The 56,208-nt window shown below is 64.8% G+C and carries 51 protein-coding genes (1 of these 51 running past the window's edge); 24 read left to right on the top strand and 27 right to left on the bottom strand.

Going from position 1 to position 56,208, the window contains the following annotated elements; translation table 11 throughout:
• The first annotated feature begins 557 nt into the window (after window positions 1–557).
• From ASE39_RS00490 to ASE39_RS00500, 3 genes are all read left to right on the top strand, one after another.
• Window positions 558–1,748 (top strand): helix-turn-helix transcriptional regulator, encoded by a 1,191-nt coding sequence (locus ASE39_RS00490; protein WP_242421331.1) that lies wholly within the window; start codon window positions 558–560, stop codon window positions 1,746–1,748.
• Window positions 1,749–1,934: 186 nt separating this feature from the next.
• A complete protein-coding gene (locus tag ASE39_RS00495; protein WP_206779126.1) occupies window positions 1,935–2,642 on the top strand; it encodes an IPTL-CTERM sorting domain-containing protein in 708 nt (235 codons plus the stop codon).
• A 282-nt stretch (window positions 2,643–2,924) separates the two neighbouring features.
• Window positions 2,925–3,893 (top strand): porin, encoded by a 969-nt coding sequence (locus tag ASE39_RS00500; RefSeq protein ID WP_010464039.1) that lies wholly within the window; start codon window positions 2,925–2,927, stop codon window positions 3,891–3,893.
• A 309-nt stretch (window positions 3,894–4,202) separates the two neighbouring features.
• Here ASE39_RS00500 and ASE39_RS00505 read toward each other — a convergent pair whose 3' ends face one another.
• From ASE39_RS00505 to ASE39_RS00515, 3 genes are all read right to left on the bottom strand, one after another.
• Window positions 4,203–4,883: a GNAT family N-acetyltransferase gene (locus ASE39_RS00505; RefSeq protein ID WP_057269870.1), complete on the bottom strand. Its 681-nt coding sequence runs from the start codon at window positions 4,881–4,883 to the stop codon at window positions 4,203–4,205.
• A complete protein-coding gene (locus ASE39_RS00510; RefSeq protein ID WP_010464037.1) occupies window positions 4,880–5,434 on the bottom strand; it encodes a MarR family transcriptional regulator in 555 nt (184 codons plus the stop codon). The genes ASE39_RS00505 and ASE39_RS00510 overlap by 4 nt, the downstream gene beginning before the upstream one ends.
• 227 nt (window positions 5,435–5,661) lie before the next feature.
• A complete protein-coding gene (locus ASE39_RS00515; protein ID WP_057269871.1) occupies window positions 5,662–7,098 on the bottom strand; it encodes an NAD-dependent succinate-semialdehyde dehydrogenase in 1,437 nt (478 codons plus the stop codon).
• A gap of 77 nt (window positions 7,099–7,175) precedes the next feature.
• Between ASE39_RS00515 and ASE39_RS00520 the strand changes: the two genes are divergently transcribed.
• Window positions 7,176–8,348, top strand: coding sequence for a pyridoxal phosphate-dependent aminotransferase (locus ASE39_RS00520; protein WP_057269872.1), 1,173 nt, complete (start codon window positions 7,176–7,178; stop codon window positions 8,346–8,348).
• A gap of 1,000 nt (window positions 8,349–9,348) precedes the next feature.
• Here ASE39_RS00520 and ASE39_RS00525 read toward each other — a convergent pair.
• From ASE39_RS00525 to ASE39_RS00540, 4 genes are all read right to left on the bottom strand, one after another.
• Window positions 9,349–10,845, bottom strand: a complete 1,497-nt coding sequence (locus tag ASE39_RS00525; RefSeq protein WP_057269873.1) for an efflux transporter outer membrane subunit — start codon at window positions 10,843–10,845, stop codon at window positions 9,349–9,351.
• Window positions 10,846–10,954: 109 nt separating this feature from the next.
• Entirely contained in the window at window positions 10,955–14,188 is a 3,234-nt protein-coding gene (locus ASE39_RS00530; protein WP_057269874.1) for an efflux RND transporter permease subunit, read from the bottom strand.
• A 28-nt stretch (window positions 14,189–14,216) separates the two neighbouring features.
• Entirely contained in the window at window positions 14,217–15,470 is a 1,254-nt protein-coding gene (locus ASE39_RS00535; RefSeq protein WP_057269875.1) for an efflux RND transporter periplasmic adaptor subunit, read from the bottom strand.
• 491 nt (window positions 15,471–15,961) lie between these two features.
• Complete coding sequence (locus ASE39_RS00540; protein ID WP_242421355.1) at window positions 15,962–16,705, bottom strand: alpha/beta hydrolase; 744 nt, start codon at window positions 16,703–16,705, stop codon at window positions 15,962–15,964.
• Window positions 16,706–17,016: 311 nt separating this feature from the next.
• On the opposite strand from ASE39_RS00540, the gene ASE39_RS00545 reads away from it, so the two are divergent.
• On the top strand, window positions 17,017–17,934 hold the full coding sequence (locus tag ASE39_RS00545; protein WP_057227008.1) for a LysR family transcriptional regulator: 918 nt from the start codon (window positions 17,017–17,019) through the stop codon (window positions 17,932–17,934).
• Window positions 17,935–17,968: 34 nt separating this feature from the next.
• Window positions 17,969–18,307, top strand: coding sequence for a VF530 family protein (locus ASE39_RS26830; protein WP_198928107.1), 339 nt, complete (start codon window positions 17,969–17,971; stop codon window positions 18,305–18,307).
• A 43-nt stretch (window positions 18,308–18,350) separates the two neighbouring features.
• Here the strand turns inward: ASE39_RS26830 and ASE39_RS00555 are convergent, their stop codons facing one another.
• From ASE39_RS00555 to ASE39_RS00565, 4 genes are all read right to left on the bottom strand, one after another.
• Window positions 18,351–19,310, bottom strand: coding sequence for an alpha-E domain-containing protein (locus ASE39_RS00555; RefSeq protein WP_057269876.1), 960 nt, complete (start codon window positions 19,308–19,310; stop codon window positions 18,351–18,353).
• The gene (locus tag ASE39_RS27325) at window positions 19,304–19,459 is read right to left on the bottom strand and encodes an alpha-E domain-containing protein (RefSeq protein ID WP_082615277.1); all 156 of its coding nucleotides are present in this window, start codon (window positions 19,457–19,459) and stop codon (window positions 19,304–19,306) included. The genes ASE39_RS00555 and ASE39_RS27325 overlap by 7 nt, the downstream gene beginning before the upstream one ends.
• Window positions 19,460–19,461: 2 nt before the next feature.
• The gene (locus ASE39_RS00560) at window positions 19,462–20,997 is read right to left on the bottom strand and encodes a circularly permuted type 2 ATP-grasp protein (protein ID WP_010464026.1); all 1,536 of its coding nucleotides are present in this window, start codon (window positions 20,995–20,997) and stop codon (window positions 19,462–19,464) included.
• Between the two features lie 85 nt (window positions 20,998–21,082).
• The gene (locus tag ASE39_RS00565; protein WP_242421332.1) at window positions 21,083–23,653 is read right to left on the bottom strand and encodes a DNA internalization-related competence protein ComEC/Rec2; all 2,571 of its coding nucleotides are present in this window, start codon (window positions 23,651–23,653) and stop codon (window positions 21,083–21,085) included.
• Window positions 23,654–23,838: 185 nt separating this feature from the next.
• On the opposite strand from ASE39_RS00565, the gene ASE39_RS00570 reads away from it, so the two are divergent.
• The gene (locus tag ASE39_RS00570) at window positions 23,839–24,297 is read left to right on the top strand and encodes a RidA family protein (protein ID WP_057269877.1); all 459 of its coding nucleotides are present in this window, start codon (window positions 23,839–23,841) and stop codon (window positions 24,295–24,297) included.
• Window positions 24,298–24,413: 116 nt separating this feature from the next.
• Here ASE39_RS00570 and ASE39_RS00575 read toward each other — a convergent pair whose 3' ends face one another.
• Window positions 24,414–26,228: a methyl-accepting chemotaxis protein gene (locus tag ASE39_RS00575; protein WP_057269878.1), complete on the bottom strand. Its 1,815-nt coding sequence runs from the start codon at window positions 26,226–26,228 to the stop codon at window positions 24,414–24,416.
• Window positions 26,229–26,582: 354 nt separating this feature from the next.
• Between ASE39_RS00575 and ASE39_RS00580 the strand changes: the two genes are divergently transcribed.
• Complete coding sequence (locus ASE39_RS00580; RefSeq protein ID WP_057227002.1) at window positions 26,583–26,963, top strand: hypothetical protein; 381 nt, start codon at window positions 26,583–26,585, stop codon at window positions 26,961–26,963.
• 29 nt (window positions 26,964–26,992) lie between these two features.
• Here the strand turns inward: ASE39_RS00580 and ASE39_RS00585 are convergent, their stop codons facing one another.
• From ASE39_RS00585 to ASE39_RS00600, 4 genes are all read right to left on the bottom strand, one after another.
• Window positions 26,993–28,099 (bottom strand): crosslink repair DNA glycosylase YcaQ family protein, encoded by a 1,107-nt coding sequence (locus ASE39_RS00585; RefSeq protein WP_057269879.1) that lies wholly within the window; start codon window positions 28,097–28,099, stop codon window positions 26,993–26,995.
• Window positions 28,100–28,103: 4 nt separating this feature from the next.
• Window positions 28,104–30,461, bottom strand: a complete 2,358-nt coding sequence (parC, locus tag ASE39_RS00590) for a DNA topoisomerase IV subunit A (protein ID WP_057269880.1) — start codon at window positions 30,459–30,461, stop codon at window positions 28,104–28,106.
• Window positions 30,458–31,258, bottom strand: a complete 801-nt coding sequence (locus tag ASE39_RS00595) for a lytic transglycosylase domain-containing protein (RefSeq protein ID WP_057269881.1) — start codon at window positions 31,256–31,258, stop codon at window positions 30,458–30,460. Before ASE39_RS00595 ends, parC begins: the two co-directional genes overlap by 4 nt.
• A gap of 79 nt (window positions 31,259–31,337) precedes the next feature.
• The gene (locus ASE39_RS00600) at window positions 31,338–33,320 is read right to left on the bottom strand and encodes a DNA topoisomerase IV subunit B (protein ID WP_057269882.1); all 1,983 of its coding nucleotides are present in this window, start codon (window positions 33,318–33,320) and stop codon (window positions 31,338–31,340) included.
• A 144-nt stretch (window positions 33,321–33,464) separates the two neighbouring features.
• On the opposite strand from ASE39_RS00600, the gene ASE39_RS00605 reads away from it, so the two are divergent.
• From ASE39_RS00605 to ASE39_RS00625, 6 genes are all read left to right on the top strand, one after another.
• Entirely contained in the window at window positions 33,465–34,682 is a 1,218-nt protein-coding gene (locus ASE39_RS00605) for an MFS transporter (protein WP_057269883.1), read from the top strand.
• 27 nt (window positions 34,683–34,709) lie between these two features.
• Complete coding sequence (locus tag ASE39_RS26835) at window positions 34,710–34,877, top strand: hypothetical protein (protein ID WP_199864223.1); 168 nt, start codon at window positions 34,710–34,712, stop codon at window positions 34,875–34,877.
• 86 nt (window positions 34,878–34,963) lie between these two features.
• Entirely contained in the window at window positions 34,964–35,518 is a 555-nt protein-coding gene (locus tag ASE39_RS00610; RefSeq protein ID WP_029414092.1) for a class I SAM-dependent methyltransferase, read from the top strand.
• Window positions 35,519–35,548: 30 nt separating this feature from the next.
• Window positions 35,549–36,445 (top strand): 4-hydroxy-tetrahydrodipicolinate synthase, encoded by an 897-nt coding sequence (dapA, locus tag ASE39_RS00615; RefSeq protein ID WP_010464015.1) that lies wholly within the window; start codon window positions 35,549–35,551, stop codon window positions 36,443–36,445.
• 45 nt (window positions 36,446–36,490) lie between these two features.
• The gene (gene bamC / locus ASE39_RS00620) at window positions 36,491–37,582 is read left to right on the top strand and encodes an outer membrane protein assembly factor BamC (protein WP_082606877.1); all 1,092 of its coding nucleotides are present in this window, start codon (window positions 36,491–36,493) and stop codon (window positions 37,580–37,582) included.
• Between the two features lie 88 nt (window positions 37,583–37,670).
• On the top strand, window positions 37,671–38,453 hold the full coding sequence (locus ASE39_RS00625; RefSeq protein WP_057226985.1) for an MBL fold metallo-hydrolase: 783 nt from the start codon (window positions 37,671–37,673) through the stop codon (window positions 38,451–38,453).
• A 134-nt stretch (window positions 38,454–38,587) separates the two neighbouring features.
• Here the strand turns inward: ASE39_RS00625 and ASE39_RS25550 are convergent, their stop codons facing one another.
• The 3 genes from ASE39_RS25550 to ASE39_RS00635 all read right to left on the bottom strand — a co-directional run bounded on the left by ASE39_RS25550 (window position 38,588) and on the right by ASE39_RS00635 (window position 40,716).
• Window positions 38,588–38,845 (bottom strand): hypothetical protein, encoded by a 258-nt coding sequence (locus tag ASE39_RS25550; protein ID WP_082615278.1) that lies wholly within the window; start codon window positions 38,843–38,845, stop codon window positions 38,588–38,590.
• 201 nt (window positions 38,846–39,046) lie between these two features.
• The gene (locus ASE39_RS00630) at window positions 39,047–39,565 is read right to left on the bottom strand and encodes a hypothetical protein (protein ID WP_057269884.1); all 519 of its coding nucleotides are present in this window, start codon (window positions 39,563–39,565) and stop codon (window positions 39,047–39,049) included.
• 26 nt (window positions 39,566–39,591) lie between these two features.
• Window positions 39,592–40,716, bottom strand: a complete 1,125-nt coding sequence (locus tag ASE39_RS00635) for a cupin domain-containing protein (RefSeq protein ID WP_057269885.1) — start codon at window positions 40,714–40,716, stop codon at window positions 39,592–39,594.
• A gap of 54 nt (window positions 40,717–40,770) precedes the next feature.
• On the opposite strand from ASE39_RS00635, the gene ASE39_RS00640 reads away from it, so the two are divergent.
• Window positions 40,771–41,295 (top strand): peptidylprolyl isomerase, encoded by a 525-nt coding sequence (locus ASE39_RS00640; protein ID WP_057269886.1) that lies wholly within the window; start codon window positions 40,771–40,773, stop codon window positions 41,293–41,295.
• 57 nt (window positions 41,296–41,352) lie between these two features.
• Here ASE39_RS00640 and ASE39_RS00645 read toward each other — a convergent pair whose 3' ends face one another.
• The 4 genes from ASE39_RS00645 to coaBC form a co-directional block, all read right to left on the bottom strand.
• Window positions 41,353–41,856, bottom strand: coding sequence for a glycine zipper 2TM domain-containing protein (locus ASE39_RS00645; RefSeq protein WP_057269887.1), 504 nt, complete (start codon window positions 41,854–41,856; stop codon window positions 41,353–41,355).
• Window positions 41,857–42,050: 194 nt separating this feature from the next.
• Window positions 42,051–42,497 (bottom strand): dUTP diphosphatase, encoded by a 447-nt coding sequence (dut, locus tag ASE39_RS00650; RefSeq protein WP_057269888.1) that lies wholly within the window; start codon window positions 42,495–42,497, stop codon window positions 42,051–42,053.
• A 2-nt stretch (window positions 42,498–42,499) separates the two neighbouring features.
• Window positions 42,500–42,970 carry a hypothetical protein gene (locus ASE39_RS26990; protein WP_242421333.1) on the bottom strand — a complete coding sequence of 157 codons (471 nt, stop codon included), beginning with the start codon at window positions 42,968–42,970 and terminating at the stop codon, window positions 42,500–42,502.
• A gap of 21 nt (window positions 42,971–42,991) precedes the next feature.
• Entirely contained in the window at window positions 42,992–44,215 is a 1,224-nt protein-coding gene (gene coaBC / locus ASE39_RS00660; protein ID WP_057269889.1) for a bifunctional phosphopantothenoylcysteine decarboxylase/phosphopantothenate--cysteine ligase CoaBC, read from the bottom strand.
• A 91-nt stretch (window positions 44,216–44,306) separates the two neighbouring features.
• Between coaBC and ASE39_RS00665 the strand changes: the two genes are divergently transcribed.
• From ASE39_RS00665 to ASE39_RS00690, 6 genes are all read left to right on the top strand, one after another.
• Complete coding sequence (locus ASE39_RS00665) at window positions 44,307–45,965, top strand: CTP synthase (RefSeq protein ID WP_057226975.1); 1,659 nt, start codon at window positions 44,307–44,309, stop codon at window positions 45,963–45,965.
• Window positions 45,966–45,976: 11 nt separating this feature from the next.
• On the top strand, window positions 45,977–46,831 hold the full coding sequence (gene kdsA / locus ASE39_RS00670; protein WP_010464004.1) for a 3-deoxy-8-phosphooctulonate synthase: 855 nt from the start codon (window positions 45,977–45,979) through the stop codon (window positions 46,829–46,831).
• A gap of 12 nt (window positions 46,832–46,843) precedes the next feature.
• Window positions 46,844–47,149 carry a DUF1330 domain-containing protein gene (locus ASE39_RS00675; protein WP_010464003.1) on the top strand — a complete coding sequence of 102 codons (306 nt, stop codon included), beginning with the start codon at window positions 46,844–46,846 and terminating at the stop codon, window positions 47,147–47,149.
• A 24-nt stretch (window positions 47,150–47,173) separates the two neighbouring features.
• Window positions 47,174–48,460 carry a phosphopyruvate hydratase gene (gene eno / locus ASE39_RS00680; protein WP_010464002.1) on the top strand — a complete coding sequence of 429 codons (1,287 nt, stop codon included), beginning with the start codon at window positions 47,174–47,176 and terminating at the stop codon, window positions 48,458–48,460.
• A gap of 176 nt (window positions 48,461–48,636) precedes the next feature.
• Window positions 48,637–48,915, top strand: coding sequence for a septum formation initiator family protein (locus tag ASE39_RS00685; protein ID WP_010464001.1), 279 nt, complete (start codon window positions 48,637–48,639; stop codon window positions 48,913–48,915).
• A gap of 111 nt (window positions 48,916–49,026) precedes the next feature.
• Window positions 49,027–49,530, top strand: coding sequence for a hypothetical protein (locus tag ASE39_RS00690; protein WP_057269890.1), 504 nt, complete (start codon window positions 49,027–49,029; stop codon window positions 49,528–49,530).
• 63 nt (window positions 49,531–49,593) lie between these two features.
• Here ASE39_RS00690 and ASE39_RS00695 read toward each other — a convergent pair whose 3' ends face one another.
• The 3 genes from ASE39_RS00695 to ASE39_RS00705 form a co-directional block, all read right to left on the bottom strand.
• Entirely contained in the window at window positions 49,594–50,082 is a 489-nt protein-coding gene (locus ASE39_RS00695) for a CZB domain-containing protein (protein ID WP_029414089.1), read from the bottom strand.
• 196 nt (window positions 50,083–50,278) lie between these two features.
• Window positions 50,279–51,271, bottom strand: a complete 993-nt coding sequence (locus ASE39_RS00700) for an Hsp33 family molecular chaperone HslO (protein WP_010463998.1) — start codon at window positions 51,269–51,271, stop codon at window positions 50,279–50,281.
• 55 nt (window positions 51,272–51,326) lie between these two features.
• Window positions 51,327–51,851 (bottom strand): gamma carbonic anhydrase family protein, encoded by a 525-nt coding sequence (locus ASE39_RS00705; protein ID WP_010463997.1) that lies wholly within the window; start codon window positions 51,849–51,851, stop codon window positions 51,327–51,329.
• 110 nt (window positions 51,852–51,961) lie between these two features.
• Here ASE39_RS00705 and ASE39_RS00710 point away from each other — a divergent pair, with 110 nt between their 5' ends.
• The 3 genes from ASE39_RS00710 to ASE39_RS00720 all read left to right on the top strand — a co-directional run bounded on the left by ASE39_RS00710 (window position 51,962) and on the right by ASE39_RS00720 (window position 55,492).
• A complete protein-coding gene (locus tag ASE39_RS00710) occupies window positions 51,962–52,765 on the top strand; it encodes a ferritin-like domain-containing protein (RefSeq protein ID WP_057226966.1) in 804 nt (267 codons plus the stop codon).
• Between the two features lie 95 nt (window positions 52,766–52,860).
• The gene (locus ASE39_RS00715; protein ID WP_057226963.1) at window positions 52,861–54,126 is read left to right on the top strand and encodes an HDOD domain-containing protein; all 1,266 of its coding nucleotides are present in this window, start codon (window positions 52,861–52,863) and stop codon (window positions 54,124–54,126) included.
• A gap of 85 nt (window positions 54,127–54,211) precedes the next feature.
• Window positions 54,212–55,492: an HDOD domain-containing protein gene (locus ASE39_RS00720; protein ID WP_010463994.1), complete on the top strand. Its 1,281-nt coding sequence runs from the start codon at window positions 54,212–54,214 to the stop codon at window positions 55,490–55,492.
• Window positions 55,493–55,576: 84 nt separating this feature from the next.
• On the opposite strand, the gene ASE39_RS00725 is transcribed toward ASE39_RS00720, so the two are convergent.
• On the bottom strand, window positions 55,577–56,208 hold the 3' portion of the coding sequence (locus ASE39_RS00725) for a tripartite tricarboxylate transporter substrate binding protein (RefSeq protein WP_057269891.1). 334 nt of this gene lie beyond the right edge of the window; the window shows 632 of its 966 coding nt (coding positions 335–966); its start codon lies off the right edge, out of view; it ends in the stop codon at window positions 55,577–55,579.

Raw genomic sequence — 56,208 nt, forward strand, 5'->3', positions numbered from 1 at the left:
ACACCAATAGCGAACAGCTGCCCGATCAAGACGCTGGTCTCTCCGAGATATTGGGAGCACAAGTAAAAAAGCCCAACGCCAATGTTCCTCGGCGCGGGCCTTAAGAGCCTGTTCAAAATCGTTTTCTCGTGCTGACTTGCTGCAAAGCAGATGCGGCGAAAGGCCTTGAACAGGTTCTCGGCCTTTTCACGCCATCGCTTCGCGGAATTTCTCGCACCTGCCGCTGCCCGAGGCGCAGATCTCGTCCGGCGTCGGCTTTGGCAACCGAGGTGACGAGAGTGCATGGGATGGTGCGGCGGCTGCTGGAAGCAGCACAAAGCCAATCTGACGAAGCGGAAGAATTTGCATTCAAGGCCGGAGAATAATCCTGTGAGCCGCGCCCTTTCGGCCGCGAACCCTTTTTGGCACACACACGCACGGCATGCCGATGTGGGTTTGTGAGTTATCGGACAGCAAAAGAGTAGAGAGGCTTTGTGACATCTGAGCAATAGGAGGGACTGGTCCACAACCTGTACCAAGCAGCCACGGGCACGCGGCCTTGGCACGAAGTGCTGCAAGTGTTGGTCGATCAGTTCAAAGGACGCTTTTGCCAACTGGTGGCAGTGGATCGCCGCACGGGCCGCATGGCGTTGACGCTGCACTCATCCGGCTCACCCATGGAGGGCGTGCTGGACTACATGTGCGAATACCACCGCCTGGATCCACACTTGGCCCATGTCGCGGTGCAACCTCCGGGCACCGTGTTCAACTCTGACGACTTAATTCCAGCCCGAGAGGCGCAGGTTCATCCGTACTACCGAAACTTCTGGTCGGTTTACGGTGTGCGCTACATGTCGGGCGGAAAGGTGGCGGAGGACGAGGATTTTGTCGTCTTTTTCGGGTTGCTCCGCAGCCCCGCGCAGGGGCGGTTCGACACCGCGGCAGACGCGAGCCTGGCAAGCCTGTTCGTGCATATCAAGAAAGCTTTCGCAGAATACCGGCGCTCTGCCAACGGGCGCCGAGCGAGCACTGGCCAGCTGATGATTGAGCAGGCAGAGCGCCCCATTTTGCTTCTGGGACCGGATCGCTTTGTGGTGCATGCCAATGCTGCCGCGCAGCAGTTGTTGAGTGAAGCTGAGGTGATCGTTGCGCGTAGCGGCTATGTCGGTTGCCCCAGTGCGCAAGCGGAAGAGGCGCTTTTGCGGGCTCTCCACGGGCTGAAACTGGCGGAGGGGGAGTATCCGCAAACCCCAGAGCGCGTGGACCGCCGGTCCTTTGCACTGCAGGATGTGCAAGGTCGCCCGATTCCCGCGTGCACATGGGCGCTGCGGCCTGCGGAAACAATGGGCGCTTTTGGCGATACGCCGCGTGCCATGCTGATCGTGGACGTGCTTGTGCCTATGGCCCGAGGCATACAACCGCGCCAGCATGATGCGATCGATGTGCCGCGCCTGGCGCTGATCCGGCGCGACATCCTGGCCCGCATCGACCGGCCCGAACTGAGCCTGGAACAGATCGCGCGCCAGCACCATCTCACTCCGCGCCAGGTGCAGCGCCTGTTTGCGCGCGAGGACACTTGCTTTTCCGATTTCGTGCGGCAGGCGCGACTACAGCGGGCGCGGGACATGCTGAGCGACCCCGCGCAGCGCCACCGCCGCGTGCTGGAGATTGCGCTGGATAGCGGTTTTGACGACTTCTCCGCCTTCAGTCGGGCGTTTCGCCGCCACTTCGGCATGACACCGAGCGAGGCGCGCGGACTGACGGGCTGAGCGGCTCTACGCAGTGCCCATGTCGCATTGGGCACAACGATTGTCGCTGCCGTCCATGACGCGGCATGGCGTGTTCCCAAGAATCGCTGGATCCCCGGGCACATTGTGTGACGGGAATTCCTTCCAGCATTTTTTGCGTGCTCCATGCCATCTCTTACACGAACATCCACCGCTCCCGGAGCGCCCTTGCGCCGCCTCCGCCAATACGCTACCGCCGTGGCGCTCGCAGGCGCCCGCGCCTGCGCGGGAGCCACGCCTTTTGCCATCATCTACACCGGCACCATCAGCGACTCTTTGATGCCGGAAATCATCAACGGCCAAAACTACACCGTCACCCTCGTTTTCGACAACCGCGACGACAACACGGCCATCAACCAGCTCTGGATAGGCGCGCACCTGACTTGCACCATCTGGAGCATGAACAACACGGGCAATGTGGTGTTCGCGCAAGACCTCGTTGCTCGGCCACCCACGGTCGTGGGCACCACTACGACCAACGCAGTGGGTGCGTTGACCTCGATCTTTACCGAGGTACGCGACACCATGATTCCCGCCGGTGCTTACACCGCCAGCGGCGTTGCCTTGACAGCACCGGTGCATTGGTTCGCCAATGGCGGCAACGCCGTTTTTGCAGATAGCACGAGTGGCTATCGCACCTTCCGAGACTCAGGACCCGGCGTACTGATGAACATCGCCAACTGGAGCGCCCCCCAGCCGTTCAGTGGGCCGTGTTCCGCGTTCGCCAGCCCCGAAGCTGCAACTGCTGTTCCCACCCTGGGCGAGTGGACCATGGCGCTGCTGGGTTTAGCGACAGCAGTCGTCGGCGCTCGCCGCCTGCGCCGCCATTCCCGGCAACCTGCTGGAACTGGGCATCCGAAGCAAATTCGCGGTTAGCTCGAACATACTTTCGCAGCGTGCTCCTGTGTTGTGAAGCCTGCGGAGCCCCAGTTTCCGGCGCGGCTGTTGTTTGCCACCCACATCCGCAGGCCAAAAGGTGTTTACCCCTGTGGCGCCGCCTATTTCCGCCCAGTAGCATCCTTCTCCGTTGCAATGTGCAACTCACATCACCACAGGCATAAAGCTTGCTTGTAGCGACGGCCCCAAGGCATGTACCCCATGTGTTTTGGCCCGTGATGATTTGTCATCAAACAAAATTTGATAAAGGAAACCTTGCTAATGAAAACGATTAACCGCTGCGCCGTGGCCGCGCTGGCCCTGGTTGGGACATCTGCTGCGCTTGCCCAGAGCAGCGTCACCCTGTACGGCCGGATCAACACCACGTTCGAGCACCAAAAAGAAGGCAATGTCTCCAAGACCGGCCTGTTCAACAACTCCTCCCGCTTCGGTTTCAAGGGCCAGGAAGATCTGGGCGGCGGTTTGATGGCAGGCTTCCAGCTGGAAAGCGGCTTCGACTCCAGCAGCGGCGCTTCGGACTCCCGCGGCATCTTCGCGCGCCAGAGCGAAGTGAACCTGGCTGGCGGCTTCGGCATGGTGCGTCTGGGCAACTTCACTTCGGAGTCCTACTACGCCACCGCTGACTTCATCAGCAACCACAACCACGACACCGGTTCGTCGTCGGATGCGCTGTACGCCTACCCTGCACGCGACGTGAACAAGATCGCCTACCGCACCCCCAGCTTTGGCGGCGCAACGGTAGAAGCCGGCTGGGCCATGCACGAGCAAGCCAACGGCACCGGCGGCAAGAACAGCCTCGACCTGGCCGCCAACTACGAAATCGGCAAGCTGGGCTTGGGCGCTGGATACTCCAAGCTGGACGACCAGAACCAGTTCGCAGTGCGTGCTTCGTACTCGACCGGTCCCTTCGTGGTCGGCGCCTACGTGCAACGCGACAAGAACGTGTTCATCGCCAATGGCGGCAACCGCACCAACGTGCGCCTGTCGGGCGCCTACATCATGGGCGTGTCCGAGTTCCACCTGAACGTGGGCCGTGCCGGCAAGTACTCCCACGTGGCCGACAGCGCTGCCACCCAATACACGGTGGGCTACAACTACAACCTGAGCAAGCGCACCAAGATCTACACCTACTACACGCGCATCAACAACAACCACAACGCCAGCTATGGCGTGGCCACTGCGGGCAACGACTTCAGCTCCTTCGCCATGGGCGTGCGCCACAACTTCTGATGGCCCCACACCCGCTGCTGCCCTAACTGGTGGGAGGGCAGAGACACAGCTATTTACCCCGCACTTCTTTTGGGAGTGCGGGGTTTTTTTGCGCCCAGCGAAAGTGCATGGACGGACAGTTGCCACGGGGAATGTGGGGGATTGCCTTGCGCACCCACCCCCTCTCACACCGTGCAACGCGAACTGCGCTGGAACCGGCAGACTGCCAAGCTTGCACGATAAAGTGCCAAAAACCTCTCGATGCCCGCCAAACGCCCCCACTTGGCGCAGTCCGCCCGCGATGGACCACATGCGTCGCGGATCAAGCGATCACCGCCCCAGCACGGCCACCTGCATTTCGGTGCGAATCTCAAACCCCAGGCTTTCGTACAAGGTAATGGCCGCTTCGTTGGTGGTCCAGGCATGCAGAAAAGGTTGGTCCCCGCGTTGCTGAATGGCGTGTGCGACCACCGATGAAAGCCGACGGGCAAAGCCGCGCCCCCGAAAATCAGGATGGACACACACACCGCTGACCTCCGTACCGCCCTCAAAACGCATGCGTTCCCCCGCCATGGCCACCAGAACGCCGTCAGACCGGATACCCACGAAGCGGCCCATGGTGTGGGTGCGCGCAAGGAACGGACCGGGCTCGGCCAGCCGCGCCAAGGCCAGCATCTCGGCAGCGTCGGCATCGCCAAGCGCCACGACTGAATCGGCGCCAGACTCGGCAGCAACGGCCCGGCCCGCCAACATCTGCACGCCCTGGGCTCGGCGAAGGGCCTGCATTCCCTTGGGCACCGGGATGGGTTGCGCTTGCAGCACGAAGACCGATTCCCCCTCGGTCACCAGGTCGGCTACCGCCGCCAGGCTGGCGCCCTCGTCGTCTCGGGCCGATGCAAACAAATTGACATCGCGCCGGTAGCGTTTGGCCAGGCCGCCGCCTTCGGCCAGATCGGGCGCAAAGGTCAGCGATGCCCAGACGGGGCGGTCAAAAGGGTTGATCGTGGTCATCGTGTTTTTTCCTTTCCTGGGTAGTGGGGAGTGCTTTTGCCTTTGCGCTTGCGGGTGGCTTGCTCCGTGGCGATGGAGGCCGCCGAGCGCTGCAGGAGCGACGTGCGTGCAAGCCCCGCTTCCAAGGCAGCCAACTGGTCCAGCAAAGGCCCTTCAAGCGACGCACAAACCTGGGCGACCGAGGCTTCCAGCACGGGCCAGACATCGCGTTGCGCCCGCTGGACCAGTGCCTGGCCTTGCGGGCTGAGCGCTACGCGGCGCACACGCCGATCGCCCTCCACCGCCTCCGACTGCACCAACCCGCTGTCTTCCAGCCCTTTCAAGGAACGGGTGACCACGGGCTGGCTGACGCCGACGGCCTGGCTCAGCTCGCCCACGCCCAGTGCGCCATGCCAGTCCAGTGCCGCCAAGAGCGGGAAATGCGCTGCGGGCATATCGATGCCGTGTTCAGTCAGCAGTGACTGCGTTTGCGCCTGCAGCGCCTCGCCTATGCGCTTGAAGCGCGTGCCCAGAGTGAGGAATCCGAGTTCCTTGACGACGTCTTCGATCATGATTTATTGCCTTAGATATATATCATGATATGTATTTGACAGCCTACGTCAACGGATTTCTTTACAGCTGCCTTGGCACTTCCTGCCAGGATGATTTCCAACGCACAAAAACAAAAGCCTGCGGACGATCTCACAGGAATGCTCCTAAAAGATCGCCCGCAGGCCCTGACTGAATTACCCAGGCTGCGGGGATGCGCGCAGCCCAGGCGTGCCGGGCATCCAGCCCCTTACACGTTCATGATCGACACCAGGCGCGTGCTCAGGTGCGCCTCGATGGCTTCCGGGCCCCCTTCGGATCCATAGCCCGAATCCTTGAGCCCACCAAACGGCAGCTCAGCCGCTGGTGCCGCGGCCTGGTTGATCCACAACATGCCCACTTCCAGACGCTGCGCCAGCAGGTGTGCATTTTTCAGCGAGGTGGTGAAGGCGTAGCCGGCCAGGCCAAACGGCAGGCGGTTGGCCTCGGCAATGGCGTCTTCGATCTTGGTGAACCCGCGCACGGCGGCCACCGGGCCAAAGGGTTCTTCGTTGACGATGCGGGCCGACAGGGGCACGTCGTTCAGCACGGTGGGCTGGAAGAAGTTGCCTTCGCTGCCAATGCGCTCGCCACCCGTTACCAGCGTGGCGCCCTGCTGCACGGCGTCGGCCATCAGATCGGCCATGGCGGTGATGCGGCGGGGGTTGGCCAGCGGTCCCATCTGCGTGCCTGCGGTCAGGCCGTCGCCCACCTTCAGGCCCTGGGCGTACTTGGCGAACGCGGCCACGAAGTCGGCGCGAATGCTTTCGTGCACCAGGTAGCGCGTGGGCGAGATGCAGACCTGGCCTGCGTTGCGGAACTTGGAACCGCTGGAGATCTTGATGGCCAACTCGAGGTCAGCGTCCTCCGCCACGATCACCGGCGCGTGGCCGCCCAGCTCCATGGTCACGCGCTTCATGTGCTTGCCCGCCAGCGCTGCCAGCTGCTTACCCACGGGCGTGGAGCCGGTGAACGTGACCTTGCGGATGATGGGGTGCGGGATCAGGTAGCTGGAGATTTCAGCCGGGTCGCCATAGACCAGGCCCACGGTGCCAGCGGGCACGCCGGCATCGGCAAATGCGCGGATCAGCTCGGCCGGGCTGGCGGGGGTTTCTTCGGGTGCCTTCACCAGGATGGAGCAGCCCGCACCCAGCGCGGCGGCCAGCTTGCGCACCACCTGGTTGATAGGAAAGTTCCACGGCGTGAACGCGGCGACGGGGCCCACGGGGTCCTTGAGCACCATCTGCGTGGCCTTGAGGTTGCGCGAAGGCACGATGCGGCCATAAACCCGCAGTGATTCGTCGGCAAACCATTCGATGATATCGGCCGAGGCCATGGTTTCGACCTTGGCCTCGGCCAGGGGCTTGCCCTGCTCTTGCACCATGATGGCGGCAATCGCATCGGCGCGTTCGCGCATCAGTGCAGCGGCGCGCCGCATGGTCTTGGCGCGCTCGGCGGCGGGGATGTCGCGCCAGGCTTCAAAGCCCTTTTGTGCGGCGTCCAATGCGCGGTCCAGATCCCCCTTGGTGGCATAGGCCACGCGGCCGATTTCTTTGCCGGTGGAGGGGTTGAACACGGCAATGGTTTTGCCTTCGGCGGCGTCTTGCCACTGGCCTGCGATGAAGAGCTGGGTGTTGGGATAGGTCATGAGCGTTGGGGTCAGCCAAAAATCAAAAAAAACGACTATACGCCTGCGATGATGGCTGTGTATTTCAAGGAGATTGCATGCGAGAAGTAGTCCAAAGCCTCGAAGAGTCGCGCATCCGCGAGGTGGCCAACGAGGGCCTGGGGCGCAGCGATGTGCTGAAGTTCTGGTTTGGCGAGAGCGACGAGGTGACGCCCGATTTCATCCGCGACGCGGCCATTGCGTCGCTGCAAAAGGGCGAGACCTTTTACGCCCACAACCTGGGCCTGCCCGAGCTGCGCCACGCGATTGCGGGCTACATGCACGGCCTGCACCCGCAGCAACACACCGATGCGTGGTTTGACCGCATCGCAGTGACGTCCGGCGGTGTGAACGGCCTGATGGTGGCCGTGCAGGCGCTGGTGGACGCGGGCGACGAAGTGGTGCTGGTCACTCCTGTATGGCCCAACCTGGTGGCACAGCCACGCATCCTGGGCGCGCAGGTGCGCACGGTGCCGCTGGTGGCCGACGTGCACGGCGCATGGCGCCTGGACATGGATGCGCTGCTGGCCGCCATCGCACCCGGCACGCGCCTGCTGGTCGTCAACGCCCCCAACAACCCCACGGGCTGGACGCTGACGCGTGAGGAGCAAGCCACCATCCTGGCGCACTGCCGCCGCACGGGCACGTGGATTTTGGCGGACGAGGTGTATGAGCGGCTGTACTACGCGGGCGACACGGCCAATGGCGCGGCCCCCAGCTTTCTGGACGTGGCCGATCCCGAGGATCGGCTGATCGTGACGCACAGCTTTTCCAAGAGTTTTTTGATGACCGGCTGGCGCCTTGGGTGGCTGGTGTTGCCGCCGTCACTCACCCAGGCGGTGGGCAAGCTGATCGAGTTCAACACCTCGTGCGCGCCGGTGTTTGTGCAGCGCGGGGCCACGGTGGCGCTGCAGCGCACGGATGAGGTAACGCCTGCGCTGGTGACGCATTTGCGTACCTGCCGCGACACGCTGGTGCCGCTGCTGGCCGATGTACCGGGGGTGTCGTTGGCTACACCGCTCGGGGGTATGTATGCGTTTTTCCGCATCGACGGGCATGACGAGTGCCTGACGCTGGCCAAGCGGCTGGTGCGGGAGGCGGGACTGGGGTTGGCGCCGGGCAGCGCGTTTGGGGGTGAAGCGGCGGGGTGGCTGCGGTGGTGTTTTGCGAGTCGGGATGTGAGGAGGTTGGAGGAAGGGGTGGGGAGGTTGAGAGGGTGGTTGAAGGGGTGATGGAGAGAGATTTTTGAACGATTTTTGCCGCTAGCGCTTGTGGGATGAGCGGTATTAGCTATTATTTTTATAGCTATTGGTTCTTGCTTCTGCCGTTCGGATTGAGCCTGTCGAAGCCTGGGCTCGTGTGCTGATCTGGCCGCGTACCTTTGAAAAGGGCGGAGGCCGGGAGTCGCCCGGCATGCGAGTAACTTTCTTTCGCGTCGCCGAAAGAAAGTCACCAAAGAAAGGGCGACCCTACTGTCTGCGACCCCTTCGCTGCGCTGCGGGGCAACCTGGGGTGCTCGGTCACGGGGTGCACCGCAGAACTCACTGCGCGCCTGCGGCGCTCCGCTCGGACAACTGCGGTGAGTCAGTTCACGACGCATGTGTGTCCTTCGGCACACATGCCACCCCGCGCCCTGCGCGCCCCAGGCGCATCCAGAAGGGAACCCACCGGGATCGGACATCCATTCGGGCCGTCGCTGCGCTCGGCCCCACCTGCGCAGCGCGTGGCGCTTGCGCCCGCGAAACGCGGCCGAGCGAAGCGATGGCCCGTGTGGCTGTTCGGCTGTTGGAGGTTCGGCTGTCCACCCCCTGCTGGCTGCGCCTGCGGCGGGGCGGTTGCGGGGTGAGCATGGGCGTCGCAGCGCCCATGCTTCGTGCTCTAGCTCGCCGTGGCTGTCCGAGCGGCGCTGCGCAGCAGCAAAGCGAGTTCCACGGCGCACCCCGCAACCGCCCCGACGCAGGTTTGCCCCGCAGCGAAGCGAAGGGGTCGCAGACTGGGGGTCGCCTTTTCTTTGGTGACTTTCTTTTGGCGACCCAAAAGAAAGTTACTCGCATGCCGGGCGACTCCCGGCCTCCGCCCTCAACCAAGGCACACGGCACGTTCAGCTCACGGCTTCGACAAGCTCAGCCAGAACGGCCGCGAGAAACTCAGACACTATAAAAACAATAGCTGCTAACGCTTATTTCACAAGCGCTAGCAGCCAAAAACACTCGAAAAATTACCCAAAGACAACTACTGAGTCACCTGCGCCAACTTCACAGCAGGCTGATCCCCCCACCCTCCACCCAGCGCCCGAATCAACCCCACCGTCGCCACATACTGCGCCGTCCGCACCTGCAACTCCTGCCGCCGATTGCGCAACTCGCTGCGCCGCGCATCCAGCAACTCCAGCTGGCTCACCAAGCCGTTGCGATACCGCACATCCGACAACTGTGTCGCGCGCCGCGCAGCCGTCACCGCCCGCCCCTGCGCCTCGGCCTGGCCGGAAAGCAGACGCAGCGAGGTCAGCTGATCCTCCACGTCACGAAACGCATTGAGCACCTGCCCACGGTGGTCGGCCAGCGCGGCCTCCATGCGGGCCTTCGCGCCCTCGATCTGCGCGTCGCGCTGGCCGCCGTCAAAGATCGGCAGCGACAGCAGCGCACTCACGCCCCACGCACGGGCCGACCACTTGAACAGATCACCCAGCTCCGGCGATGCATGCCCCGCGTTGCCCGTGAGCGTGACGGCCGGGAACCACGCCTTCTGCGCCACGCCCACGCGCGCTTGCGCGGCCAGCACGGCAGTTTGCGCGGCCGACACATCGGGCCGGCGCGCCAGCACCGTGCCAGGCACGCCCGGCGGAATCACTGGCAGCGCGGCGTCGCCCGTGGCGGGCGGCAGCACAAAGCCGCTGGCCACCTCGCCCGCCAGCACGGCCAGCGCGTTGGTCAACAACGCTTGCTGGCGTTGCAGGGCCAATGCTTCGGATTCGGTGGCCGCCACTTCCGTCTGCACGCGGGCCACATCCAGCTCGGCCACGTCGCCCGCCTGCAGGCGGCGCTGCGTGAGGCGCAGCGTGCCTTCGTAGGCAGACAAGCTCTCTTGCACCAGTACCTGCTCGGCCTGCACGGCGCGCAGCTGCAGATAGGTTTGCGCCACGTCGGCCTGCACCATCAAGCGCGTGCTTTGCAGCAGGGCCTCGCGCGTGTCGGCGTCCAAACGTGCAGCGTCGCTGGTTTGCGAGAGGCGGCCAAACAGATCCAGCTCGTACGATGCATTGAGCCCCGCCGTGCCCAGCGTGGCGGGTGCCGCGCTGCCGGTGGTGTTGGCACCCCCCTGGCGAGAAACACCTGCAGAGGCACCGACCTGGACGGAGCGCGCGGCGTCTGCCGAGCGCAGCAGCGTGCGCGCTTCGGCCAATCGCGCTGCAGCCTGCTGGATGCTGGTGTTGGCGTTGCCTGAGCGCTGGATCAAATCGGCCAGCACCGGGTCTTGAAAACCGAGCCACCACTCGCCGCGCGGCTGCGCTTCGGCGGGGGCGGCGACTGTCCAGGGCGCCGTGGGCAGTGCGTCGCCGCCTGCGGTGAAGTTGGTGGGCACGGGCACCCCCGCATGCGGCGCGGGGGCCACGGGCTGCGTCATGCAACCGGCCAGCACCAGGGCGGCGGCCAGGGGCGCCAGCAGGCTGCGCTTGCGCGCTGCGAGGGCACCATCGGTGGAGTTTTTCTTCAATAGCAAATCGGTCATGGTTGGTCTCCTGCCCCGGCCGATGCACCCGCCGCATTCAGCGGCGTGGACATCGGGGAGCGAGCGTCTAGGGCCACAAAGGTCGTTGTCGTCACCGTGGTGAGGGGCATCATTCGTGCTCCTTGCGCGGCGCGGCCAGCACAGGGTGGGCGGTGCCACCGCTGCCGGGGGTGTGCGAGATGGGGGCCACATGCGTGCCATGCTCCACCAGCGGTCGGTTGCCGGCCAGCTTGCGCAGCAGCACGTAGAACACGGGCGTGAGGAACAGGCCAAAGGCCGTCACCCCGATCATTCCGGAGAACACCGCCACACCCATGGCGCTGCGCATCTCGGCGCCGGCACCAGTGGAGAGCACCAGGGGCAGCACACCCATGACGAAGGCCAGCGAGGTCATCAGGATGGGGCGCAGCCGCAGGCGGCTGGCCTCGATGGCGGCCTGCACGGGTGTGCGCCCGGCAAACTCCAGCTCGCGCGCAAACTCCACGATCAGGATGGCGTTCTTGGCCGACAGCCCCACCAGCACGATGAGCCCGATCTGCGTGAACACGTTGTTGTCGCCGTTGCTCAGCCACACCCCGGTCATGGCCGCCAGGATGCCCATGGGCACGATCAGGATGATGGCAATCGGCAGCGTGAGGCTTTCGTACTGCGCGGCCAGCACCAGGAACACCAGCAGGATGGCCAGCGGGAACACCAGCACGGCAGAGTTGCCGGCCAGGATTTCCTGGTAGGTCAGCTCGGTCCACTCGAAGGTGATGCCCTGGGGCAGCGTCTCGGCGGCAATGCGCTCGATGGCTGCCTGGGCCTGGCCCGACGAGTAGCCGGGCGCGGGGCCGCCATTGATGTCCGCGGCCAGATAGCCGTTGTAGCGCATGGCACGCTCGGGGCCGAAGCTCGGCTCCATCTTCATCAGCGCCGACAGGGGCACCATCTCGCCGGTGGCAGAGCGCACCTTGAGCAGGCCCACGTCTTCAGCCCGCGCCCGGTAGGCCGCATCGGCCTGCACACGCACGCTGTAGGTGCGGCCGAACTGGTTGAAGTCGTTGGCGTACAGGCTGCCCAGGTAGATCTGCAGCGTGTCGAAGATGTCCGTCACCGGCACACCGAGCTGGCGGGCCTTGGTGCGGTCGATGTTGGCGTACAACTGCGGCACGTTGACCTGCCAGCTGGTGAACAGGCCGGCCAGCTCGGGCGTCTGGTAGGCCTTGGCCATGAAGGCCTTCACGGCGCCGTCCATGGCCTGAAAGCCCAGCGACGCGCGGTCTTCGATCTGCAGCTTGAAGCCGCCGGTGGTGCCCAGGCCCGCCACGGGTGGCGGCGGGAACATGGCGATGAACGCATCCTGGATGCTGCCGAACGACTGGTTCAACTGCCCTGCCACGGCGCCGCCGCTCTGGTCGGCGCGGGTGCGCTCGGCAAAGGGCTTGAGCGTGGCGAACACGATGCCGGAGTTGGAGCTGTTGGTGAAGCCGTTGATCGACAGGCCGGGGAAGGCAATCGCGTCTTCGACGTTCGGGTTCTCCTTCATGATCTCGCCCATGCGGCGGATCACGTTCTCGGTGCGGTCCAGCGTGGCGCCGTCGGGCAGTTGAGCAAAGCCGATCAGGTACTGCTTGTCCTGCGCAGGCACGAAGCCGCCGGGCACGATCTTGAACAGGCCCACCGTGGCACCCACCAGCGCGAGGTAGATCACGAACATCAGCGCCTTGCGGCCGATGACGCGCTTGACGCCGCCACTGTAGGCCTCAGAGCCGCGGTGGAACAGGCGGTTGAAGCCGCGGAACAGGCCACCGAACACCTTGTCCATGCCGCGCGTGAGCGCATCCTTGGGCTCGTTGTGGCCCTTGAGCAGCAGCGCGCTGAGCGCGGGCGACAGGGTCAGCGAGTTGATCGCCGAGATCACCGTGGAGATCGCAATCGTGACCGCGAACTGCTTGTAGAACTGCCCCGTGAGGCCGCTGATGAACGCCAGCGGAACGAACACCGCCACCAGCACCAGCGCAATCGCGATGATGGGGCCGGACACTTCACGCATGGCGCGGTAAGTGGCCTCGCGCGGGGTCAGGCCCGCTTCGATGTTGCGCTCGACGTTCTCGACCACCACGATGGCATCGTCCACCACGATGCCGATGGCCAGCACCAGGCCGAACAGGCTCAGCGCGTTGATCGAAAAGCCCAGCAGGTGCAGCACCGCGAACGTGCCCACCACCGACACCGGCACGGCCAGCAGCGGGATGATGGACGCGCGCCAGGTCTGCAGGAACAGGATCACCACCAGCACCACAAGGGCGATGGCTTCGAGCAGCGTGTGGATCACGGACTTGATGGAGGCACGCACGAACTGCGTGGGATCGTACGCAATGCGGTACTCCACGCCTTCGGGCATGTTCTTCTGGATCTCGTCCATGGTCTTGCGCACGTTGGACGAGATGTCCAGCGCGTTGGAGCCCGGCGCCTGGAACACGCCCATGCCCACGGCTGGGTCGTTGTTGAGCAGCGAGCGCAGCGAGTAGTCGGCCGCGCCCAGCTCCAGGCGGGCGATGTCGCGCAGGCGCGTCACCGCACCGTCGGCACCGGTCTTGACGATGATGTCGCCGAACTCTTCTTCGGTCTGCAGACGGCCCTGGGCGTTGATGGACAGTTGCAGGTCCACGCCTGGCAGGCCGGGCGATGCGCCCACCACGCCCGCGGCGGCCTGCACGTTCTGGCCGCGGATGGCGGTTACCACGTCGCTGGCCGAGAGGCCGCGCTGCGCGACCTTTTGCGGGTCGAGCCACACACGCATGGAGTAGTCGCCGCCGCCGAAGATCTGCACCTGGCCCACGCCGCCGATGCGGGCGAGGCGGTCCTTCACATTGAGCACCGCGTAGTTGCGCAGGTAGTCGATGTCGTAGCGGTTGTTGGGCGAGACCAGGTGGACCACCATGGTCAGGTCCGGCGCGCTCTTGACGGTCGTCACGCCCAGGCGGCGCACTTCCTCGGGCAGGCGCGGCTCGGCCTGCGAGACGCGGTTTTGCACCAGCTGCTGGGCCTTGTCGGGGTCGGTGCCCAGGGCAAAGGTCACCGTCAGCGTCATCACGCCGTCGGTGGTGGCCTGGCTGCCCATGTAGAGCATGCCTTCCACGCCGTTGATGGATTCCTCCAGCGGCGTGGCCACGGTCTCGGCGATCACCTTGGGGTTGGCGCCCGGGTACTGTGCGCGCACCACCACAGAGGGCGGCGCGACTTCAGGGTATTCAGAGATGGGCAGACCGCGCAATGCGATGAGCCCCCCGAGGAAGATGAGCACCGACAGCACCCCGGCGAAGATGGGGCGGTCGATGAAAAAGCGGGATAGATTCATGGATGCAAATTCCTTCGGTCGCTCTGGCTCAGGCCGCTGGCGACTTGGCTGCGTTCTTGGCTTCCTTGCGATCGCCCGCAATCTCGGCCTTGGCGGTCATGGGGACTGACTGGGGCGCTACCACGGCACCGGGGCGCACGCGCTGCAGGCCGTTGACGACGATGTTCTCGCCGGCCTTGAGGCCGGACGTGACCACGCGCAGGCCGTCAATCGGCGCGCCCAGGGTGACTTCACGGTACTCGGCCTTGTTGCCCTCGCCCACCACCATCACGAACTTCTTGTTCTGGTCGGTGCCCACGGCACGCTCGTTGATCAGCAGGGCCTGGGTGTCACGCGCCTGGCCCATGCGGATGCGGGCGAACTGACCGGGGATGAGGGCGCCGTCTTCGTTGTCGAACACGGCACGCACGCGCACCGTGCCGCTCTTGGCGTCCACCTGGTTGTCGATGAGCTGCAGGCGGCCGGTGTGTGGCGTGCTGCCTGCGGTGCCGGTGCCCATCTGCACGGGGATGCGCTCGATGAGCTGGCGCGCGCTATTGCCGCGCTGGCCGCTTTGCAGGTCGGCCAGCGCCTTCACCACAATCTGCTCGTCGGTGTCGAAGCTGGCGTAGATGGGGCTCACCGACACCAGCGTGGTCAGCACGGGGGCGCCCGCGCCAGCGGCTACCAGGTTGCCCACGGTGACTTCAATGCGGCCTACGCGGCCCGCCACAGGGGCGCGCACCTGGGTGTAGCTGAGGTTCAGCTTGGCAGTCTGCAACGCGGCCTGGGCGGCGCGCAGGTTGGCATCGGCTTCACGCTGCGCGTTCAGGCGCTCATCGTGCTCGCGCTGGGCAATGGCGCGTTCTTCGAGCAGGCGTGTGGCCCGTTCCATTTCGCTGCGTGTGTACGAGACGCGGGCCTGGGCGGCCACCACCTGGGCTTCGGCGCGGTCCACCTCGGCGGCGTAAGGAGCGGGGTCTACCGTGACCAGCAGGTCGCCCTGCTTGACCAGCGAGCCTTCGCGAAAGTGCACGGCCTGCACGGCGCCCGAGACGCGCGGTCGCACATCCACACGCTGCACGGCTTCGAGGCGGCCCGAGAACTCGTCCCACAGTGCTATGTCTTTTTGCAGCACGGCCGCCACCGACACCGGCATGGCCGGTGGCGCAGCAGGGGTGCCATCGGCCTGGGCAACAGGCGCCTGGAACACAAGGATGATGGCGGCCACGGTGGCCGTCACTGCGGTGGCAAGGGTGGCCAGGCCCAGCGGGCGGCTCTTGGAGAAAGGATTGGAGTTCATGGTCGTTTCAATCGTTAAGGCTTCCCTTGTGGGGCGAGCCGGTGGAGGTTTTTTTGCCACGCCCCGGTACGTGGGCGTTGTGCCGACAGGTGTCAGGGCCGTGGATGGAGGGGCAGTCTCGGCAATGACACGGTGGAAAAGTCAAGGCCCCTGCAGCACACCACCGGGCCATGTCCATACCGATGTCAGAAGACGTGGCTGCGCTGCGTGTTGTGACAGCCGTGGTTGCGGAGCGGCGAGTGGCCCCATGGTTTTTTCATGCTGTGATTTCCTCCGTATCTATCGTTGACATCAATCGCCCCTGCCTGCCGTCTGGGCCCAGGCGGGCACGGCTTGCAGAAATGCGTGGGCAAGGCTTCTCCCTCCGGCACGGTGAGGCCGGAAAAATCAGCGTTGAAAACCAGGTGGTTGGCGGTAAGGCCGCAGTATCAAACCTCAACCAAAGTTGAGGTCAACGACTTTCTGCGGCCCGGGTTGCTGGGAACAAACTCTCAGGAAGGCACCGGACATCGGGTGGCTTCAAAAAACAGGCGGAATTGCTCCTGCGCACCCGCTGCGCAAGGGCATTCGTTTTGCCCGGTCTGCAGCAAGGCATCGGGCCACTGCGCCGTTTTGGAGAAAACATGGCGGGTCACCTGCAGGCCTGCGGCCTCCAGCCGGGTGGCGTAAGCCAGCGCTTCGTCGTGCATCGGGTCGGTGTCGCCCACCAGCACCAGCGTGGGTGGCAAACCTGCCAGGCGATGCGCGGCCCCGGGCACGGCGTAAGGATGATCTGCATCACGCGGGCTGCGCAGAAAATTGCGCCAGCCTTCGGCCCATTTGCAGCCGGTGGCATTACCCGTGGCTTCGCGCAGTGAGGCCGTGCCCACACACGGGTCCAGCATGGGCGAGAGCAGGATCTGCCCGGCCAGCGGCGGGTGCGACTGGTCGCGCGCCATCAGCCCCACGGCGGCGGCCAAGTTGCCACCAGCTTCCTCACCGGCGAGGTAGACCAGCGCACCTTGCCCGCCGAGCTTGGTGCGGTTGCGGTGCACCCACTTGAGAACGTCATAGCCCGTGTCCACCGGCTGCGGGAACGGGGTGAGCGGGTACGCCACCGACACCACCACGGCCCCTACGCCTTCCAGCAGCGAGGCCACGGTGCAGCCGGTGTCCAGGCCTCCCGAGGTGAATGCGCCACCATGAAAATGCACCACCACCGGCGACGCCTGGCCACTCTTCTTGCGCCCATACATGCGCACGGCCACATCCCGCCCCTTGGTCACTTCAATAGTGGAGTCGGAGCACACGGAAGCAGCCTTGCCCCCTTCGGAGGGTTTGGCAACGGGCGGCAGAATGAAAGATGGCGAGGAAGGATGGTCGGGCTGCATGGCATGTACCCAGTAAATTGACGATGGATGAAATGTAGTGGCTTGCGTCTTTCCGATAAACAGGTCAAACACCACTGCACTGTTTCCAAAAGCTCAACAATCGCAGGGTGGCGGGCATGTGAGAATTCCTCAGCACCCACTGGTGGGTGCTGTAGTTCCAGATTCAAGGAGAAGCCATGGACCAAATACAGGCCATGCGCATATTCGTGCGGGTGGTAGAGGCCGGCACGTTCACCCGGGCGGCCGATTCACTCTCGCTGCCCAAAGCCACGGTGACCAAGCACGTGCAAGCGCTGGAGGAGCGCCTGCGCGTGAAGCTGCTCAACCGCACCACACGCCGTGTGACGGTGACGCCCGACGGCGCGGCCTACTACGACCGCACCGTGCGCCTGCTGACCGACCTGGACGACATCGAGGCCAGCATGACCAACGCGCGGGCGAACCCGCGCGGGCGCCTGCGCATCGATGTGGGTACGGCAGTGGCGCAATTGCTGCTGATACCGCACCTGGCGGATTTCCACGCGCGCTATCCGGACATCCAGCTCGACCTGGGCGTGAGCGACCGCATCGTGGACCTGATTGGCGACAACGTGGACTGCGTGATCCGGGGCGGCGAGTTGAGCGACCAGTCGCTGGTGGCGCGGCGCATCGGCAATCTGGAATTCATCACCGTCGCATCGCCAGACTACCTGGCCCGCAAGGGCACACCCGCGCATCCGCTGGAGATTGAGGAAAAGCACACCAGCCTGCTGTATTTCTCGCCCCATTCGGGCCGGCACTACCCGCTGGAGTTCCGCAAGGACACCGAGTCCATCGATATTTCAGGGCCCTACCAGTTGAGCGTCAACGAGGCCAATGCGTACGTGACCTCCCTGGTGGCAGGCCTGGGCATTGGCCAGATCACGAGCTTCCAGGCCGAACGGCACCTGAAGAGCGGGGCACTCGTGCAACTGCTGCCTCAATGGACGCAGCCCGTGCTGCCCGTGTACGTGGTCTACCCACCCAACCGCCACCTGAGCGCCAAGGTGCGGGCATTCGTGGATTGGGCCGCTGAACTGTTCCGCAGCGAGACCCATCTGCAGCGGTCCGGATGAGACGCTGCGGCCCTGCGGCTTTATGCTTGGGGCCATGAACGCCAACGAGCCCACCCCCATACCTGGTTCATCCGTCACCGAAGGCACGCCCGCCGCTCCAGGCACCCCAGCCCCCCCGAGCCCTGCTGGCGCCCCGGCCAAGCAGCCACGCAACCCGCTGCACGGCGTGACGCTGGAAGCCATGGTGGTGGGGCTGGCAGACTACTTTGGCTGGGACGAACTGGGGCAGCAGATCCCCATCCGGTGCTTTCAAATCGACCCCAGCGTGGGCTCCAGCCTCAAGTTTTTGCGCAAGACCCCCTGGGCGCGCGAGAAGGTCGAAAGCCTGTATCTCTTCATGCTGCGCGACCAGAGGCGCAACGGGCAGGAGTGACCGGCCGCGTGCCTGCGCCGCGCCACGGTCACCTTGCCCCGGCTCAGTCGCCCGAGGTCACCAGGAAATCGCGGCTGATGCCGCCCCCGAGGTCGTTCACCCGGTCCAGGAACTGCGTGAGGAAAGCGTGCAGGCCCGTGGCCAGGATCTCGTCGATGCGGCCGTACTGCAGGTCGGCCAGCAGGCGCCCTGCCCTGCGGCTGGTTTCGGCGGACTGCCCGTTGGCCAACACGGCCAGGTTGTCCACCACCTCGCGCAGGCAGGCGTGGAGCGAGCGGGGCATGTCGCGGCTCAGGATCAGCAGATCGGCCACACGCCCCGGAGTGATCACATCGCGGTAGACCTTGCGGTACACCTCGAAGGCCGACACGCTGCGCAGGATGGCGCTCCAATGGTAGAAATCGCTCTCCTGGTTGCGGTCGCTGGCACGGCCAAAAAAATCATTCTTGACCGCATGGAACTTCACATCCAGCAGGCGCGCGGTGTTGTCGGCGCGCTCCAGGAACGTGCCCATGCGCAGGAAGTGAAAGGCCTCGTCCTGCAGCATGGTGCCCAGCACCACGCCCCGTGAGAGGTGCGAACGGTACTTCACCCATTCAAAAAACTGGCCCGGGTCACGCTCGAAGGCATCGCCCGCCAGCTGCCGGTGCAGCTCCAGCCAGGTCTGGTTCTTCGTCTCCCACACCTCGGTGGTCAACGCGCCCCGCACGGCCCGTGCGTTCTCGCGCGCTGCGCGCAGGCAGGACAGGATGGACGAGGGGTTGGTCCCGTCGCGCACCATGAACTCCAGCACACGGGCAGGCGTCACCTCGCCGTGCTTGGCGGAATAGGCGGGGATCAGCTCACTGATGGACAGCAGCCCTTCCCAGCCTTTTTGCGCGACATCGGCAGCCTGCGGCAGCAGCGATGTTTCATAGCTCACATTGAGCATTCTGGCGGTGTTCTCCGCCCGCTCGGTATAGCGGGACATCCAGAACAAATGGTCGGCAGTGCGGCTCAGCATGCGGCCTCCTTCATCGAACAGGGCAGAGAACCCCCCACGTGCTGCGCACGCACGCGGTGTTGTATCGAAAGCCCCATGGCATGGGGCTTTTCCGCCCGCTCGGTATAGCGGGACATCCAGAACAAATGGTCGGCAGTGCGGCTCAGCATGTTCAGATGCTCCCTTGCGATTGACTTTGCGACTGGCCCTGACCCTGGCCCTGCGACTGGGATTGCACGGCCTTGGGTTGCGCGGCAGGCGCACCCTCGCCCAGCACCCAGGTGTCTTTGGTCCCCCCGCCCTGCGACGAATTCACCACCAGCGAGCCCTCCTGCAGCGCCACACGCGTGAGGCCCCCAGCGGCCATCTGCACCTCGCGGCCGCTGAGCACGAAGGGGCGCAGGTCGATATGGCGCGGGGCGATGCCGCTTTCCACATACGTGGGGCAGCTCGACAGGCTGAGCGTGGGCTGGGCGATGTAGCCCGCCGGGTTGGCCAGCAGCGCGCGGCGGAAGTCCTCGATCTCGGCCTGCGTGGCGGCCGGGCCGATCAGCATGCCGTAGCCGCCCGCGCCGTGCACTTCCTTGACGACCAGGTCCTTCAGGTTCGCCAGCACATGCTGCAGGTCGTCCTGCTTGCGGCACATCCAGGTGGGCACGTTCTTGAGGATGGGTTCCTGCCCCAAGTAGAAGCGAATCATCTCGGGCACATAGGGGTAGACCGACTTGTCGTCGGCGACACCGGTGCCCACTGCATTGCAGATGCCCACGTTGCCTGCGCGATAGGCCTCCATGAGGCCATGGCAGCCCAGCGTGGAATTGCGGCGGAACACCTGCGGATCGAGGAAGTCATCGTCCACGCGGCGGTAGATCACGTCCACCCGCTGCAGGCCGCGCGTGGTGCGCATGTAGACGAACTTGTCCTTGACGACCAGGTCCTGTCCCTCGACCAACTCCACACCCATCTGCTGCGCAAGGAAGGCGTGCTCAAAGTACGCGCTGTTGTGCATGCCAGGCGTGAGCACTACTACCGTCGGCTCGTCGGCCGCAGCGGGGGCACTGGCGCGCAGGGTCTCGAGCAGCATGTCGGGGTAGTGGGCCACGGGCGCCACCTTGTGCAGGCTGAACAGGTCGGGAAACAGCCGCATCATCATCTTGCGGTTTTCGAGCATGTAGCTCACGCCGCTGGGCACGCGCAGGTTGTCTTCGAGCACGTAATACTCGCCTTCGCCCTTTTCATTGGGCGCTCGAACGATGTCGATGCCCGCGATGTGCGCGTAGATGTTCTGCGGCACCTGCACACCGGCCATCTCGGGCCGGTACTGCGCGTTGTTGAGGATCAGGTCGGCGGGCACGATGCCGGCGCGGATGATGTCCTGGCCGTGGTACACGTCGTGGATGAAGCGGTTGAGCGCCGTGACCCGCTGCACCAGCCCTTGCTGCATGCTGCTCCACTCATGGGCCGGAATGATGCGCGGGATCAGGTCAAACGGAATCAACCGCTCGTTGCCCGCGCCGCCCTCGTCCTTCGCGCCATAGACGGCGAAGGTGATGCCCACACGCCGGAAGATCATCTCGGCTTCGGCCCGGCGGGCCTGCATCACATCAGGGGGCTGTTTGCTCAACCACTGCGCATAGCGCTTGTAGTGTTCGCGCACATCGCTGCCATCAAAAGGCAGCATGGCGTACATCTCGTCAAATTTCTGCATGAACTGGCCTCCTGGTAACAGGATAGCAAGTTGCGCGCCCACACTTCCGAAACAGCCATCGATGGAGCTGCGCCATCCCGTCCGATCACTCCGTCCGGGGTGCCATCTGATGTTGCCAATACCGTCGGCCCGTATCCCGCTCGCACCCCACCGCTGCAGGCGTTGACGATGCCCACGTCGCGGCGCCGCAGCGTGAAGACTCCACCACCTCAACGCCGCGCGCACGGTAGCGCTGCAACACTTCGGGGGCCGGATGGCCAAACCGGTTGCGGTACCCGGCTTGCACCAAAGCAGTGCGTGGCTGGACAGCATCCAGAAACGCCGGCGATGACGATGTTTTGCTGCCGTGGTGGGGCACCAGCAGCAGGTCGGCACGCAGCGCCGCACCGCGCGCCAGCAGGGCCTGCTCCTGCGGGGTTTCGATGTCACCCACCAGCAACGCCACCGGCGCCGACGCCACCGCCCCGCTGGCCGCGATGCGCAGCACACAGCTCAACGCATTGGGGCGCAAGGTGCGCGCAGCCACCGCGTCGTCCGGCTGCGGATGCGGGTGCAGCACCTCGAAAACGACACCATCCCACTCCCAGCGCTGGCCCGCCAGGCAGGGGCGAACCGGGCGCAGAGCCTGCAAGGTGTGCTCGGCCTCGATCGACCCCACCAGCTCGGCATGCGGCTGCTGCGCCAGCACCGCCGCCGCACCGCCCGTGTGGTCGGCATCGCGGTGGCTGAGCATGAGCGTGTCCACGCGCTCCCCCAGTGCCCGCAGCAGCGGCACGAGCACGCGGTGGCCCGCGTCGCTCTCGCGGCTGAAACGCGGCCCCGCGTCGTACAGCAGCGTGTGGGTGGCGGTGCGCACCAGCACCGCGTTGCCTTGGCCGATGTCGGCGGCCAGCAGTTCAAACTGCCCTGCCGCCGGGCGCACCGGCTGCCACCACAGGGCGGGCCACAGCAGCGGAAGTGCCAGCAGGCGCAACCGCCAGGGCAGGCGTGTGGCCAGCAGCGCGCCCCCCGCCACGGCCAGCATGCCCGCCCACAACGGCGCTGCAGGCAGGAAGACCACGGCCCAGGGCCACTGCGCCAGCCATTGCAGCAAGCTTGCCAACGGCTGCAGGCTGAGGGCGGCCAGATTCCACAAGGGCGCCCACAGCACGCCACCCAGAGCCAGCGGGGTGACCACCAGGGTGACCCAGGGAATAGCCACCAGGTTGGCGGCAAAGCCCACCACGGACACCTGGCCAAACAGCAACAGGGTCAGGGGCGTAAGCGCCAGCGTCACCACCCACTGCTCCCGAATTAGTGCATAAAAATGGCGTTTTACGCTTGATGGATAAGCGCTAACAGCTACCGTATTTGTAGCAAACAAAATACCCACCGCGACAAAGCTCAGCCAGAAGCCCGCCTGCGCCAGCGCCCACGGGTCTGCCACCACCACGGCCGCACATGCCCACAACCACACCTGCGGCCACGGCCAGCGGCGGCCGCTGAGTTGCAGCACGGCAATGGCGGCCAGCATGATCACGGTGCGCTGCGCGGGGACACCCCAGCCGCTGAACAGCGCGTAGGCCGCTGCCAGCACCACCCCGGCGGCCAGTGCGGCCGAGGGCGCGGGCACCGCCAGGCACAGCCGGGTGGAGCGCCGCCACAGCACCCCCACCATCAGCGCAGCCAGCCAGGCAAACAAGGTGATGTGAAGCCCCGAGATACTCATCAAATGCGCCACCCCCGTGGCGCGGAACACATCCCAGTCGGCGCGGTCGATGGCGCGCTGGTCACCCGTCACCAGGGCCACCACCACACCCGCGATGCGCGCGCGGGCCGGGTCGTCGCCATTCACATCGCGGGCCAGGCGCTCCAGGATCGCGTCGCGCACCGACTGCCGCACCCGCTCCACCGGATGCCGCCAGGTCGCGGCCAGAAGCTCTGGCGGCTCGTCTTTGGGCCCCGCGCGCACGTAGCCCGTGGCCTGCACGCCCTGCTCCCACATCCACAGCTCGTAATCAAAACCATGCGGGTTGCGCAGGCCGTGCGGCGCTTTGAGGCGCACTGTCAGGGCCCAACGGTCACCGGCTTTCAGGGCTGGCGGGGGGCGCTGCAGGTCCAGCGCCCCTGCCGCATCGCGGAACGGGCCACCGTACCAAGCCACGTCGATGCGCGGCGGCAGCTGCACCGGGGCACCGTTCAGGCGCGCGGCCTCCACGTCCACGCGGATGCGGGTGCCAGCCTCGTTGGTCTGGGGCATGGCCGCCACCACCCCGGTCACGCGGATGTCCTGGCCTTCCAGCGCGGGCGCGAGCCCGTGGCCCGCATAGTCCACTGCGCGCAATCCACACAGGGCGAACATCGCCAGCACCCCCGCGCCCAGCGCCAGCGCTGCGGCCGGCGCAGCAGCCCCTGTCGCTACCGCAAGGCGGCTTCTGGAGGCTGCCCGCGCGCACCAGCCCACCACGCAGGCGGCTACCAGGATCACCCCATAGGCCCCTCCTGGCCACAACGCCGGCTGCTGCAGCTGCAGCGCTGCCCCGAAAACCGCGCCCAGCAGCCACGCGGGCAACCGCCAGGGCGTGGCGGCGGCCACCGCAGGGCTTGCATCGACCACGCTACCGTCCGGGCCCGTGTGGACGGAGGAAACGGCATTAGAGGCGCTTATGGCGGGCATGGGCTGATGCTAATGCGGCTCCAGGGGGCTGGCCGCTGGATTCTGCACACCGGGCTGTGTAACACTCGCGGCCATCCGGGCGCGGCCGGGCGACCCAGCCACCCAGCGACCCCTGCGGGCCTTGTCGGCGTTGCGGACATCGGTCAGTGCCCACCCTTCACCTTCACGTCACACCAAGGAAGACCATGAGCATTTACGACAAGCTGAAAGAACTCAACATCACCCTGCCGCCCGTGTCGGTGCCCGCTGCCGCCTATGTGCCCTATGTGCAAACGGGCAATCTGGTGTTCCTGTCGGGCCACATCGCACGCAAGGACGGCAAGCCCTGGGCCGCCCAGTTCGGTCGCGATATCGGCACTGAAGAAGGCAAGGAAGCCGCACGCGCGGTGGCCATTGATCTCATGGGCACGCTGCAGGCAGCCTGTGGCGGCGACCTGAACCGCGTCAAGCGCATCGTCAAGGTCATGAGCCTGGTGAACTCCACGGGTGACTTCACCGAGCAGCACCTGGTGACCAACGGCGCCAGCGAACTGCTGGGCCAGGTCTTTGGCGAAAAGGGTGTGCACGCCCGCAGCGCTTTTGGCGTGGCGCAGATCCCCATGGGCGCCTGCGTGGAAATCGAGCTGATCGCCGAACTGGCCTGACAAACCACGTGCTCCACAAAAAACCCCAGGGCATGGTTGCCATGGGTTTTTTGTTTTCCGCGCAAGGCGGCGGTGGATGGAGCCTCCCGCCCCCTGGCAGACCGCGCGTCAAAAAGTCAGAAGGATTCCCAATCCTCTTCCGCCCCCTGGGCCGCCACCGGCTTGCGGCCGGCGGGTACAGGTGCGGCAGATACCTTGGCCACCGCCGTGGCGGAAACGGGCGCCCTGGCCACGGCGGGGCGGGCACCGTGCCCCGCCGTCTTCGCGCCTGAACCCGTTGCGGGCCGTGCGGACGCGGCTGGGGCAGCGGCGGCGACAGGTACCTGCGGCCGCTGGGCAGCCGTGGCGCGCGCCGCACCAATGGCCGCCTGCGCAGGCCCATAGCTGGCGGCATTCACCTTGAACATCGACACCTCGCGCGCAAGGTGGTCCGCCTGCTCGCGCAGGCTCTGGGCAGCGGCGGCGCTCTCTTCCACCAGCGCCGCATTCTGCTGCGTCATCTGGTCGAGGTTGCTGATCGCCTTGTTGACCTGGGAGACGCCAGCACTCTGCTCGGACGATGCCGCCGTGATCTCGCCAATCATGTCGGTCACGCGCTGCACCGACTGCACGATGTCGGTCATGGTGGTGCCAGCGTCCGACACCAGCCTCGACCCCGTTTCCACCTTTTCCACTGACGCGCTGATGAGCTGCTTGATCTCCTTGGCGGCCTCGGCGCTGCGCTGGGCGAGGCTGCGTACCTCGCTGGCCACCACGGCGAACCCCCGGCCCTGCTCACCTGCACGCGCGGCCTCCACGGCGGCGTTGAGCGCAAGGATGTTGGTCTGGAATGCAATGCCATCAATCACGCCAATGATGTCCGCAATCTTCTTGCTGCTGTGGTTGATGTCCTCCATCGTGGCCACCACCTGGGTCACCACCTCGCCGCCCCGGCGCGCCACGCCGGTGGCCCCCGCCGCCAGGCTGCTGGCCTGCTGGGCACTGCCTGCGCTTTGCTGGATGGTGCTGGTGAACTGCTCCATGGCGGCAGCCGTCTCCTGCAGGTTGCTGGAGGTCTGCTCGGTGCGGGCCGACAGGTCATGGTTGCCGGTGGCGATCTCGGCGCTGGCGATGGCAATGCTGTCCGTGCTCTGGCGCACCTGATGCACCATGCGCCCCAGCGCGCTGCTCATGGTGTAGAGCGAGCGCAGCAGGTCGCCAAATTCATCGCCCCGGGTCACAGACTCCTGCATGCTCAGATCACCGCCCGCAATGCGTTCGGCCAGCCCGTTCGCCTGCGCAAGCGGCCGCTGGATGCTGCCAATGAGGTAGTAGGCCCCCACGATGATGGCCAGCAGCAGCAGGCCCACGGCAACAGCCGCGATCTTGACGGTAAGCATGCGCGATGCCGCCATCTCCTGCTGCTTGGCGACCGCGCCCTGCTGCTGCTGCTGCACAAAGTCGCGCAGGGTTTGCAGGTAAGTGGCCACGGCCGGGTTGTAGGACTGCTTGACCAGGGCCACGGCCTGGTCCTGTTGCCCGTCCGCCTTGAGCTTGCGGGCCTGGCCGCGCAGGTCGATCATGGCCTTGCGGGCTTCGGCGATCTTGGCCATCTGCGCCTTGTCGGCATCGGACAGCGCCATGGCCTCCAGCGACTTCTGCACCTCGCTGATCTGCGCGCTGGTGGCGGCAATCACGTCCTTGAATTCGGCCTCCACCGCCGCATCGCTGCTGACGATGAGCGCCTGGGTCCGTGCGGCATTGGTTTCGGTGAGGCCCGACCATCGGATCGCCGCCTGCACGCGCGCCTCGCTGTCCCGGGCTACCGCATCGGCCTGGGCTTGCACTTTGACAGACCGGTAGCCTGAGAACCCCACCACGGCGACGAGCAGAACCACAATCAGAATCACTGCCAGCCAGAGCTTGTGAGCCATCCGAAAGTTCGTGGGCATGGTTGTCTCCTGAAGCGTGTGTTTGCGTACAGATGTTGCGCGCTTTTGCACGATTGCACAAACTCTGTCACAACACATCAGGGTCTGCCCTGCCTGCACTGCCCCATCAGGGGCCACGCGTGGAGCCATGCCAGCGGCAACATCCATCCACCATTGGGCTGGGGCGAATGCCCCCAGCCCCATCACCAGCGCAGTGCCTCACGAAAAGATCTGAGCCGATCAGGGCGTCGATGTCCACGACGGCCCCCATTGGCCCACATTTCGCGCGCGGACAACACCCTACCGGGGTCGGGTTCCCGCGCAGCGGCGAAGCCATCAAACTGGCCTGATCCATTTTCAAAGGCCAATGACTCCATGACTTCCTGCAAGCTCCACCGCACGTGCCTCGGCGCCACCCTCCTGATCGCATTGGGCCTGTCTGGATGTGCCGCCACCATCAGCCAGGAGGGCCTGGAGCAGCGTACCTCCGTGGCGATTGGCCGCCAGGTGGGCGCCTTCACCATCACCAACAAGAGCGAAGAAACCGGCGGGCGCATCAACTACACCGCCAAGACCACTGACGGGGCCACCTACCAGTGCTACATGTACTCGGCCACGGGGTTCCAGAAAGCCATGTCGTTCGGGCAGACGCCGAATTCGGATGCCATCTGCACGCCGATGGCCGGCAAGGCGGCAGCACCTGCGGCCGCCTCGGCCTCCTGCAACGCGCTCAGCAAAGCCGCCGGCAAATGCTGAAGCCTTGATCCGGACAGGGCAACCGGCTGTCAGGCCGCGGTTCCCAGAAAGGCCTCGAAAAGCGCCAGCTCCTCGTCCAGCGCGCGCCGAAAACCCGCATCGCGTGGAGGCCGGCCAGCCACAAATCCCAACTCATGCCGCAGTTGCCCGCGCTCCACGCGCAGGTTCGCCCAACCCACCATCTGTTCCCCCCACAGCACGGGCAACGCATAGTGGCCCATGGTGCGCCTGGGGGCCGGCACATACGCTTCGAACCGGTACGCCCAGCCCCACAGCATCTCGAAACGGCGGCGGTCCCAGACCACGGGATCGAACGGTGCCAGCAGCCGCACTCCCGGGTCTGGCTGGTGGCGGCGTGAGACCGGGTTTTCGTTGGCGGGCCAGAACCAGGTCGTTCCGCCCACCACCGCATGACCGTAGCGCAAATGCGCGGCCTTGGCCACCGCGCGCGCCTCGGCCGCCAGTTGCGGTGCACCGTAGCGCAGCAGCGTGACCAGGTAGCCCAGGCTGGAGGCGGGCAGCGGGGCGTACAGCGCCACGATGCGATCGACCAGGGCTTCGGCGCGCGCCAGGCGCGCGGTGGGGCTGGCATCCTGCGCGGGATGCTCCATCGGCGCATACACCCGGGTGCCCGATTCGCGGCGGCACACCCGCAGCCAGCCATGGTGGTGCATGGCATCCAGCAGGCGGGTGCTCGCGTTGAGCTCTCCGCCCCAGTAGCCCGCCACGCGGCCGTGGTGTGCAAACGCCTCGCTGACCTCACGTGGGTGCACCACGCCCCGCTCCTGCACAAACGCCAGCACCTCGCGCGCACGCTCGGTGGTCACGGCATCCCAGGGCCGGCGCGGCATGCGTGGATGCAGCAGCGCCAGCATCTCGCGCGAGACGAAGCCATAGTTGACGAAAGCGTCTTCCTCGATGCCCAACCGCTCATAGCGGCGCTCCAGGTCCCCTGCGCGGTAGCCGCGCACCCGCATACGCAAAATCAGATCCTGTGCCCGTGCGGGCGCCCGCATCGGGTCGGCCTGCACAAAACCAAGCTTGCGAATCGCGCCGGGCAGCGTCAGTGGTTTGAACAGGCTGCGCGCAATCGCGTAGCGGCGCAGCTCATCCAGCGTGGGTGAGTTGCGCGCCACACCCTTACTCCACCCGCGTCACCGCGTTGGGTTTGAAGCCCAGGTCTGCCGCCTTGCCCTTGCGGCCGCGCGCGGCACGGGCATTGTTCAGGCTGCGAATCTCCAGCGTCTCATCGCGCACCTTGCCGCCCCGGCCAATGCCATCGAGGCGAATGCTGCGCGTGTAGGCTGCAGCGCCTGCGAGCTGGTCTTTGTCTTCCAGGTCGATCAGCATCAGGCCCCGGCCGCCGTTGGCCATGGTTTTCAGCTCGGTGATCTCGAACGTGAGGATGCGCCCGCCCGTGGAGGCACAGGCCACGTGCGTAGCAGGCAGCACCGGCTTGCTGCCCGTGGTGCCCGCCGCGTGCGAAGGCACACACACGGTTTCACCCTCGCCCAGCGTGAGGAAGGCCTTGCCGCCCTTCTGGCGCGAGACCATGTTCTCGACCGCCGCCAGAAAGCCGTAGCCGCCCGAGTTGGACAACAGCAGCGTGGCGTTGGCGGGCCCCGCAAAGTAGTGCAGCAGCTGCGTGCCCGCTTCCAGTTCGATGAGCGTGGTCACGGGCTGGCCATCACCGCGCGCACCGGGCAGCAGCGACACGGCCACCGAATACACGCGGCCGTTGCTGCCAAAGGCCAGCAGGGTATCGACCGTGCGGCACTCGAACGTGCCATACAGCCCGTCGCCCGCCTTGAAGGCAAAACTGGCGGCCTCGTGCCCGTGGCCGGTGCGTGCACGCACCCAGCCTTTTTCCGAAACAACCACCGTGACGGGCTCGTCCACCACCTTCACTTCGGCCACGGCCTTCTTCTCGGCCTGGATGAGTGTGCGGCGCGCGTCGGCAAAGGTCTTGGCATCCTGCTCGATCTCCTTGACCATGGTGCGGCGCAGCGAGCCAGGGTTGTTCAGGATGTCTTCGAGCTTGCCCTGGCTTTCGCGCAGTTCTTTCAGCTCCTGCTCGATCTTGATCGCTTCAAGCCGCGCGAGCTGGCGCAGGCGGATTTCAAGGATGTCCTCGGCCTGCCGGTCGCTGAGGTTGAAGCGCGCGATCAGCGCCGCCTTGGGCTCGTCGGCCTGGCGGATGATGGCAATCACCTCATCGATGTTGAGCAGGACAATCTGCCGCCCTTCGAGGATGTGAATGCGCTCCAGCACCTTGTTCAAACGGTGCTGCGTGCGGCGGGTGATGGTGGTCTGGCGGAAGGCAATCCACTCCTCCAGCATCTGCCGCAGCGATTTCTGGGTGGGCCGGCCATCCAGCCCCACCATCGTGAGGTTGATAGGGGCCGAGGATTCGAGGCTGGTGTGGGCGAGCAGTGCGGTGATCAGCTCCTGCTGCGGTGTCTTGCCGGTCTTGGGCTCGAACACCAGGCGCACGGGGGCGTCCTTGCTGGACTCGTCACGCACGACATCCAGCACGGCCAGCATGCTGGCCTTGAGCTGTGTCTGGTCCTGGCTCAGGGCCTTCTTGCCCGCCTTGACCTTGGGGTTGGTGATTTCCTCGATCTCTTCGAGCACCTTTTGCGTGCTCACGCCGGGTGGCAACTCGTTGACCACCAGCTGCCACTGGCCACGCGCCATGTCTTCGATCTTCCAGCGCGCGCGCACCTTGAGGCTGCCCCGGCCCGTGCGGTAGGCATCGGCAATGTCGGAGGCCGCACTGATGATCTGGCCGCCACCGGGGTAGTCCGGGCCGGGCACCAGGGCCAGCAGATCTTCCTGGCTGAGCGACGGCGTCTTGATGAGCGCAACGCAGGCGTCGGCAATTTCGCGCAGGTTATGGCTCGGGATTTCGGTGGCAAGGCCCACGGCAATGCCGCTGGCGCCATTGAGCAGCGCGAACGGTAGGCGTGCGGGCAGCTGGCGCGGCTCCTGCTCAGAGCCATCGTAGTTCGGGGCGAAATCGACCGTGCCTTCGTCTATCTCGTCGAGCAGCAGGCTGGTGATGCGCGACAGGCGCGCCTCGGTGTAGCGCATGGCCGCGGCGCCGTCACCGTCGCGGCTGCCGAAGTTGCCCTGGCCGTCCACCAGCGGGTAGCGCTGGGCGAAGTCCTGCGCCATGCGCACCATGGCGTCATAGGCCGCCGTGTCCCCGTGCGGGTGGTACTTGCCAATGACATCACCCACCACCCGGGCGCTCTTGACCGGCTTGGCCGCCGCGCTGCGCGTGGGGCCGCTGTAGCCCAGGCCCATGCGGTCCATCGAATACAGAATGCGCCGCTGCACGGGCTTGAGGCCGTCGCACACATCGGGCAGCGCACGGCCCTTGACGACCGACAGCGCGTATTCGAGGTAGGCGCGCTGGGCATAGCCCGCCAGGCCCAGGGAGTCGCCCCCGTCGTCGCCTGCGGTGGTGAAATCAAGAGTGGGTTGGTCGCTCATTCGTTGGGTACAGTTTCTGGGTTCACGTTCTGGGGGGCGCTGCGGGTCTGCGCCACGCTGGTGGGTGGCAGGTTGCCCCGGTTCTGCGCGCCGCCCGAAAGCTCCATGCGCACGCGGCCCGGCACGGCGCGTTGCGCCAGCACCGGGGCTGGCGGCTTGAGCTGGGCATACAGGCCCAGCACCGTGCGCACATAGTTCTGCGTTTCCTTGAAGGCCGGAATCTGGTTGCCCGCGCGCTGCACGGCGCCTTCGCCAGCGTTGTAGGCGGCAACAGCCAGGTCCATGCGGCCTGGAAACAGGTCCAGCAGGTGGCGCAGGTAGCGCGTGCCGGTGGGCACGTTCACGGCCGGGTCGGCCAGCTTTTGCTCCACCGTGCGTTTTGCATCCGTGCTCACGCCAAACCGGTTGGCCGTGGCGGGCATCACCTGCATCAGGCCCACGGCGCCCTTGGGCGACACGGCAGTGGCGTCAAAACCGGACTCGGTCGCGATCACAGCCTGCAGCAATTCGTAGTCCACGCCATGTTTGCTGGACGCAGCACGCAGGTGGTGTTTGACCCGCTTGTAGTCGGGCGCGATATCAAAAAAAGCCAGCAGGCGCGCACCTGCTGCAGGCAGCGCGTAGGGCATGGGCGACGCATTGGCGGGCACATCCCGGGTCGAGTCAAAGTCATTGCCACGAAAAAACAGCTGGTAGCGCGCATCGATCTGCTCGGCGGCAAAGTGCGTCACGCCGCGCTCGTCCACGTGCGCCCACAGGTCCGCATGGGCCACTTGCTGCACAAAACATAGCAGCATACCCAATACAAACAAGCGCAGGGCACTGTTTTTAAGGGGATTTTTCATCACAAACACCGGGTGGAGCGTGTCGATGCGGTCAGATATCGATCTCGACCGCATCGCCATGCAGCTCCATCAGCTCGCGGCGCGCGGCGGCTTCGCCCTTGCCCATGAGCTTGGTGATGAGGCCTTCGGTGGCGGCAAAGTCCATGTCGCCCAGCTGCACGGGCAGCAGGCGGCGGGTGTCGGGGTTGAGCGTGGTTTCCCACAGCTGCGAGGCGTTCATCTCACCCAGGCCCTTGAAGCGGCCAATCTGGCACTTCTCTTTCGGCACACCGTCCTTGGCGCATTTGTCGAGGATGGCAGTCAGTTCGCCGTCGTCCAGTGCATACATCTTGGCGGCGGGCTTCTTTCCGCGCGCGGGCACGTCCACACGGAACAGCGGCGGGCGCGCCACGTAGATGTGGCCGGTCTCGATGAGCTTGGGGAAGTGGCGGAAGAAGAGCGTGAGCAGCAGCACCTGGATGTGCGAGCCGTCCACGTCGGCATCCGCCAGGATGCAGACCTTGCCGTAGCGCAGGCCGCTCAGGTCCGGCGTGTCGTTGGGGCCGTGCGGGTCCACGCCAATCGCCACCGAAATGTCGTGGATTTCGTTGTTGGCAAACAGGCGGTCGCGCTCCACCTCCCAGGTGTTGAGCACCTTGCCGCGCAGCGGCAGGATGGCTTGGCTTTCCTTGTCGCGGCCCATCTTGGCGCTGCCGCCAGCCGAGTCGCCCTCGACCAGGAAAACTTCGTTGTGGGCGATGTCCTTGCTTTCGCAGTCGGTGAGCTTGCCGGGCAACACGGCCACGCCCGAGCCCTTGCGTTTTTCGACCTTCTGGCCCGCCTTCTGGCGGGTTTGCGCGGCCTTGATGGCCAGCTCGGCGAGCTTCTTACCGTATTCAACGTGCTGGTTGAGCCAGAGTTCGAGCGCGGGGCGCACAAAGCCGCTGACTAGGCGCACCGCGTCGCGCGAATTCAGGCGCTCCTTGATCTGGCCCTGGAACTGCGGGTCCAGCACCTTGGCACTGAGCACATAGCTGGCGCGCGCAAACACGTCCTCGGGCAACAGCTTCACGCCCTTGGGCAACAGGCTGTGCAGCTCGATGAAACTCTTGACGGCATTGAACAGGCCGTCGCGCAGGCCACTTTCGTGGGTGCCACCCGCACTGGTGGGGATCAGGTTGACGTAGCTCTCGCGCACGGGCTGGCCGTCTTCGGTGAAGGCCACACACCAGGATGCGCCCTCGCCTTCGGCAAAACTTTCGTTGTTGCGGTCGGCAAAACCCTCGCCTTCAAACAGCGGGATCACCGGGTCACCGTTGAGCGTCTGCATCAGGTAGTCGCGCAGGCCGCCTTTGTACTGCCAGGTTTGCGTCTCGCGGGTTTTCTCGTTGACGAGCTGCACCGTCACGCCCGGCATGAGCACCGCCTTGCTGCGCAGCAGGTGGGTCAACTCGCCCATGGGCAACGCGCTCGACTCGAAATACTTGGCATCAGGCCATACACGGACCGAGGTGCCCTGCTTGCGCTCGCCCGCCTCCAGCGGCCGGGCCACCAGGGGTTCAATCACATCCCCGGCCGAAAACACCAGGCGCGCCGCCTTGCCTTCGCGGTAGCTCGTCGCCTCCAGCCGCGTCGCCAGGGCGTTGGTCACACTCACGCCCACGCCGTGCAGGCCGCCTGAGAAGCTGTAGGCGCCGCCCTTGCCCTTGTCGAACTTGCCGCCCGCGTGCAGGCGGGTGAACACCAGTTCGATCACCGGGGCGTTTTCCTCGGGGTGCATGCCGAAGGGAATACCCCGCCCATCGTCTTCGACACTGACCGAGCCATCGGCATGCAGCGTGACGCGGATCTTCTTGCCGTGGCCAGCCAGCGCCTCATCGGCGGCGTTGTCCAGCACTTCCTGAATGATGTGCAGCGGGTTGTCGGTGCGGGTGTACATGCCCGGGCGTTGCTTGACGGGCTCCAGGCCCTTGAGCACACGGATCGAGCCTTCGGAATATTCACTGGCGGACACGGGGGACGGTTTGGCAGACATGGGGCGGATTGTAGTGCGGCAGCGCAGCAATAGCTGGATATAAAACCAGTCCTCCAGCAGGCTCGCAAAGCCTGACCCTGCTTGCAACTGTATTGGTCACCGGTGTATCAGCGCGTTTCGCCCAATCTCGCTACATTCCTGCGCATGCATATGAATCCTCCCAAACTGTCCATGTTCCAGGTGCTCGCCTGTGGCGCGGCCATCGTGACACTGTCGATGGGCATCCGCCACGGGTTCGGGCTGTGGCTCTTGCCCATCACCCAGGAAATGGGCTGGACACGCCAGTCGTTCGCGCTGGCCATTGCCATCCAGAACCTGTCCTGGGGCCTGATCGGGATTTTTGCGGGCATGGTGGCCGACCGGTTTGGCGCCTTCCGTGTGCTCATGGGCGGTGCCGTGCTGTACGGCCTGGGCTTGGCGGGCATGGCGCTGTCGCCCACGCCCACCCTGTTTGCACTGACTGCTGGCGTGCTCATCGGCGCAGCGCAGGCTGGCACGACCTATGCGGTGATCTATGGCGTGCTGGGGCGGCAGATTGCGCCAGAGCGCCGCTCATGGGCCATGGGCGTGGCCGCTGCGGCAGGCTCGTTCGGGCAGTTCCTCATGGTGCCGGTGGAAGGCTGGCTGATCGCTGGCCTGGGCTGGCAACAGGCGCTGCTGGCGCTGTCGCTGATGGTGCTGCTGATCGTGCCCCTGGCTTTTGGCCTGCGCGAGCCCAGCTTTGCCGGAGCCGCCCCGGTCAAACGCGAGCAGACCATCGTGCAGGCGCTGGGCGAGGCCTTCCGCTATCCCAGCTTCAACCTGCTGATGGCGGGCTACTTCGTCTGCGGCTTCCAGGTGGTCTTCATTGGGGTCCACATGCCCAGCTACCTCAAGGACCACGGCCTGTCGCCCCAGGTGGCCAGCTATGCGCTGGCGCTGATCGGCCTCTTCAATGTGCTGGGCACCTACGTGGCCGGCACCCTGGGCCAGCGCATGCCCAAGCGGTTCATCCTGGCCTTCATTTACTTCGCGCGCGCGGTGGTGATTACTGTGTTCCTGCTCGTGCCGCTGTCGCCGCTGTCGGTGTATGTGTTCTCGGCGGTCATGGGCACGCTGTGGTTGTCTACCATTCCACCCACCAACGCCACCATTGCGCAGATCTTTGGCGTGCAGCATCTGTCGATGCTGGGCGGCTTTGTGTTCTTCAGCCACCAGATCGGCAGCTTTCTGGGCGTGTGGCTGGGCGGCTACCTGTATGACGTTACAGGCAGCTACGATATCGTCTGGTACATCGCCATTGGGCTTGGGGTGTTCGCCGGACTGGTGAACCTGCCGGTCCGGGAAAACCCCATCCAGCGCGGCGCGGCCCAACCCGCCTGAACCCGGCAACGCCATCCAGACACCACCATGCCGACCGCCAGCACATCTCCCACGCCACCCGGCCGGAGCGTGCCGTGGGCTTGGCGCTGGCTGGCCTGGACGGTTGCCGTGCTGCTGTGCCTCGCGGTGTTTGGCATGTATACGGTGCCGGACTTCATGGTGATGCTGGCCGACCAGATGTGGGCTTGCTTCTGAGCCTGCACCTCAAAATTTCAACTATTTTTGGCCTCCAGCGCTTATCCATAAAGCGCTATTAGCTATATTTTTTGCAGCAAAACACAATGCACGGTAACGAAGCCGCTTCCGACTGGGTTCGCCGCTGGTCCCATCTGATCGCGCCGGGCAGCACCGCGCTCGACGTGGCCTGCGGCGCAGGGCGCCACCTGCGTTGGTTGCGCGGCTTGGGCCACCCCGTGGTCGGGGTCGACCGTTCTGCCGAGGCCCTGGCCGCCTGCGAGGGGCTGGGGGAGCTGGTGCTGGCCGACATCGAGAAGGGCCCATGGCCCTTTGCAGGCCGTCAGTTTGGTGCAGTGGTGGTCACCAACTACCTGTGGCGGCCCCTGCTGGCCACCATGGTGGAGAGCGTGGCACCGGGCGGCGTGCTGATCTACGAAACCTTCGCCCACGGCAACGACACCGTGGGCCGCCCGGCCCGGCCCGAATTTCTTCTGCAGCCCGGGGAACTGCTAACCGCCTGCACCGGACTGCGCACCGTGGCCTATGAAGACGGCTTCCAACAAAACCCCGACCGTTTCGTGCAACGCATCACGGCCGTGCGGGAACTCCCACAGTCTGGTGGACCCTCACGACATCTTTTGCCCATGTGGGCTAGTTAGAATGCCCTTTTACCGTTTACCACTGCGGACATGACCTCTTCTTCCGTCGCCCTCACCGGCAGCATCGTCGCCCTCGTCACTCCCATGCACGAGGACGGCAGCGTGGACTACCCGGCCCTGCGCAAACTGATCGACTGGCACATTGCCGAAGGCACCGACTGCATCGGCGTGGTGGGCACCACGGGCGAATCGCCGACCGTCAACGTCGAAGAGCATTGCGAAATCATCCGCGTGGCCGTGGAGCAGTCTGCCAAGCGTGTGCCGATCATGGCCGGCTGCGGAGCCAACTCCACCGCTGAAGCCATCGAGCTGGCCAAGTTCGCGCGTGGCGTGGGGGCCGACAGCCAGTTGCAAGTGGTGCCGTACTACAACAAGCCCACGCAAGAGGGCCAGTTCCAGCATTTCAAGGCGATTGCCGAAGCCACGGGCGACCTGCCTGTCGTGCTGTACAACGTGCCCGGTCGCTCGGTGGCCGATATGCAGCATGACACCGTGCTGCGCTTGGCCCAGGTGCCAGGCATCATCGGCATCAAGGAAGCCACCGGCAACATCGAGCGCGCCCAATGGCTCATCCGCGATGTGCCCAAAGGCTTTGGTGTGTACTCGGGCGACGACCCGACCGCCGTGGCGCTCATGCTGTGCGGCGGCCATGGCAACATCAGCGTGACGGCCAATGTGGCGCCCCGCCTCATGCACGAGCTGTGCGTGGCCGCATTGGCTGGCAATGTCCAGCGTGCCATGCAGATCCAGTTCCAGCTCATGCCCGTGCACAAGAACCTGTTTGTCGAAGCCAACCCCATCCCGGTCAAATGGGCCGTGGCCCGCATGGGCCTGTGTGGTGGCACCATGCGCCTGCCCATGACGCCGCTGACCACCAGCAACGAGGCTGTGGTCGAATCTGCGCTGCGCAACAGCGGCCTGATCTAATCCGGGCTGCGCCCGCTCCCCGAGACACTCTCCAAGGATTTCCGCGTGAAAGCTGCTACCACCCGCCTGAGCCTGCTGACCCTTGCCATGGCCCTGTCCGCCTGTGCCGCCCTGGAGGGCGACAAGATCGACTACAAGAGCGCCACCAAAGGCTCGACCCTGGAAGTCCCACCAGACCTGACCCAGCTGTCGCGCGATTCACGCTACAACGTCCCTGGCGGCGCTGTCTCGGCTGCCGCCATGCAGGCCGGCCAGGCTGCGCAGCCATCGGGCACTGCCAACGCCGCCGCCCTGCAACTGGGCGACGTGCGCATTGAGCGCGATGGCAACCAGCGCTGGCTGGTGGTCAATCGCCCGGCCGACAAGCTCTGGGAGCCCGTGCGCGACTTCTGGCAAGAAAGCGGTTTCAACCTGGCCCAGGCAGAGCCCAACGTGGGCATCATGGAAACCGATTGGGCTGAAAATCGCGCCAAACTGCCACAGGACTTCATCCGCTCAACCCTGGGCAAGCTGCTGGACTCGCTGTACTCCACCGGTGAGCGCGACAAGTTCCGCACCCGCCTGGAGCGCAACGCCAATGGCGGCACCGAGGTCTACATCACCCACCGCGGGATGATCGAGGTCTACGGCACGGCCACCAAGGACAACACGGTGTGGCAGCCCCGCCCCTCTGACCCCGAGCTGGAAACCGAATTCCTGCGCCGCCTGATGGTCAAGCTGGGTGTGAGCCAGGAGCAGTCGAAGGCGGTGGCCGCAGCTCCCGCACCACGTGCTCAATCTGCCCGCATGGCCACGGTGGACAACAAGCCCGTGGTCCAGCTCGACGAGGGTTTTGACCGCGCATGGCGCCGCATCGGCCTGGCCCTGGACCGCACAGGCTTCACGGTGGAAGACCGCAATCGCAACGAAGGTACCTACTTTGTGCGCTATGTGGCCCCCAATGCCGAAAAGAAGGACCCAGGATTCTTCGGCAAACTCTTCAGCTCGTCCAACGCCACGCCTCCACTGAAGTACCGCATCGTGGTGCGCAGCCAGGGCGAGTCCACCACGGTGTCGGTGCTCAATGAGGCTGGCGTCCCCGAGTCGTCAGCCAATGCCGAGCGCATCGTGCGCGTGATTGCCGACGATCTGAAATAAGCACCCCCGGCGCACGCCACCTCCATTGCCCCGGCCGCCTGCCCGTGGAGCGGGGGTACGCTGCACGGGAAGCGCTTTCGACCACGACATGCTGCGCTTCAAAAACCTGGGCAGCGGTAGCACGGGCAACGCCACAGTGGTGGAAGGCAGCAGCGGCCCGCAGGTCCGCCGCCTGCTCATTGATTGTGGATTCGGCATCCGGCAACTGCAGGCCCGCCTGGCGCAAGCGCAACTGCAGCTGGAAGACCTGGATGCCGTATTCATCACCCACGAACACTCGGACCACATCGGCTGTGCGCTGGCCGTGGCGGTGCGCCACCGTATTCCGGTGTGGATGAGCCAAGGCACCTACGCTGCCCTGGGCGCGCCCGACTTTGATGGCATGCTGCGCATCGCGCACGACATGCAGGCCCTGGACCTGGGCACCTTCAGCGCCCTGCCCTTCACCGTGCCACACGATGCCCGCGAACCGCTGCAGCTGCGCTGCTCGGACGGTGCAACCCACCTGGGTGTGCTGACCGACCTGGGCCACGCCAGTGACCATGTTTTGCAGCAATTGCAGGGCTGCCATGCGCTCATGATTGAAGCCAACCACGACCCCGCAATGCTCGAAGCGTCCCGGTACCCGGCCTTTCTGAAGCGCCGCGTCGGAGGACCGTATGGGCACCTGGCCAATTTGGCGACAGCCGACATCCTGCGCGCCGTGCGGCACCCTGGTCTGCAGCGTGTGGTGGCCGCCCACCTGAGCGCGCAGAACAATGCCCCCGCCCTCGCCCAACAGGCACTGGGTCTTGCGCTGGAGTGGCCCGCCGACGAAATCACCGTCGCCAGCCCAACGATGGGAACACCCTGGCTTTCAGTTGCAGGATGAAGTGACCCTGGCCATGTCGCAAACGACCAACCCCAGGGAAGGAAGGCACCGCCAAAAAGAAAAAGCCCCGACCTTGCGATGCGGGGCTTTCGGGGCGATAGCGGGTCTTGCAACCCGCTGTGGCCTGCAGCGAATTACTTGGCTGCGGAAGCGCCAGTAGCAGCGGTGGCAGCAGCGTCAGCAGCAGCCTTGGCAGCGTCAGCAGCGGGTGCGGCAGCAGCCGAAGCAGCGTCGGAAGCAGCAGGAGCGGCTTCAGAAGCGGCAGGAGCTGGTGCGGGTGCTGGAGCTTCCACGGCAGCAGGTGCTGGCGCTGGAGCTGGCTCTTCCTTCTTGCCACAAGCGGCGAGTGCTGCAGCAGCGATCAGGGCGGCCAGAACGAGAGAGTTCTTCATTTCGATTTTCCTAGTTGGACAGACAGAATCTTGAAAAGCCACGGCGTCAGGCTTTTTGAAAGCCCCGGTACGCTTTGGCACAATGCGCTTGGCTTGCACCTTTTTGGCGCAGCCGCCGATTATATTGGTATTTAGTCAATACAGACTAACACTGACGAAACCTTTACACCCGATTGACAAGGCACAAAGCGTGCATTTTGCTCACAACCCCAGCGTGGATGCGGGAAAACCGGGCGTGCTTTTGCTGCGTACCCACTCATTGAGGGTCTCGCGCAGCAGCACCCGCCGGTCCGGCTCGTTGCCGGTAACACCTACACACCGCTCCGGGTCCAGCCGCTGCATCACCCACTGCGGCGACCAGAACGCGCTGGGAATATCCAAGGGATCGGCGGTCGGGCTGCGGCGACAACTGATGATGTGGTCCCAGGTGCCCCGCCAGCGTACAAACCGCGCATGCCGGCGAATCACGTCGTCGTAGCTGCACGCCAGCATGGTGAACCGCCGGCTCCCATGGGCCCAATCTTGGAGGGCCTCGACCACGCCACGTTCACCCAGGGGCCAGTCATGAAAATTCGCATCGCTGATCAGAATTTCCTTCCAGCCATCCCGGGCGGCGGTAGCAATCGCATCGCGCACCATCTGCTGAAACGCCTCTCTGCCACTGAAACGCCCTGAAGGCAGATCAGGCAGCGAATTCGGGGGAGTGGAAGCCTCGGTCATGGCAATGTCTCCTTGGGTGCGACAGTCTATTCAGTCCAGACATGGGCCCAGCCCGCATCACACCAGGACGACAGCAACTCCAGCGCATCGTCACTGGCGCGCGCCAGTTCGCGGGCGCTCAACCGGCGTTCGTCGGCCAGGCGGCGCATCAGCGTCGCATCGCGGCCTGCGGCGCGGTAGCTCTCGCCATTGATGAACACATGGTGCGTGTCGTACATCATGCGGCTGCGGCGATCCAAGCGTACACCTTCGAGCATCACACCCGCATCCCCTGGCTCGAACCACACACTGGGCTTGGGTTCGGTCAGATATTCACCGAGCGCGCGCTCCAGCACCAGGGGCTGCGCCAGCACGCGGGCCAGTGCATCGCGCGCAAAATCCTGCAACCCCGCGGGAATGGCGGCGGGCTGAGGCACAGCCTCCTGCTGCGCGTCTCGGTACAACAAGGGGCTGCCCTCATCGGCAGCATCCTCCGCCAGGCGCACCAGCAGTTCTTGCGCAAGCTCAGCACGGGCCGGGGCCCTGAAACCGATCGAATAGGTCATGCATTCGCCCTCGGCGATGCCGTCATGTGCATAGCGCGGTGGCAGGTACAGCATGTCGCCAGGCTCCAGCACAAACTCCTCTTCCGGCTCGAACTGCGCCAACACCTTGAGCGGAATGCCGTCACGCAGCGTGAGATCCTTCTGGCGGCCAATGCGCCAGCGCCGCCGGCCGTGGGCCTGCAACAGAAAGACGTCGTAACTGTCGAAATGCGGGCCCACCCCCCCGCCAGGGGACGCATAGCTGATCATGAGGTCATCAAGCCGCGCTTCCGGCACAAACCTGAACTGCTGCATCAGCGCGTGAACTGCATCATTGTGCAAGTCCACCCCTTGCACCAGCAAGGTCCAGTCTGGCTGCTGGAGTGCAGGCAGGGCACGCCGCTGGAAAGGGCCGTGGCGCAGCTTCCACGCACCTTTGGCCAATTGAACAAGGCGGGACTCCACCCCCTCTTGTGCGGCCAGCGCGAAAAGCTCGGACCGCAGCACTGGGGGCGTGAACTGGGGAATAGCCTGGCGCACCAGCAAAGGCTTCTTCTGCCAATGGCGGCGCATGAATTGCGCGGGGGTTAGGCCACCGAGCAGAGAAAGGGGTTGCTGGATATCCATGGGCACAGGTCTACCCCTTTGCGGGGCCATTGGTCAAACTGCGACAATTCTCCTATGGAAATTACCCAACAATGTGTGGTCGCACTGACCTGGACGCTGAAAGACACTCTGGGCGAAGAACTGGACGTTCTCGATGACCCTGTGGAGTTTCTGGTGGGGGGAGACGATCTGCTGCCCCGCATCGAAGAAGCCCTGCAAGGCCACAGCCCCGGGGCCACGCTGGCACTCCACCTGGAGCCCGAAGACGCCTTCGGCGACTTCAATGATCAATTGCTGTTCCTGGAACCGCGTGCACTGTTTCCCGCAGAGATCGAAGAGGGAATGACGTTTGACGGCGCCGCTTTGCCGCAAGACTGCAACCCCGATGCTCCCCGCACCGGGCTCTACACGGTGACCGAGATCTATCCTGAACATGTGGTTCTGGACGGCAACCATCCGTTGGCGGGCATTGCGCTGCGCTTGCAGTTGACCGTACAAGCGGTGCGTGAAGCCACTGAAGAAGAGATTGGCCGTGGCACCGCCGGTACCGGTTTCTTTCGGGTTCAGCCCCAGGCTCCTGGCAACAACCTGCTCCACTGAACCACGTTGACGGGCAGTCCTGAACGACTCAGGACTCCCGCGCAACCTGCCGGTTCATCAAAGGCGAGAAATCTGGCCGTTGTAGAGGCGCACACGGTCACCCATGCGCAGATCCCCAGGGCTGCTCACGTCGTAGACGCGGTAGCCCCCGTGATCGAGTTGTACCGACAGGCGATAACCCTGTACTTCCTGGCTGTTGTTGCGGCCCTCGATGGCATTGCCTGCGACGGCTCCCCCAACAATGCCTACGCCTGTCGCTGCGGCGCGGCCTGAGCCCTTGCCAATCTGGTTGCCCAGCACACCCCCGACCACGGCTCCGATCACAGCTCCTGCACCAGAGGTTTGGCCTTGTGAGCGCCCCTGCAGCACTTCAATATTGGAAACCCGACCATATTCCGTGCCTGCCGGACTGTTCGGGTAGGCTGGCGCGGTCTGGTAACCACCCGAGTAGCCACCCGAATATTGCGGTGGAGGAGCCGACCGGTTATGGCCGCACGCGGCCAAGGAGGCCACGAGGACGACAGCACCGGCGATGGCGAAGGAACGGGTAAATTGCAGCATTTTCAAACTCCTAAAGTCAGGGGGCTGGCGCATGGCGCTCTGAAAACTCAGACTCGATGCGCATGCCTTGATTGGAACAACGCGCGAGCACCCCATACCGTAGACGCGGAGGCTGCGAGTTGGTCAGTAACAGACTCTTCCAAAGGTAAGCGCCGTCTTACAACCACGCCCACTGCCCGCTGGTTGCTCGTTTTTCAGCCTTTTCCGGTAGATCCGTAGCCGCCCTCACCGCGCTCCGTCGCTGCAAACTCCGTCACCACATTGAACTGTGCCTGCACCACCGGGACGATCACCAGCTGGGCCAGTCGCTCCATCGGCTCCAGAGTGAATGCAGTGCCGCTGCGGTTCCAGGCGCTCACCATGAGCTGCCCCTGGTAGTCGCTGTCGATCAACCCCACGAGATTGCCCAGCACGATGCCATGCTTGTGACCCAAGCCCGAGCGTGGCAGGATCAGCGCGGCATACCCGGGGTCCTTGAGGTACACGGCAATCCCCGTGGGCACCAGCTGCCAACCATTGGGCTGCAATGTCAGCGGAGCATCGAGGCAGGCCCGCAGATCCAGGCCAGCACTACCGGGCGTGGCATAGGTTGGCAATTGGTCCGCCATGCGCGAATCCAGAATCTTCACATCAATCTTCACAGCTATTTTTTCTTTCCTGTTTTGCGCTGCTGGGTCACTTGCCGCAGCCGCTCCTGCAAGGGCGCCACGCCTGGCGTGGCGCCGGAGCCTGCGGATGATAGGGCTTTGGGCGCGGCCTCCATCAGCCAGCCGAGCCCCCACCAAATAGCCCCCATGACCACCAGCCCCGGCAAAGAGCCCTGGCTGAACACAAACAGCGCAACGGCATGCAGTGCAATCAGCACCAACAGCACGACACGCACCGTCCGCAGCACTCCGAACAAAGGCATGAGAACCTGGGCAAGGTCCGGCGGAACAGCCGGAGACATCGGGCGCACACCACCTGCAGCCGCCGGCTGAGATGCCGTGGTGGAGCCAGGGGATGGTGCCTGCGCGCTCCTGGCGGGAGCTGACGCGCTCAGCCGCTCCACATAACGCGCAAAATCGCCATTGGGCGGTGTGTCCCATTCAGGCTTGGTGGAGCCAGTATTCATACGACCTCCTAAAAACGAAAGTCACGAACCCAGGGGCGGCAAGCGGGCGGCGATGTCCTCCACCAGTTGCTGCGCCAGCACGCGCTTGGAAGCACGGGGCAACTCCCGGTGACCCTCCGCATCCACTAGCAACAGGGCATTGTCATCCATCCCAAAAGTGGCAGGGCCGATGTTGCCCACCAGCAGCGGTACCCCTTTGCGCACGCGCTTGGCCGTCGCATGGGCCAGCAGATCATGGCTCTCCGCCGCAAAACCGACACAGAACAAATCGCCTGCGAGGGCATGCGATGACTTCGCCACCGCAGCGAGAATGTCGGGGTTCTCGACAAAACCCAGGGTCGGCGTCTGGCCCGATCCGTCCTTCTTGATCTTCTGGGAAGACTGGCTGGCAGGCCGCCAGTCCGCCACGGCAGCCGTGGCAATGAACACCGAAGCCGCCTGCACATGCCGCTCCACCGCCGCCAACATTTCCCCGGCCGACAGCACATTCACACGGCGCACGCCACGCGGAGTGGACACATGCACCGGCCCGGCCACCAAAGTGACATCGGCTCCAGCTTCGCGGGCCGCACGGGCGATGGCAAAGCCCATCTTCCCGCTTGAAAGGTTGGTGATACCGCGCACAGGGTCGATGGCCTCAAAAGTGGGGCCCGCCGTCACCAGCACCTTGCGCCCCGCCAGGACCTTGGGCACGAAGAAGGCAATCAACTCCTCAAGCAGCTCCCCAGGCTCCAACATACGGCCATCACCAGTCTCGCCACAAGCCTGGTCGCCGTTGCCCACACCCAGCACCACCGCACCATCCTGCGCAACCTGGGCCAGGTTGCGCTGCGTGGCTGGGTGAGCCCACATCTCACGGTTCATGGCGGGTGCCAGCAACAACGGCACCTGGTGCGCCGGACGTGCCAAGCACAGCAGGCTCAACAATTCATCCGCCCGCCCCTGCACCAGCCGCGCGATGAAATCCGCACTGCAGGGCGCAATCAGGATGGCATCGGCCTCACGGCTCAGGTTGATGTGGGGCATGTTGTTGGGTTCGCGCGCATCCCACTGCGAGCCATACACGGGGCGACCGGACAGGGCCTGCATGGTGACCGGCGTGATGAATTGCCCGGCCGCTTCGGTCATGACGACCTGCACGGTGGCCCCCTCCTTGATGAGCTGGCGGCACAGATCAGCCGCCTTGTAGCAAGCCACGCCCCCACTCAGACCCAGAACAATGTGTTTGCCAGCAAGCTCATTCATGGAGCGAATTTAGCAGACGGGGGTGACCCTGCCGGCCGGGGTGCTGCCGGGGTGCCATCTATAATCCCAATTTCCCACCACCAAAAAAGACATGACCAAATTTGTCTTCGTCACCGGCGGTGTGGTGTCTTCCCTCGGTAAGGGAATCGCCTCAGCCTCCCTTGCCGCGATCCTCGAATCGCGGGGACTCAAAGTCACCCTCATCAAGCTTGACCCCTACATCAACGTAGATCCGGGCACCATGTCGCCGTTCCAGCACGGCGAGGTTTTCGTGACCGACGACGGTGCAGAAACCGACCTCGACCTGGGCCACTATGAGCGTTTCATCGAAACGCGCATGAAGAAAACCAACAATTTCACCACGGGCAAGATTTACCAGTCCGTGCTGGAGAAAGAGCGCCGCGGCGACTACCTGGGCAAGACCGTGCAGGTCATCCCGCACGTCACCAACGAAATCCAGGAATTCATCAAGCGCGGCGCTGGCATCGGCACGCCGGACGCTGTGGATGTGGCTATCGTCGAGATCGGCGGCACGGTAGGCGACATCGAATCGCTGCCGTTCCTGGAAGCCGTGCGCCAGATGAGCCTGCGCATGGGCCCCAACAATGCGGCCTTCGTGCACCTGACCTACCTGCCCTGGATTGCAGCGGCTGGCGAGCTCAAGACCAAACCCACCCAGCACACCGTGCAGAAGCTGCGCGAGATCGGCATCCAGGCCGACGCCCTCTTGTGCCGCGCCGACCGCCGCATTCCCGAAGAAGAGCGCGCCAAAATCTCGCTGTTCACCAACGTGCCCGAATGGGGCGTGATCAGCATGTGGGATGTGGACACCATCTACAAGGTGCCCCGCATGCTGCACGAGCAGGGCCTGGACGGACTGATCTGCGACAAGCTGCGTCTGAACACGCCGCCCACCAGCCTCAAGCGCTGGGACGACCTGGTGCACGAAACCGAGCACCCACAAGGCGAAGTCACCATCGCGATGGTGGGCAAGTATGTGGACCTTTCGGACAGCTACAAGTCCGTCAACGAAGCCCTGCGCCACGCCGGTATGCGAAACCATGTGCGCGTGAAGATCGACCATGTCGATTCTGAAACCATCGACAGTGCAGAGGCTGTGGCCAAACTGGCCAAGTACGACGCCATCCTGGTGCCCGGCGGCTTTGGCCAACGCGGTGTGGAAGGCAAGATCGCCACGGCCCAGTTTGCCCGCGAGCGCAAGGTGCCCTACCTGGGCATCTGCCTGGGGATGCAGGTGGCCACCATCGAATACGCGCGCCATGTGGCGGGCCTGGCGAACGCCAACAGCACCGAGTTCGACCCCGCCACCCCGCACCCCGTGATCGCCCTGATCACCGAGTGGAAAGATGCAGACGGCACGATCAAGAAGCGCGATGAAAACTCGGACCTGGGCGGCACCATGCGCCTGGGTGCACAAAGCTCTGACGTATCGGCCAACACGCTGGCCCACAGCATCTACGGAGATGTGGTGACCGAGCGCCACCGCCACCGCTATGAAGCCAACGTGAACTACCTGGACCAGCTGCGCAAGGCGGGTCTGGTGATCTCGGCGCTTACGCAGCGTGAAGAACTCACCGAAATCGTGGAGTTGCCGCAAAACGTGCACCCCTGGTTCATCGGCGTGCAATTTCACCCCGAGTTCAAGTCCACGCCCTGGAACGGCCACCCGCTGTTCAATGCCTTCATCAAGGCGGCGGTGGAACACCAGAAGCAAGCGGCGAAAGCCTGAGGAAAACGGCCATGCAACTGTGCGGATTCGACGTCGACCTCCACCAGCGCTTTTTCCTGATCGCGGGCACCTGCTCCATTGAAGGTTTGCAGATGTCGCTCGACGTCGCAGGCCAGCTCAAGGAAACCTGCACCGCCTTGGGTATCCCGCTGATCTACAAGGGCTCGTTCGACAAGGCCAATCGCTCGTCCGGCTCCAGCCAGCGTGGTGTGGGGCTGGAGGCGGGTCTCAAGATCCTGGACGAGGTGCGCCGCCAGTTGCAGTTGCCCATCCTGACCGATGTGCACGACACAGCTCAGGTGGCCGAAGTGGCCAGCGTGGTCGATGTGCTGCAGACGCCCGCATTCCTGTGCCGCCAGACCGACTTCATCCGTGCCGTGGCGCAGTCTGGCAAGCCGGTGAACATCAAGAAGGGCCAGTTCCTCGCACCCTGGGACATGAAGAACGTCATCGACAAAGCCCGTGCTGCCGCGCTGGAAGTTGGCCTGTCGGAAGACCGGTTTCTCGCCTGCGAACGCGGGGTGAGCTTTGGCTACAACAATCTGGTGGCCGACATGACCAGCCTGGCCGAGATGCGCAAGTCTGGCGCGCCGGTGGTGTTTGACGTGACCCATTCAGTGCAAAAACCTGGTGGGCTTGGCGCCGTGAGCGGCGGCGCGCGCGACATGGTGCCTGTGCTGGCCCGCGCCGGTGTGGCTGCGGGCGTGGCAGGGCTGTTCATGGAAACCCACCCCAAGCCCGCTGAGGCCTGGTCGGACGGGCCCAATGCCGTGCCACTCAAGCACATGAAGGCGTTGCTGGAGACCTTGGTGGCGCTGGACGACATCACCAAGAAAAACGGATTCCTCGAAAACAACTTCAACTGACAGGACGAAAAAATGGCCGTCGCCTACATCATCGTAGACATGAAAGTGACCGACCCCGAGCAGTACAAGCTGTACATGGCCGCCGCGCCCGCTGCGGTGAAAGCCCATGGTGGCGAATACTTGGTTCGCGGCGGAAAGTTCGAGACTTTGGAAGGCGATTGGACGCCAGCACGAGTGGCCATGCTTCGCTTCCCCAGTTTCGACAATGCCAAGGCTTTCTACGACGCCGAGTTGTACCGGGCCGCGCGCGCCAAGCGCGAAGGCGCCACCGAGTTTTTCAATATGGTGCTGGTCGAAGGCGTAGACGCCCCGGTCTGACCCTTATCTATCCAAAGGAAAAAAATGAGCGCAATCGTTGACATCGTAGGCCGCGAAGTTCTGGACAGCCGCGGCAATCCCACCGTCGAATGCGACGTGCTGCTGGAATCGGGCGTGATGGGGCGCGCCGCCGTGCCTTCGGGCGCATCCACCGGCAGCCGCGAAGCCATTGAAATGCGCGATGGCGACAAGAGCCGGTACCTGGGCAAGGGCGTGCTCAAGGCCGTGGAGCACATCAACACCGAAATCTCCGAAGCCGTGCTGGGCCTGGATGCCTCCGAGCAGGCCTTCCTGGACAAGACGCTGATCGACCTGGACGGCACCGAGAACAAGAGCCGCCTGGGCGCCAACGCCATGCTGGCCGTGTCGATGGCCGTGGCCCGCGCTGCCGCCGAAGAATCCGGTCTGCCGCTGTACCGCTACCTGGGCGGCATGGGCAGCGTGCAGTTGCCCGTGCCCATGATGAACGTGATCAATGGCGGCGCGCACGCCAACAACAGCCTGGACCTGCAAGAGTTCATGATCATCCCCGTGGGCGCCCCCACCTTCCGCGAAGCCGTGCGCTGGGGTGCCGAAGTGTTCCACGCGCTGAAGAAGATCATCCACGACAAGGGCATGAGCACCGCCGTGGGCGACGAAGGCGGCTTTGCCCCCAGCGTCGAAAACCACGAAGCGGCCATCCGCCTCATCCTGCAAGCCATTGAAGCCGCAGGCTACACGGCCGGCGAACAGATCGCCCTGGGCCTGGACTGCGCTGCGAGCGAGTTCTACAAGGACGGCCACTACGTGCTGGAAGGCGAAGGCGGCCTGAAGCTCACCGCCCAGCAATGGACCGACATGCTGGCCGCCTGGGTGGACAAGTACCCGATCATCAGCATCGAAGACGGCATGCACGAAGGCGACTGGGACGGCTGGAAGCACCTGACCGAACGCCTGGGCGACAAGGTACAGCTGGTGGGCGACGACCTGTTCGTGACCAACACCAAGATCCTGAAGGAAGGCATCGACAAGCGCATCGCCAACTCGATCCTCATCAAGATCAACCAGATCGGCACGCTGACCGAAACCTTCGCTGCCATCGAGATGGCCAAGCGCGCCGGCTACACCGCCGTGATCTCGCACCGCTCGGGCGAAACCGAAGACAGCACCATTGCCGACATCGCTGTGGGCACCAACGCTGGCCAGATCAAGACGGGCTCGCTGTCGCGCTCGGACCGCATCGCCAAATACAACCAGCTGCTGCGCATCGAGGAAGACCTGGGCGAAATCGCTCAGTACCCCGGCCGCGCTGCGTTCTACAACCTGAAATGAAGCTCCCCCTGAGCCGCTTCGCGCCTTCCCCCTCTCCTGCGGGAGGGAGACGCACCCAGTGGCCCGGCCAAGCCGGTTCCAGGGGTGCACTGGCGTGCAGCGCGCCCAGGACACAGGCATGGCCTGCTGCAGCCGGTCGGACGGCGCGGCATCGCACCAAGGACTAAACCGCCGCCATGGGCTCCCGCATAGTGCCTGTCATCCTGCTGGCTCTGCTGGCAGCACTGCACGCCCAGCTCTGGCTGGGGCGTGGCAGTGTGCCGCGCGTCAACGAGATGCAGCGGCAGATTGATGTGCAAAAGGTCGCCAATGACCAGGCCCGGCAGGCCAACGAGCGCTTGTCTTCCGAGGTGCACGACCTCAAGGAAGGGCTCGACATGGTGGAAGAAAAGGCGCGCAGCGAATTGGGCATGGTCAAGCCCAACGAGGTCTACGTGCAGTTCACGCCACGCTGAGCCCGTGCGTTTGCACTCCGAGGTTCAGTGACCCTCCCCCAAAAAACCGCCGTTCGGATGTCTTGACGACGGCACAGGGGGCGACGCCCCATCTTCTGACCACCTGCCCCCGTGCCCTCCTCGCCCACCATCGTTCTGCTCGGCGCGCCCGGCACTGGAGCCCAGGCGTTGAGCGACGCGCTGCACATGCAGCTTGCCGCCGGTTCCGTACACATTATCTGCAACCCTGCCCTGTGCGGCCTGCCCCCTGAGGAAGTCATTGAGGCCAGCCTGATTCTGCTGATGGGGCTGGATCTGCCCTGCCCCGCTGGCGAACGGGCGGCGCAGGAGGCAGTCGACGCACGTTTGCGTGTGGATCTGGCCCAAGCTGGCATGGGCTATCGGGTGGTGTATGGGCATGGCGAGCAACGCATTGCCAATGCACTGATTGCTATTAAAAGTATAGCAACAAATACTCACCAATCAAGCGCCAGGGGCATTTTTGACCTAAAATCCGATGCCAGCACCCGCACACCTGCCCGTCTTCGCGCCTGGAACTGCGAAAAATGCAGCGACCCTGAATGCGAGTACCGCCTGTTCACCGCGCTCACGGGGCGGGACACACGCACCACCTGAATCCTGGCAAACCAGGGCGCATCCCCCAAAAATGCGTGCTGGGGAGGGGGGGCGCGACAGTAATCAGGCTTGCTGCACGAGGCCGCGCTTGAGTTCCTTGAGCAGCAGCACCACCTGGCTGGAGCCATAGCGGTACCCGCCGTGGAGCACCTGCACGGCCTTCTCCCATTCCCCTTGCTGGGCCCATTCCACCAGCACCGCGGCCTGTTCGTGAAAGTACTGGTGGCGCGCCATCAGCACTGCATAGGCAGGCTGGTCGCCCAGCAATTCCCCGCCCACGCCATGCAGCCACCGCCCGAGCGCGCCACGGTCGCTGCGGCGCACCTCCGCAGGGTCCAGGCCCTCGCTGGTGCGGCCTTCGAGGTAGTCCATGAGGTGGGTTTTCCAGCGCTCGTGGGCATTGATCGCTGCGTCGATGTCGAGGGCCGCAAGCACAGTGTCCGCACGCAGCGAGTCCGGCGCGCCTGCGGCACGGCTGCTGTCGCACAGCTCCAGCGAAGGCACAGCCTCCCGCCCTCGGGCGCCCACAAATACACGACGTAAGAAATCCATAGCCCCTCTTGCCACACCATGCGGCGCAGCTGCCAGGTGCTCTATGGAGCACCCCTGCAGAGAACCTCGTGTGTGAAAGGCGCCCATCTTAGGTGCGCAGAGCGGGGGAAAACGCGCGCGATTGTCAACGATGGTCATCCGCCCGGTGCCTAGGCCGGCCGCTGCAGCTCCATGGCGGCAATGGGCGCTGGGACGCCTACTGGATGCCGGTCGGCCCCGGCGGCTGGGTGGCGGTGGGTGGCAGAAAAATCTGTGCGGCATCCACCGCATCGAAGCGGTACTGCTGGCCGCAGAACTCGCAGCCCACCTCGATGTCCTCGCGCTCTGCCAGGATGCTCTCGGCTTCTTCGATGCCCAGGTTGCGCAGCATGTTGCTCACGCGCTCACGGCTGCAGGTGCAGGCAAAACGCGGTCCGCTGGCACCCTGCTGGGGTTCGAAGCGCAGCAGCTTTTCCTCCCAGAACAAGCGGCGCAGGATGGTGTCCACATCCAGCGTCAGCAGTTCCTCGCGGGTCAGGCTGGCGGCCAGGTGGGCAATGCGGTTGTAGTCTTCGTTGTGGCCGATCTGGTCTTCGTTCTCGCGGTGCGAGAGGCCCGAGGCCAGGTTGCCCTCGCCCTTGATCGGCATGCGCTGGATCAGCAGGCCGGCGGCCACCTGATCGTTGGCGCCCAGCACCAGGATGGTGTCGAGCTGCTCGGATTGCAGCATGTAGTGCTGCAACACGTCGGACAGGCGCTCCAGCTTCTCGTGGCGGTCGCCGTACAGCGGAACCACGCCCTGATAGGGCCGCTGTCCGGGGTGGCGATCCTTGGGGTCCAGCGTGATGGCGCAGCGGCCACCGCCCCCTACATTCACCATCTGGCTCAGCGGTGCGCCTTCTGGCACTTCGCCATTGAGGGTGGCCGTGGCACGCAGGCTCAGGTCCGACTGCACTTCGGCCACAGCCAGTTTCACGGGGCCGTCGCCAAACACCTGCAGCACCAGCGCGCCATTGAACTTGATGTTGGACTGCATGAGCACGCCTGCAGCGGCCATTTCGCCCAGCAGCTCGCTCACGGGTGCGGGGTAAGCGCCGTTGGCGGTGTTGCCCGCACGGCGGCGCAGGATTTCGGTCCAGGCATCGGTCAGGCGCACGACCATGCCACGCACGGGCAGGCCTTCGAAAAGAAACTTGTGGAGTTCAGACACGCAGGGGTTCCAGGAGAAAAAATGGGCCGCAGCAACGAAAGAAAGCGGCCGCTGCTCAGGCGAGTTTGTGCAGGCCGTTGTGGTAACGGCGGGCGTTGTCGATGTAGTGCCGGGCGCTCTCGCGCAGGCCTTCGATCTGCTCGGGGGTCAGTTCGCGCACCGCCTTGGCGGGGCTGCCGATGATCATGGAACCATCCGGGAATTCCTTGCCCTCGGTGACCAGCGCACCCGCGCCCACCAGGCAGTTTTTGCCGATCTTCGCGCCATTGAGCACCACGGCGCCAATGCCGATCAGCGACTCGTCGCCGATGGTGCAACCGTGCAGCATGACCTGGTGGCCCACCGTCACACGCTCGCCCACCACCAGGGGCTTGCCAATGTCGGCGTGCAGCACGCTGGCATCCTGGATGTTGGAACCGGCACCAATGGTGATGGTCTCGGTATCACCCCGGATCACCGTGCCAAACCACACGCTGGTGTCTTCGCCAAGCACCACATTGCCCATCACCTGGGCGCTGTCCGCCACCCAGGCCGATGCAGCCAACTGGGGCACCATGCCATCGAGTTCGTAAATCGCCATGCACCACTCCGAAAAAGGGGAAAGGCCAGCGTTTGCGCAAGCCCAGGGAAGTCGCCAGTCGTTACAAAGCGTGCGCAGTGTTCCGAATGGCAGGGCCTAGAATTGTAAGGATGGAGCTTCGCCACCGTGCATTGCAGGTCTTGTGCCTCGCCGACCCTGAACAAAAAGCGGCTGCAGCGCTGGATCTGCATGCGCAAGCAGCTATATTTTCAATAGCAGAAAAAGCCCCCTCGCCGCCATCGGACGCCAGCGCACTGCCCGGTCGGCCCGAGCGGCCGTCGCTGCTTCGCCATACCGACGTCGCCCGCCGTTCGCCCGCCACCGCACAGGGGCGAGCCATCCTGATTCACGCCATTGCGCACATTGAGTTCAACGCCATCAATCTGGCGCTGGATGCCGTGTGGCGCTTTGATGGCATGCCCCGCGACTACTACACCGACTGGATGCTTGTGGCTGGCGAAGAGGCCCGGCACTTCCGCCTGCTGCGCGACCACCTGCGCAGCCAGGGGCATGACTATGGCGACTTTCCGGCCCACCAGGGCCTGTGGACGATGTGCGAGAAGACCCAGCACGACATCCTGGCCCGGATGGCCCTGGTGCCGCGCACACTGGAGGCCCGCGGATTGGACGCGACGCCGCAGATCCAGGCCAAGCTGCGCCAGGTGGGCACGCCCGACGCGCTGGCCGCCGTGGACATTCTCGACATCATCCTGCGCGACGAAGTGGGCCATGTGGCCATCGGCAACCACTGGTACCGCTGGCTGTGCGAGCGCCAAGGGGTGGACCCGGAGGCCCACTACGGCACCCTGGTCAAGCTGTACGAGGCCCCACGCCTGAAACCACCGTTCAACGAAACCGCCCGCCGCAAGGCAGGGTTCACCGACAACGAGTTGCGCTGGCTCCAGCAAATCTGAATTCCTGTGGTTACAGCGCGCGCCGGCAGCGGCTCCTACAATCCGCCGCGCCAGCCACCACTGACACTGGCCCCTCTTTCTTCGATACTCCCACCATGACCTCACCCTCCGCCCCCGGAACCCCCCCAGCCCCCCCCTCCGGCAACCAGACCTCCGTCGCCATGATCGCGCGGCAGGCCATCGTGAATGCGCAGCAGGTGGTGGTTGGCTACGAGCTGTTCAATCGCTCGCGCAGCGGCGCGGCGCATACGGCCGCCACCGATGTGATCCTGGTCTTCACGGCGCTCTCGCACGCGGGCACCGAAGAACTGGTGGGCAAGAAGCTCATCTTCGTGAACTGCACGCATGAAAGCCTTTCCGGGGGCCACCTCGAACTGGTGGAGCCCGACAAGGTGGTGCTGGAAATCCCCCCGCTGGGCCACACGGCGGCCGAAGAAGTTGCCACGCGCATGCCCATCCTGGCAGAGCTGCGCGACCGGGGTTTTCACCTGGCGTTCAACCACACGGTGCTGCAGTCGGCTTACGCCCCGTGGCTGCCGCTGGCGGACTACATCAAGCTCGATCTTTCGGTGCTGGCCGCCGACCAGCTGGCGGTGCTCATCAGCTATGCAGGCCGCCATTGCCAGGCCGAGCTGATCGCGGAAAAAGTGGAAACCGCCCAACAGTACGACATGGTGTCCAGCCAGGGCGTACAACTGTTCCAGGGCTACTGGTTCGCTCGCCCCGCGCTGGTGGAGGCCAAGCTGCTCACCCCGTCGCAGGCCAGCATCATCGAACTCATCAACCAGGTGCGCAAACAGGCCAGCACCGATGACATCGAGGACACACTCAAGAAGGACGCCGGCCTGGCCTTCAACCTGATGCGCCTGATCAACTCCGCGGGTTTTGGCCTGACGCGCGAGATCACATCCTTTCGCCAGGCCGTCATGCTCATGGGGCTCAAGAAACTGTTCCGCTGGGCGGCGCTGCTGCTCACGGCATCGCGCACCAGCGGCACGCCTTCGTCGGTGGGCCAGACCGCCGTCGAGCGCGGCCGCCTGATGGAACTGCTGGCCCTGGAAACCCTGCCGCCCGAGGAAGCCGACCAGGCCTTTGTGGTGGGCATTTTCTCGTTGCTGGACGTGATGCTGTCCATGCCCATGGAGTCCGCGCTGGGCCTGCTCAACGTGCCCGAGCCCGTGGCGGCGGCGTTGCTGCGGCGCGAAGGCTTCCTGGGAGACCTGCTGACCCTGGCCGAAGCCTGCGAGTCCAGCGACGATGTCGTGTTTGACCGCACGGCGGGCCTGCTGCACCTGACCAGCCAGCAGATCAACTTTGCGCACCTTCAGGCCCTCGCCTGGGCCGACCAGCTCGCTGCCTGAGTGCACCACACATTGATTCATAGGCGAGCGCCGCGTGCCGGTCTAGAATCATTGCAGCGCCCAGCACTTCACCACCGCGGACCCCATGTCGACCACACCTGAACAAGACGCCCCCGAAGCTGCACCGACTGCGGTTGACCCCGTGGACGAAAACCTTGCCATCATCGCGCGCCAGGCCATCGTGGACGAATCCCGCGCCGTCTATGGCTATGAGCTGTTTGACCGGTCCACCGCCTCGGATGCGCACACGGCGGCCAGCGATGCCGCCCTGCTGTTCAACGCCCTGTCGTACGCTGGCACCGAGGCCCTGGTCGGCAAGAAGACGGTGTTCATCAACTGCACCCATGACAGCCTTTCGGGTGGACACCTCGAACTGATCCACCCCGAAAAGGTGGTGCTGGAAGTCCCCCCCCTGCCCGACAGCGCCACGCCCGAGGAAATCGAAGGCCGCATCCCCACATTGGAAGCCTTGCGCACCCGCGGCTTTCGCCTGGCGTTCGACCAGCAGGCCTTGCGCCGCGCCTACACCAGCTGGTTGCCGCTGGCGTCTTTCATCAAGCTGGACATGCAGGCCTTCAAGCCCGAGCTGGCGGGGCCGCTGGTCAAGTTTTCCACCACCCACAGCAAGGCCACGCTGGTGGCCGAAAAGGTGGAAACCGCCGAACAGTACGAAATGATGCGCGACCTGGGGGTGAAACTGTTCCAGGGCTACTGGTTCGCACGCCCCTCGCTGGTGAAGGCCACCACCATCCGCCCTTCGCAGGCCACGATCATCCAGCTCATCAATCTGGTGCGCAAACAGGCCAGCACGGCGGAGATCGAAGACCTGCTCAAGAAAGACCCCACGCTGTCTTTCAACCTGCTGCGCTTCATCAACTCCTCGGGTTTTGGCCTGTCGTGCGAGATCACTTCGTTCCGCCATGCCGTAATGATCCTGGGCCTCAAAAAGCTTTTCCGCTGGGCAGCCCTGCTGATGACCACCTCCCGCGCCGGAGGGGCACCACCCGCTGTGGGCCAGACCGCCGTGGTGCGCGGGCGCCTCATGGAGCTGCTGGCTGGCGAGTTGCTGCCGCCCGAAGACTGCGACAACGCCTTTGTCGTGGGCGTGTTCTCGCTGCTCGACACCATGCTGGGGGTTCCGATTGAAAAGGCGCTGGAATCCGTCGCCCTGCCCGAGCCCGTGATGGATGCCCTGCTGCGCGGGACCGGTGTGTTTGCCCCGTTCCTGGAGCTGACCAAGGCCTGCGAAAGTGGTGATGAAGTGGCCTTTGCCAAGGCAGCCGATGCCTTGCACCTGTCCAACCGCCAGGTCAACTGGGCCCACCTGCAGGCCCTGACCTGGGCCGAGAGCCTCAACGAAGACTAGCCTCCCGGGGGCGGGGGCGCTCCTCGCTCCTTGCATTCGCCTGCACGGGCCCTGGCCATCCAGGGCCCTTCGTTTTTCAGGCGGTCATTGATTTCCCTGGATGCCCGCCGCACGGATGATGCGCGCATTGCTCTCCGACTCCTGCGCGATCTGGCGCGCGAACTCCGCCGCCGTGCCACCGGTCGGCACGTTGTCCGTGGCTTCGAGCTTGCTGCGGATGTCAGGCAATGCCAGCGCCTTGTTCACCTCGGTGTTGATGCGCTCCAGCACAGCGGCGGGCGTCTGTGCTGGCGCATAGATGCCGAACAGCGACGACAGGTTGGCGGCGGGCTGACCCAGCTCCGCCAGCGTAGGCACCTGGGGCAACGAATCCAGCCGTGCCGGCGCACCCACCGCCAGCGGCTTGAGCTTGCCCGCCTTGATGTGCTGCAGCACGGCAGGCCCCGCATTGGTGGACAACACCTCGAACTGCCCGCCCAACGCGTCGTTCATCTGCTGGCCACCGCCCTTGTAAGGCACATGGGTGATCTGCACCTGGCTTTTGCCCATGATTTGCTCCACCATGATGTGGCCCAGCGACGCCTGCCCCGAGGTGGCCCAGCGCACGGCACCGGGCCGGGCCTGTGCGGTGGCGATCAGCTCCTTGAAATCCCCCGCCTTGCTAGCCGAGGTTCCGAGGAGCAGCACGGGCGAATACATCACGCTGACCACAGGTG

The sequence above is a fragment of the Acidovorax sp. Root267 genome (assembly GCF_001429215.1).
Taxonomy (GTDB): domain Bacteria; phylum Pseudomonadota; class Gammaproteobacteria; order Burkholderiales; family Burkholderiaceae_C; genus Acidovorax; species Acidovorax radicis.

Excerpts from the sequence above, each read along its gene's own strand:
- ASE39_RS00500 (WP_010464039.1), top strand. The coding sequence starts at position 2,925 with ATGAAAACGATTAACCGCTGCGCCGTGGCCGCGCTGGCCCTGGTTGGG.
- ASE39_RS00505 (WP_057269870.1), bottom strand. The coding sequence starts at position 4,883 with ATGACCACGATCAACCCTTTTGACCGCCCCGTCTGGGCATCGCTGACC.
- ASE39_RS00510 (WP_010464037.1), bottom strand. The coding sequence starts at position 5,434 with ATGATCGAAGACGTCGTCAAGGAACTCGGATTCCTCACTCTGGGCACG.
- ASE39_RS00515 (WP_057269871.1), bottom strand. The coding sequence starts at position 7,098 with ATGACCTATCCCAACACCCAGCTCTTCATCGCAGGCCAGTGGCAAGAC.
- ASE39_RS00520 (WP_057269872.1), top strand. The coding sequence starts at position 7,176 with ATGCGAGAAGTAGTCCAAAGCCTCGAAGAGTCGCGCATCCGCGAGGTG.
- ASE39_RS00525 (WP_057269873.1), bottom strand. The coding sequence starts at position 10,845 with ATGACCGATTTGCTATTGAAGAAAAACTCCACCGATGGTGCCCTCGCA.
- ASE39_RS00530 (WP_057269874.1), bottom strand. The coding sequence starts at position 14,188 with ATGAATCTATCCCGCTTTTTCATCGACCGCCCCATCTTCGCCGGGGTG.
- ASE39_RS00535 (WP_057269875.1), bottom strand. The coding sequence starts at position 15,470 with ATGAACTCCAATCCTTTCTCCAAGAGCCGCCCGCTGGGCCTGGCCACC.
- ASE39_RS00540 (WP_242421355.1), bottom strand. The coding sequence starts at position 16,705 with ATGTATGGGCGCAAGAAGAGTGGCCAGGCGTCGCCGGTGGTGGTGCAT.
- ASE39_RS00545 (WP_057227008.1), top strand. The coding sequence starts at position 17,017 with ATGGACCAAATACAGGCCATGCGCATATTCGTGCGGGTGGTAGAGGCC.
- ASE39_RS26830 (WP_198928107.1), top strand. The coding sequence starts at position 17,969 with ATGAACGCCAACGAGCCCACCCCCATACCTGGTTCATCCGTCACCGAA.
- ASE39_RS00555 (WP_057269876.1), bottom strand. The coding sequence starts at position 19,310 with ATGCTGAGCCGCACTGCCGACCATTTGTTCTGGATGTCCCGCTATACC.
- ASE39_RS27325 (WP_082615277.1), bottom strand. The coding sequence starts at position 19,459 with ATGCTGAGCCGCACTGCCGACCATTTGTTCTGGATGTCCCGCTATACC.
- ASE39_RS00560 (WP_010464026.1), bottom strand. The coding sequence starts at position 20,997 with ATGCAGAAATTTGACGAGATGTACGCCATGCTGCCTTTTGATGGCAGC.
- ASE39_RS00565 (WP_242421332.1), bottom strand. The coding sequence starts at position 23,653 with ATGCCCGCCATAAGCGCCTCTAATGCCGTTTCCTCCGTCCACACGGGC.
- ASE39_RS00570 (WP_057269877.1), top strand. The coding sequence starts at position 23,839 with ATGAGCATTTACGACAAGCTGAAAGAACTCAACATCACCCTGCCGCCC.
- ASE39_RS00575 (WP_057269878.1), bottom strand. The coding sequence starts at position 26,228 with ATGCCCACGAACTTTCGGATGGCTCACAAGCTCTGGCTGGCAGTGATT.
- ASE39_RS00580 (WP_057227002.1), top strand. The coding sequence starts at position 26,583 with ATGACTTCCTGCAAGCTCCACCGCACGTGCCTCGGCGCCACCCTCCTG.
- parC (WP_057269880.1), bottom strand. The coding sequence starts at position 30,461 with ATGAGCGACCAACCCACTCTTGATTTCACCACCGCAGGCGACGACGGG.
- ASE39_RS00595 (WP_057269881.1), bottom strand. The coding sequence starts at position 31,258 with ATGCTGCTATGTTTTGTGCAGCAAGTGGCCCATGCGGACCTGTGGGCG.
- ASE39_RS00600 (WP_057269882.1), bottom strand. The coding sequence starts at position 33,320 with ATGTCTGCCAAACCGTCCCCCGTGTCCGCCAGTGAATATTCCGAAGGC.
- ASE39_RS00605 (WP_057269883.1), top strand. The coding sequence starts at position 33,465 with ATGCATATGAATCCTCCCAAACTGTCCATGTTCCAGGTGCTCGCCTGT.
- ASE39_RS26835 (WP_199864223.1), top strand. The coding sequence starts at position 34,710 with ATGCCGACCGCCAGCACATCTCCCACGCCACCCGGCCGGAGCGTGCCG.
- ASE39_RS00610 (WP_029414092.1), top strand. The coding sequence starts at position 34,964 with ATGCACGGTAACGAAGCCGCTTCCGACTGGGTTCGCCGCTGGTCCCAT.
- dapA (WP_010464015.1), top strand. The coding sequence starts at position 35,549 with ATGACCTCTTCTTCCGTCGCCCTCACCGGCAGCATCGTCGCCCTCGTC.
- ASE39_RS00625 (WP_057226985.1), top strand. The coding sequence starts at position 37,671 with ATGCTGCGCTTCAAAAACCTGGGCAGCGGTAGCACGGGCAACGCCACA.
- ASE39_RS25550 (WP_082615278.1), bottom strand. The coding sequence starts at position 38,845 with ATGAAGAACTCTCTCGTTCTGGCCGCCCTGATCGCTGCTGCAGCACTC.
- ASE39_RS00630 (WP_057269884.1), bottom strand. The coding sequence starts at position 39,565 with ATGACCGAGGCTTCCACTCCCCCGAATTCGCTGCCTGATCTGCCTTCA.
- ASE39_RS00635 (WP_057269885.1), bottom strand. The coding sequence starts at position 40,716 with ATGGATATCCAGCAACCCCTTTCTCTGCTCGGTGGCCTAACCCCCGCG.
- ASE39_RS00640 (WP_057269886.1), top strand. The coding sequence starts at position 40,771 with ATGGAAATTACCCAACAATGTGTGGTCGCACTGACCTGGACGCTGAAA.
- ASE39_RS00645 (WP_057269887.1), bottom strand. The coding sequence starts at position 41,856 with ATGCTGCAATTTACCCGTTCCTTCGCCATCGCCGGTGCTGTCGTCCTC.
- ASE39_RS26990 (WP_242421333.1), bottom strand. The coding sequence starts at position 42,970 with ATGAATACTGGCTCCACCAAGCCTGAATGGGACACACCGCCCAATGGC.
- coaBC (WP_057269889.1), bottom strand. The coding sequence starts at position 44,215 with ATGAATGAGCTTGCTGGCAAACACATTGTTCTGGGTCTGAGTGGGGGC.
- ASE39_RS00665 (WP_057226975.1), top strand. The coding sequence starts at position 44,307 with ATGACCAAATTTGTCTTCGTCACCGGCGGTGTGGTGTCTTCCCTCGGT.
- kdsA (WP_010464004.1), top strand. The coding sequence starts at position 45,977 with ATGCAACTGTGCGGATTCGACGTCGACCTCCACCAGCGCTTTTTCCTG.
- ASE39_RS00675 (WP_010464003.1), top strand. The coding sequence starts at position 46,844 with ATGGCCGTCGCCTACATCATCGTAGACATGAAAGTGACCGACCCCGAG.
- eno (WP_010464002.1), top strand. The coding sequence starts at position 47,174 with ATGAGCGCAATCGTTGACATCGTAGGCCGCGAAGTTCTGGACAGCCGC.
- ASE39_RS00685 (WP_010464001.1), top strand. The coding sequence starts at position 48,637 with ATGGGCTCCCGCATAGTGCCTGTCATCCTGCTGGCTCTGCTGGCAGCA.
- ASE39_RS00695 (WP_029414089.1), bottom strand. The coding sequence starts at position 50,082 with ATGGATTTCTTACGTCGTGTATTTGTGGGCGCCCGAGGGCGGGAGGCT.
- ASE39_RS00705 (WP_010463997.1), bottom strand. The coding sequence starts at position 51,851 with ATGGCGATTTACGAACTCGATGGCATGGTGCCCCAGTTGGCTGCATCG.
- ASE39_RS00710 (WP_057226966.1), top strand. The coding sequence starts at position 51,962 with ATGGAGCTTCGCCACCGTGCATTGCAGGTCTTGTGCCTCGCCGACCCT.
- ASE39_RS00715 (WP_057226963.1), top strand. The coding sequence starts at position 52,861 with ATGACCTCACCCTCCGCCCCCGGAACCCCCCCAGCCCCCCCCTCCGGC.
- ASE39_RS00720 (WP_010463994.1), top strand. The coding sequence starts at position 54,212 with ATGTCGACCACACCTGAACAAGACGCCCCCGAAGCTGCACCGACTGCG.